53 protein-coding genes and 2 pseudogenes are annotated in these 54,467 nt (G+C 49.6%); 38 read left to right on the forward strand and 17 right to left on the reverse strand.

Annotated elements, in window-relative coordinates:
- Positions 1-79 precede the first annotated feature (79 nt).
- Together glsA and HC965_RS25885 are read right to left on the reverse strand one after the other, a co-directional pair.
- Complete coding sequence (gene glsA / locus HC965_RS25880) at positions 80-1,045, reverse strand: glutaminase A (protein WP_191034160.1); 966 nt, start codon at positions 1,043-1,045, stop codon at positions 80-82.
- 8 nt (positions 1,046-1,053) lie between these two features.
- Entirely contained in the window at positions 1,054-2,499 is a 1,446-nt protein-coding gene (locus tag HC965_RS25885) for a glutamate decarboxylase (protein WP_191034161.1), read from the reverse strand.
- Between the two features lie 239 nt (positions 2,500-2,738).
- Between HC965_RS25885 and HC965_RS25890 the strand changes: the two genes are divergently transcribed.
- From HC965_RS25890 to HC965_RS25905, 4 genes are all read left to right on the forward strand, one after another.
- The gene (locus HC965_RS25890) at positions 2,739-3,968 is read left to right on the forward strand and encodes an MFS transporter (RefSeq protein ID WP_191034162.1); all 1,230 of its coding nucleotides are present in this window, start codon (positions 2,739-2,741) and stop codon (positions 3,966-3,968) included.
- Between the two features lie 3 nt (positions 3,969-3,971).
- Positions 3,972-4,871 carry a DMT family transporter gene (locus HC965_RS25895; RefSeq protein ID WP_191034163.1) on the forward strand — a complete coding sequence of 300 codons (900 nt, stop codon included), beginning with the start codon at positions 3,972-3,974 and terminating at the stop codon, positions 4,869-4,871.
- 535 nt (positions 4,872-5,406) lie between these two features.
- Entirely contained in the window at positions 5,407-6,642 is a 1,236-nt protein-coding gene (locus HC965_RS25900) for a site-specific integrase (protein ID WP_004291422.1), read from the forward strand.
- An 11-nt stretch (positions 6,643-6,653) separates the two neighbouring features.
- Positions 6,654-7,016: a hypothetical protein gene (locus tag HC965_RS25905; RefSeq protein WP_004291423.1), complete on the forward strand. Its 363-nt coding sequence runs from the start codon at positions 6,654-6,656 to the stop codon at positions 7,014-7,016.
- Between the two features lie 77 nt (positions 7,017-7,093).
- On the opposite strand, the gene HC965_RS25910 is transcribed toward HC965_RS25905, so the two are convergent.
- Together HC965_RS25910 and HC965_RS25915 are read right to left on the reverse strand one after the other, a co-directional pair.
- The gene (locus HC965_RS25910) at positions 7,094-7,399 is read right to left on the reverse strand and encodes a helix-turn-helix domain-containing protein (protein ID WP_004291424.1); all 306 of its coding nucleotides are present in this window, start codon (positions 7,397-7,399) and stop codon (positions 7,094-7,096) included.
- Positions 7,400-7,430: 31 nt separating this feature from the next.
- Positions 7,431-7,730: a helix-turn-helix domain-containing protein gene (locus HC965_RS25915; protein WP_004291426.1), complete on the reverse strand. Its 300-nt coding sequence runs from the start codon at positions 7,728-7,730 to the stop codon at positions 7,431-7,433.
- Between the two features lie 201 nt (positions 7,731-7,931).
- Here HC965_RS25915 and HC965_RS25920 point away from each other — a divergent pair, with 201 nt between their 5' ends.
- The 13 genes and pseudogenes from HC965_RS25920 to HC965_RS25980 all read left to right on the forward strand — a co-directional run bounded on the left by HC965_RS25920 (position 7,932) and on the right by HC965_RS25980 (position 31,284).
- Positions 7,932-8,294, forward strand: coding sequence for a helix-turn-helix domain-containing protein (locus HC965_RS25920; protein ID WP_004304264.1), 363 nt, complete (start codon positions 7,932-7,934; stop codon positions 8,292-8,294).
- Between the two features lie 3 nt (positions 8,295-8,297).
- Positions 8,298-8,648: a helix-turn-helix domain-containing protein gene (locus tag HC965_RS25925; RefSeq protein WP_004291454.1), complete on the forward strand. Its 351-nt coding sequence runs from the start codon at positions 8,298-8,300 to the stop codon at positions 8,646-8,648.
- Between the two features lie 20 nt (positions 8,649-8,668).
- Positions 8,669-10,240 (forward strand): DUF3945 domain-containing protein, encoded by a 1,572-nt coding sequence (locus HC965_RS25930; protein ID WP_004291455.1) that lies wholly within the window; start codon positions 8,669-8,671, stop codon positions 10,238-10,240.
- A gap of 60 nt (positions 10,241-10,300) precedes the next feature.
- Positions 10,301-12,388 (forward strand): type IA DNA topoisomerase, encoded by a 2,088-nt coding sequence (gene topB, locus HC965_RS25935; RefSeq protein WP_004291456.1) that lies wholly within the window; start codon positions 10,301-10,303, stop codon positions 12,386-12,388.
- A gap of 162 nt (positions 12,389-12,550) precedes the next feature.
- Complete coding sequence (locus HC965_RS25940; protein WP_004304266.1) at positions 12,551-13,003, forward strand: DUF1896 domain-containing protein; 453 nt, start codon at positions 12,551-12,553, stop codon at positions 13,001-13,003.
- Positions 12,993-18,809, forward strand: a complete 5,817-nt coding sequence (locus tag HC965_RS25945; RefSeq protein WP_004291462.1) for an N-6 DNA methylase — start codon at positions 12,993-12,995, stop codon at positions 18,807-18,809. Before HC965_RS25940 ends, HC965_RS25945 begins: the two co-directional genes overlap by 11 nt.
- A gap of 657 nt (positions 18,810-19,466) precedes the next feature.
- Positions 19,467-21,392 carry a tetracycline resistance ribosomal protection protein Tet(Q) gene (tet(Q), locus tag HC965_RS25950; RefSeq protein ID WP_004291466.1) on the forward strand — a complete coding sequence of 642 codons (1,926 nt, stop codon included), beginning with the start codon at positions 19,467-19,469 and terminating at the stop codon, positions 21,390-21,392.
- Complete coding sequence (locus HC965_RS25955; protein ID WP_004291467.1) at positions 21,392-23,710, forward strand: ATP-binding protein; 2,319 nt, start codon at positions 21,392-21,394, stop codon at positions 23,708-23,710. The genes tet(Q) and HC965_RS25955 overlap by 1 nt, the downstream gene beginning before the upstream one ends.
- The gene (locus HC965_RS25960; RefSeq protein WP_004291471.1) at positions 23,703-25,025 is read left to right on the forward strand and encodes a sigma-54 dependent transcriptional regulator; all 1,323 of its coding nucleotides are present in this window, start codon (positions 23,703-23,705) and stop codon (positions 25,023-25,025) included. Before HC965_RS25955 ends, HC965_RS25960 begins: the two co-directional genes overlap by 8 nt.
- A 279-nt stretch (positions 25,026-25,304) precedes the next feature.
- Positions 25,305-25,727, forward strand: a complete 423-nt coding sequence (locus HC965_RS25965) for a dihydrofolate reductase family protein (RefSeq protein WP_004291474.1) — start codon at positions 25,305-25,307, stop codon at positions 25,725-25,727.
- Between the two features lie 238 nt (positions 25,728-25,965).
- Positions 25,966-26,571: an RteC domain-containing protein gene (locus HC965_RS25970; protein ID WP_004304269.1), complete on the forward strand. Its 606-nt coding sequence runs from the start codon at positions 25,966-25,968 to the stop codon at positions 26,569-26,571.
- A gap of 301 nt (positions 26,572-26,872) precedes the next feature.
- Positions 26,873-28,003 carry an ATP-binding protein gene (locus tag HC965_RS25975; RefSeq protein WP_004291480.1) on the forward strand — a complete coding sequence of 377 codons (1,131 nt, stop codon included), beginning with the start codon at positions 26,873-26,875 and terminating at the stop codon, positions 28,001-28,003.
- Between the two features lie 16 nt (positions 28,004-28,019).
- Positions 28,020-31,284, forward strand: a pseudogene (locus HC965_RS25980) (P-loop NTPase fold protein).
- 131 nt (positions 31,285-31,415) lie between these two features.
- On the opposite strand, the gene mobC reads toward HC965_RS25980, so the two are convergent.
- The 4 genes from mobC to HC965_RS26740 all read right to left on the reverse strand — a co-directional run bounded on the left by mobC (position 31,416) and on the right by HC965_RS26740 (position 35,665).
- On the reverse strand, positions 31,416-33,434 hold the full coding sequence (mobC, locus tag HC965_RS25985) for a conjugal transfer protein MobC (protein ID WP_004291482.1): 2,019 nt from the start codon (positions 33,432-33,434) through the stop codon (positions 31,416-31,418).
- Between the two features lie 30 nt (positions 33,435-33,464).
- A complete protein-coding gene (gene mobB / locus HC965_RS25990; protein ID WP_004291483.1) occupies positions 33,465-34,712 on the reverse strand; it encodes a conjugal transfer protein MobB in 1,248 nt (415 codons plus the stop codon).
- Positions 34,691-35,119, reverse strand: a complete 429-nt coding sequence (gene mobA, locus HC965_RS25995; RefSeq protein ID WP_004291488.1) for a conjugal transfer protein MobA — start codon at positions 35,117-35,119, stop codon at positions 34,691-34,693. Before mobA ends, mobB begins: the two co-directional genes overlap by 22 nt.
- A 381-nt stretch (positions 35,120-35,500) precedes the next feature.
- Positions 35,501-35,665 (reverse strand): hypothetical protein, encoded by a 165-nt coding sequence (locus HC965_RS26740; protein WP_196029218.1) that lies wholly within the window; start codon positions 35,663-35,665, stop codon positions 35,501-35,503.
- Between HC965_RS26740 and HC965_RS26000 the strand changes: the two genes are divergently transcribed.
- From HC965_RS26000 to HC965_RS26895, 19 genes are all read left to right on the forward strand, one after another.
- Positions 35,664-36,590 carry a ParA family protein gene (locus tag HC965_RS26000; protein ID WP_005783105.1) on the forward strand — a complete coding sequence of 309 codons (927 nt, stop codon included), beginning with the start codon at positions 35,664-35,666 and terminating at the stop codon, positions 36,588-36,590. The two genes, HC965_RS26740 and HC965_RS26000, sit on opposite strands and share 2 nt — an antisense overlap.
- A 2-nt stretch (positions 36,591-36,592) precedes the next feature.
- On the forward strand, positions 36,593-37,033 hold the full coding sequence (locus HC965_RS26005; protein WP_004291503.1) for a DUF3408 domain-containing protein: 441 nt from the start codon (positions 36,593-36,595) through the stop codon (positions 37,031-37,033).
- 2 nt (positions 37,034-37,035) lie between these two features.
- A complete protein-coding gene (locus HC965_RS26010; RefSeq protein WP_004291505.1) occupies positions 37,036-37,389 on the forward strand; it encodes a DUF3408 domain-containing protein in 354 nt (117 codons plus the stop codon).
- Positions 37,390-37,405: 16 nt separating this feature from the next.
- Entirely contained in the window at positions 37,406-38,134 is a 729-nt protein-coding gene (locus HC965_RS26015) for a hypothetical protein (protein ID WP_004304280.1), read from the forward strand.
- 201 nt (positions 38,135-38,335) lie between these two features.
- Positions 38,336-38,653, forward strand: a complete 318-nt coding sequence (locus HC965_RS26020) for a DUF4134 domain-containing protein (protein ID WP_002560983.1) — start codon at positions 38,336-38,338, stop codon at positions 38,651-38,653.
- A gap of 10 nt (positions 38,654-38,663) precedes the next feature.
- A complete protein-coding gene (locus HC965_RS26025; RefSeq protein WP_004291514.1) occupies positions 38,664-38,996 on the forward strand; it encodes a DUF4133 domain-containing protein in 333 nt (110 codons plus the stop codon).
- Complete coding sequence (locus HC965_RS26030) at positions 38,993-41,497, forward strand: TraG family conjugative transposon ATPase (protein ID WP_004291515.1); 2,505 nt, start codon at positions 38,993-38,995, stop codon at positions 41,495-41,497. The genes HC965_RS26025 and HC965_RS26030 overlap by 4 nt, the downstream gene beginning before the upstream one ends.
- A gap of 40 nt (positions 41,498-41,537) precedes the next feature.
- Complete coding sequence (locus HC965_RS26035) at positions 41,538-41,918, forward strand: DUF3876 domain-containing protein (protein WP_004291516.1); 381 nt, start codon at positions 41,538-41,540, stop codon at positions 41,916-41,918.
- A 23-nt stretch (positions 41,919-41,941) separates the two neighbouring features.
- A complete protein-coding gene (locus HC965_RS26040; RefSeq protein ID WP_004304283.1) occupies positions 41,942-42,571 on the forward strand; it encodes a DUF4141 domain-containing protein in 630 nt (209 codons plus the stop codon).
- Between the two features lie 3 nt (positions 42,572-42,574).
- Positions 42,575-43,579, forward strand: a complete 1,005-nt coding sequence (traJ, locus tag HC965_RS26045) for a conjugative transposon protein TraJ (protein ID WP_004291518.1) — start codon at positions 42,575-42,577, stop codon at positions 43,577-43,579.
- Between the two features lie 31 nt (positions 43,580-43,610).
- The gene (gene traK / locus HC965_RS26050; protein ID WP_004291519.1) at positions 43,611-44,234 is read left to right on the forward strand and encodes a conjugative transposon protein TraK; all 624 of its coding nucleotides are present in this window, start codon (positions 43,611-43,613) and stop codon (positions 44,232-44,234) included.
- A gap of 6 nt (positions 44,235-44,240) precedes the next feature.
- Positions 44,241-44,549, forward strand: coding sequence for a TraL conjugative transposon family protein (locus HC965_RS26055; protein ID WP_004291520.1), 309 nt, complete (start codon positions 44,241-44,243; stop codon positions 44,547-44,549).
- The gene (gene traM, locus HC965_RS26060; RefSeq protein WP_004291521.1) at positions 44,530-45,882 is read left to right on the forward strand and encodes a conjugative transposon protein TraM; all 1,353 of its coding nucleotides are present in this window, start codon (positions 44,530-44,532) and stop codon (positions 45,880-45,882) included. Before HC965_RS26055 ends, traM begins: the two co-directional genes overlap by 20 nt.
- Before the next feature lie 34 nt (positions 45,883-45,916).
- Entirely contained in the window at positions 45,917-46,903 is a 987-nt protein-coding gene (gene traN, locus HC965_RS26065; RefSeq protein ID WP_004291522.1) for a conjugative transposon protein TraN, read from the forward strand.
- Positions 46,904-46,905: 2 nt separating this feature from the next.
- A complete protein-coding gene (locus tag HC965_RS26070; RefSeq protein WP_004291523.1) occupies positions 46,906-47,481 on the forward strand; it encodes a conjugal transfer protein TraO in 576 nt (191 codons plus the stop codon).
- Positions 47,482-47,488: 7 nt separating this feature from the next.
- On the forward strand, positions 47,489-48,391 hold the full coding sequence (locus HC965_RS26075; RefSeq protein WP_004291524.1) for a toprim domain-containing protein: 903 nt from the start codon (positions 47,489-47,491) through the stop codon (positions 48,389-48,391).
- Entirely contained in the window at positions 48,388-48,891 is a 504-nt protein-coding gene (locus tag HC965_RS26080) for a DUF3872 domain-containing protein (RefSeq protein ID WP_004291525.1), read from the forward strand. The genes HC965_RS26075 and HC965_RS26080 overlap by 4 nt, the downstream gene beginning before the upstream one ends.
- Positions 48,888-49,415 carry a hypothetical protein gene (locus tag HC965_RS26085; protein ID WP_004291526.1) on the forward strand — a complete coding sequence of 176 codons (528 nt, stop codon included), beginning with the start codon at positions 48,888-48,890 and terminating at the stop codon, positions 49,413-49,415. Before HC965_RS26080 ends, HC965_RS26085 begins: the two co-directional genes overlap by 4 nt.
- 64 nt (positions 49,416-49,479) lie before the next feature.
- Positions 49,480-49,869, forward strand: coding sequence for a hypothetical protein (locus HC965_RS26895; protein ID WP_004291527.1), 390 nt, complete (start codon positions 49,480-49,482; stop codon positions 49,867-49,869).
- Between the two features lie 33 nt (positions 49,870-49,902).
- Here HC965_RS26895 and HC965_RS26100 read toward each other — a convergent pair whose 3' ends face one another.
- From HC965_RS26100 to HC965_RS26900, 9 genes are all read right to left on the reverse strand, one after another.
- Positions 49,903-50,211, reverse strand: a complete 309-nt coding sequence (locus HC965_RS26100; RefSeq protein WP_004304290.1) for a hypothetical protein — start codon at positions 50,209-50,211, stop codon at positions 49,903-49,905.
- A 53-nt stretch (positions 50,212-50,264) separates the two neighbouring features.
- Positions 50,265-50,567: a hypothetical protein gene (locus HC965_RS26105; protein WP_005783104.1), complete on the reverse strand. Its 303-nt coding sequence runs from the start codon at positions 50,565-50,567 to the stop codon at positions 50,265-50,267.
- Entirely contained in the window at positions 50,507-50,740 is a 234-nt protein-coding gene (locus HC965_RS26110; RefSeq protein WP_004304291.1) for a DUF3873 domain-containing protein, read from the reverse strand. The genes HC965_RS26105 and HC965_RS26110 overlap by 61 nt, the downstream gene beginning before the upstream one ends.
- Before the next feature lie 19 nt (positions 50,741-50,759).
- A complete protein-coding gene (locus HC965_RS26115; protein ID WP_004291531.1) occupies positions 50,760-51,017 on the reverse strand; it encodes a hypothetical protein in 258 nt (85 codons plus the stop codon).
- Positions 51,018-51,041: 24 nt separating this feature from the next.
- On the reverse strand, positions 51,042-52,373 hold the full coding sequence (locus HC965_RS26120) for a PcfJ domain-containing protein (RefSeq protein ID WP_004291532.1): 1,332 nt from the start codon (positions 52,371-52,373) through the stop codon (positions 51,042-51,044).
- Positions 52,370-52,786: a PcfK-like family protein gene (locus HC965_RS26125; protein ID WP_004291533.1), complete on the reverse strand. Its 417-nt coding sequence runs from the start codon at positions 52,784-52,786 to the stop codon at positions 52,370-52,372. Before HC965_RS26125 ends, HC965_RS26120 begins: the two co-directional genes overlap by 4 nt.
- 13 nt (positions 52,787-52,799) lie before the next feature.
- Positions 52,800-53,021, reverse strand: coding sequence for a hypothetical protein (locus tag HC965_RS26130; protein WP_004291534.1), 222 nt, complete (start codon positions 53,019-53,021; stop codon positions 52,800-52,802).
- 11 nt (positions 53,022-53,032) lie between these two features.
- Complete coding sequence (locus HC965_RS26135; RefSeq protein WP_004291535.1) at positions 53,033-53,248, reverse strand: hypothetical protein; 216 nt, start codon at positions 53,246-53,248, stop codon at positions 53,033-53,035.
- 161 nt (positions 53,249-53,409) lie between these two features.
- On the reverse strand, positions 53,410-53,820 hold the full coding sequence (locus HC965_RS26900) for a hypothetical protein (RefSeq protein WP_004291538.1): 411 nt from the start codon (positions 53,818-53,820) through the stop codon (positions 53,410-53,412).
- Positions 53,821-53,926: 106 nt separating this feature from the next.
- On the opposite strand from HC965_RS26900, the gene HC965_RS26905 reads away from it, so the two are divergent.
- Both HC965_RS26905 and HC965_RS26145 read left to right on the forward strand, forming a co-directional pair.
- Positions 53,927-54,139, forward strand: coding sequence for a hypothetical protein (locus tag HC965_RS26905; protein WP_007567577.1), 213 nt, complete (start codon positions 53,927-53,929; stop codon positions 54,137-54,139).
- Positions 54,140-54,296: 157 nt separating this feature from the next.
- Positions 54,297-54,467, forward strand: a pseudogene (locus tag HC965_RS26145) (IS5/IS1182 family transposase); the annotation flags it as partial.

Consider the following 54,467-nt stretch of genomic DNA (forward strand, 5'->3'; position numbering starts at 1 on the left):
GTGTGAGAGGTCGGAAAATGAAAGTAGGAAGAAAACTACTTTTATTTTCCTCCTACTCGATTTTTTTCAAAAGAGTCTTTTAGTCGACAATAGTGATATGATCGTGACCGAATATATTCAATCCCAACTTGTTCATGATGTACTGGATAGACAACTGTGCTTTGACAGAGTTACCCGATCCATCCAAAGGAGGAGCGAATGCAGCGATACCGAACTGTCCGGGTAATATACCCATCACGCCACCGCCTACACCTGTTTTTGCAGGGATACCGGAAGTGTACATCCAGTCGCCGGTATGTTCGTAGAAACCTACTGCGGCAATCATGGCTGTGATTTTAGGAGCCAGGCTGGCATCGAACACTTCTTTCTTGGTCACAGGGTTCACACCGCCGTTGGCGATTGTTCCGGCTGCAATGGAAAGTTGCAATGCAGTAACTCCCAGTGAGCACTGACGGGTATAAAGGTCGAGTGACATATCCGGGTCGTCATAGATACGGTTATAATTCTTCAGCAACCAGGCGATAGAACGGTTGTTGAAGTTCGTATCCGATTCGGATTTGTACAATTCGTCAATCAACTGGGGAGCGCTGCCGCACAAGTCGGTTACGTTTCCTACGATAGCGTCCCATTTCTTGGCGGAATCACCGATAGGTTTTACCATACTGCAAGCAGAGATGGCACCGGCATTTACCAGCGGAGTGGACGGATGATCGTTCTCTAAAAGGATAGCTATGATTGAGTTGAAAGGCAAACCTGTTGCGTCGGCTCCGATCTTGTCCAAGATTTCCTTGGCGCCATATTGACGCAATGCAAGAATAGCCGTATGCACTTTGGATACAGATTCTATACCGAAGCGGTAGTCAGTATCTCCCACATGGATGGTCTGCCCGTTGAGCAGGCAGACACTGATTCCAAAGAGATCTTTGTTGACATTTGCCAGGTAAGGGATATAGTCGGCATTCTTGCCTCCTGTATTGGTCTTTACCTGATCGTATGCCTCTTGTACCACTTCTTTCAATTGAGCGAGTGTTACTTTTTTATCCATAGATCATTTTATTTTTTAATTGTTTTGTGACGACGGCCACCGTGATTGAACATCTTGGCTTCTACCGGAAGGTTCTTTTCCTGTGCCATACGGGTAGGAGTAGGATATTCCAATTTTTCTAGTTCTGTAATTGCATTGTTGATGTCGCCCAGCAACATATCTGCCATATCACGGCTGAATCCCTGGCGAACAACAATACGCATTACTACATAGTCATCCAATTTTGCAGGTAATGTATAGGCAGGAACCATCCAACCGTGTTGAGACAGCTTGTCTTGCAAGTCATACAAAGTCCATTTAGCAGATTTTGCGTATTCCGGTTTCAAGTACCAGATGAACAATGGGTTCACAACATCTTCAGCGTAGTTGACGAACGGAACCATCTTGGCGATTTCATCATGGAGATACTTGGCAATCTGCAATGAGTTGTACTGCACTTCCTTGTAACCCTGGAATCCTAAACGGATGAATTGGTAATATTGTCCGAGGATTTGAGCGGCAGGACGAGAGAAGTTCAAACCTACCTGAGTAATGTTAGCACCCAGATAATTTACGCTGAACGACATTTCTTCCGGCAGATATTCTTTGCCTTTCCAACAAACCCAACCAAGTCCCGGATATACCAGACCGAACTTATGACCGGATACACTGATAGAAAGTACCCATTTCAAACGGAAGTCCCATTTCTTTTCCGGATAAAGGAAAGGAAGGATGAAACCACCACTTGCGGCATCTACGTGGATAGGAATGTCATAACCTGTCTTAGCGTTGTAAGCATCCAGTGCTTTGTCCAATGCTTCGACATCATCGTTCAGTCCTGTCCATGTAACACCCTGGATAGGTACGATACAGATTGTGTTTTCGTCACACATCTTCAAAGCTTCTTCGGGGTCGAGTGTGGTCTTGTCAAGAGTCAAAGGCACTTCACGCATTTCAATCTGCCACAACTGAGCGAACTTTTCCCAAACAACCTGGAAACCAGTAGAAATAACAAAGTTTGGTTTATCAAACGGTTTGCCTTGAGCTTTTCTTTTCTTGCGCCAGCGCAACCAAGCGGCTACACCACCCAACATACATGCTTCGGAAGAACCAATAGCCAATGCTCCGGTTTTCCAAGTATCTTTTTCTGGAGAGTTCCACAAGTTGGCAACGATGTTGATACATTTACCGTTCATCACTGCGATACGCGGATACTCTGTCTCATCAATGTAGTTGATGTTGATGGCTTCGTTCATCAGCTTGGTAGCGTAGTCATCCATGTAGGTAGTAACGAAAGTAGCCAGGTTCAAACGGGGTTGAGTCTGAGCGAATGTTTCGTCTTTTACCATTTGATAGGCAACTTCAGGAGTTGTAGGTCCATCAGGAATCTTCTCTACCGGAGAGGGTTGTAACATTCTGTCTGAACCAAATGCTTCTGTCTTAGCATCACCTTTTCTGAAATTTAAATCTTCCATACTTAATATATTTTTTAAAGGTTTAGGGCGATGGGGTGTTTCCCCGTCGAATTTCCCACAACAACAGCAGATTGTTTTGAAAGTTTTCGGGTTTTACATTATTTGGCGTTTATTAAGGGGGCGGATTATTCTCATTGCATGGGCGTGATTGAGAAAATATAAGACCGTAAATTGCACGCTTTGAACTTTATACGGAGAGTATTGTTTTCTTCAAACCTAAACTTTTAACGAATAAGCATATGAGAATACAGACTGGACGGGGGACAATTCCTCTTATAACTTTAATTGCCATCTGGTCTATTTCGGCATTGACCTCACTGCCGGGACTGGCCGTTTCACCCATATTGGGCGATCTTACCAAGATATTTCCGAAAGCGACGGATTTGGATATACAGATGTTGACTTCACTGCCATCGTTGCTTATTATTCCTTTTATATTATTAGGTGGTAAACTGACGGAGAAGGTCGATTATGTCCGTATCCTGAAAATAGGACTCTGGCTTTTTGCAGCAAGCGGCATTTTATATCTGATATCTAATAAAATGTGGCAATTAATCGTGGTAAGTGCTCTGCTCGGCATCGGTTCGGGACTTATTATCCCTTTATCTACCGGATTGGTTTCCCGTTATTTCGTGGGTACTTACCGTGTGAAACAATTCGGGTTAAGTTCCGCTATCACTAATTTCACATTGGTGATAGCCACTGCTGTGACAGGCTATCTCGCGGAAGTCAGTTGGCATCTGCCTTTCTTAGTCTATCTTCTTCCGCTGATTTCTATCCTGTTGGTCGGACATTTAAAGACAAACCAGCCGGGGACGGAACCCGCTGCAAACGATAGCGGCGATTCAACGCCGGCTCAATCTGTTATTGATACCGGCGGAAGTAAGTACGGCATCCATACCAAGCACCTGTTGCAATTAATGCTTTTTTATGGAGTGGCGACTTACATTGTATTGGCTGTCATATTCAATCTGCCTTTTTTGATGGAAAAACATCATTTTTCCAGTGGTGATTCTGGGTTGATGATTTCACTTTTCTTCCTGGCGATTATGGCCCCGGGATTTGGCCTGGATAAGATTGTGGCGGTATTGAAAGAACGGACAAAGGCATATAGCTTGCTATCCATGGCTTTAGGATTATTATTGATTTGGATAGCTCCAATCGAATGGCTTATTATTCCGGGATGTATCCTTGTCGGTTTGGGATACGGTGTCATTCAGCCTATGCTTTATGATAAGACCACTCATACCGCATTACCGGAAAAGACCACTTTGGCACTGGCGTTTGTGATGATGATGAATTACCTGGCTATTTTGCTTTATCCTTTCATTATCGACTTTTTCCAGTGGATATTCCACACCCAGTCACAGGAATTTCCTTTCATATTTAATCTGCTGATTACTATTGTAACGTTTTTCTGGGCTTACCTGCGGCGTAATACCTTTTTGTTTAATGATCAATTGAAATAAAAAATGAAGAATAAGAAACTAGAGGCCAATCTGAGCATGGCCGTCTCGAAAGTTTTTAGCGGTTTAAATATGAATGCCCTGAAGTATCTTCTGCCTTTGTGGATGAGTCCGCTGACAGGGGCGACACTCCGTTGTACATTTGCGGCGGCGGCTTTTTGGATCATCGGATGGTTCATGCCGCCGGAGAAATCATCGACTAAGGACAAATGGTTACTTTTCCTGCTAGGGGCTTTTGGGCTTTATGGCTTTATGTTTCTTTATTTGGCGGGGTTGAGTAAGACCACTCCTGTCTCCAGTTCTATCTTCACCAGCCTTCAGCCTATTTGGGTTTTCCTTATTATGATTTTCCTTCATAAGGAGAAGGCAACAGCAAAAAAGGTGATTGGTATCTCTATCGGACTGGTCGGAGCGTTGGTCTGTATTCTGACACAGCAAAGTGATGATTTGGCGTCCGATGCTTTTATGGGAAATATGCTCTGCCTGGTTAGTTCTGTCGTCTATGCTGTCTACCTGATTTTGAGTCATCGTATTCTTACTTCTATCGGGGCAATGACCATGTTGCGATATACATTTTCCGGTGCCGCCGTATCTGCTATTATAGTGACAATGATTACCGGCTTCGATGCTGCGGTATTCTCCATGCCGTTCCATTGGACGCCTTTCCTTATCCTGATGTTTGTGCTGATTTTCCCGACTACCATAAGTTATATGTTACTCCCTGTCGGATTGAAATATCTCAAGACAACGGTGGTAGCCATTTATGGTTATCTGATTCTGATTGTGGCGACTGTCGCTTCTCTTATCTTAGGGCAGGACCGTTTCAGTTGGACGCAAACGTTTGCCATCATTTTTATCTGTATCGGAGTCTATCTGGTGGAAGTTGCCGAAAGCAAGGAGGGGTAAATGTTTCCCGGTGTGGAACAAAGTGTTTCTCACCGAGGAACAACCTGTTTCACACCGGGAAACAAAGTGTTTCAAAGCATGAAACAAAAAAAGAGGGTGTCCGAAAAGGGTACCCTCCCTTTTTTATGTAAAAGTCCGAACTTTCCCAAGCTCGGACTTTTTAATTTGCTCTAAAATGTTTATCTTAGAGCATGTTAATCGATAGTGCAAAGTTACTACAAAAAAGTGAAATGCGGAAAGATATAGTGATAGAATTGAGTTACAAGGGTTTTGGTTGAAGTGGCGATAATCCGTGAAGCCATTACAATCCCTGCCGAAGCCAAATCCTGACGCCGCTACGTTACTTGTTCGTAACCATGCCCGAAAATGCGACAAACGGGTACGAATAGCGAAACAAGGCTCTAAGGAATAGTGAGTTATCCATAACTCATGCGAAAAATCAGGTTACGGAAAAAGATTGCGCCGTTCCTCCCCGTTTTGCGTACCAACACCGGACTCTTCACCAACTAATTTTGAAACCCAAAAATTAAGGACAATGAAGAGTACATTTTCAGTAATCTACTACCTCAAGCGTCAGGTAGTGAAAAAGGACGGGACAGTTCCCGTCATGGGACGCATCACGGTGGACGGCAGCCAGACACAGTTCAGCTGCAAACTGACTGTCGATCCGAAACTGTGGGACACCAAAGGTGGACGTGTCACGGGCAGAAGCACGGCGGCACTCGAAACGAACCGTATGCTTGACAAGATGCGGGTACGCATCAACAGGCATTATCAGGAAATCATGGAGCGTGACAACTTCGTCACGGCGGAGAAGGTGAAGAACGCCTTTCTCGGACTGGAACACCGCTACCACACGCTGATGCAGGTGTTCCGCCAGCACAACGAGGACTACGAGAAGCAGGTGGAGGCAGGCATGAAAGCCAAAGGCACGCTGCTGAAGTACCGCACCGTTTACAAGCACATGCAAGAGTTCCTCGACATCCGCTACCATGTGAAGGACATCGCCCTAAAAGAGCTTACCCCGGCTTTCATCTCCGACTTCGAGATGTTCCTGCGCACGGACAAGCACTGCTGCACCAATACCGTGTGGCTGTACGTCTGCCCGTTACGGACGATGGTATTCATCGCCATCAACAACGAGTGGCTGACGCGCGACCCGTTCCGCGAGTATGAAATCAAGAAGGAGGAAACAACACGCAGTTTCCTGACCAAAGATGAGATCCGCCTGCTGATGGAGGGGAAACTGAAAAACGCCAAACAGGAATTGTACCGCGACCTCTACCTGTTCTGCGCCTTCACGGGGCTGTCGTTCGCGGATATGCGCAACCTTACGGAAGAGAATATCCGCACCTACTTCGACGAACACGAGTGGATAAACATCAACCGCCAGAAAACGGGCGTGGTGTCCAACATCCGCCTGCTCGACATCGCCAACCGCATAATCGGCAAATACCGGGGACTGTGCGGGGACGGCAGGATATTTCCCGTTCCGCATTATAACACGTGCCTTGCCGGTATCCGTGCCGTCGCCAAGCGTTGCGGCATCACCAAGCATATCACGTGGCATCAGAGCCGCCACACGGCAGCCACGACGATATTCCTCTCCAACGGTGTTCCCATCGAAACGGTCAGCTCCATGCTCGGACACAAGAGCATAAAGACGACGCAGATTTACGCAAAGATAACCAAAGAGAAGCTCAATCAGGACATGGAGAACCTTGCCGCAAGATTGAACGGCGTCGAGGAATTTGCAGGTTGCACCATCTAAAAAGAAAAGCCATGAAACGTGACACAATCATCATCGAGGACAAGGCAGTCAGCGTAACCGGTAACGACGTGTGGATGACCGCCACCGAAATAGCCGGATTGTTCCATACGACCGTCCCGGCAGTGAACGCCGCCATCAGAGCCGTCCGCAAGTCGGACGTGCTGAACGACTACGAGGTGTGCCGCTACATGCAGCTTGAAAACGGGCTGCACGCGGACGTGTACGCCCTTGAAATCATCATCCCGGTCGCTTTCAGGGTGAATACCTACAACACCCACCTGTTCCGCACATGGCTGGTGGGAAAGGCACTCTCACAAGAGAAACGGCAGACATACGTGATGTTCATACAGAACGGAAAAGCCGGGTATTGCTGATTGCACATACCCCATAAGACAAGTAAACGGGTAGCACCACAAAAGGTGTCACCCGTTTACTTTTTCATGAAACCGCCTCACTCCAGCGGCTTGCGGTAGTTCGCTTCCAGTACCCCGCGCAGCCCCGTTTCCGGGTAAAGCACCTTCCCTCCCAAAAGTATGAAGGGCAACACGCGGTTGTTGCGGTATTCCTGCAAGGTGCGCCGGCTCACACGGAGCAGTTCCGACACCTCGCCGTCCGTCAGGTAACGTTCCCCGTCCAGCGGAGGACGGTAGCTTTCCAGAAATGCGGACAGCCATTTCGAGCCTTTGCGCATATCCTGCACCACAGAGGCTATCGGCTCGTCTTCCATCGTAAAAACATCGTTGTTCTCGTTCATCATAACTTCGGATTCAGTGGGTGAATAAATCAAATCATCTGCCGTGCGGATAGAGCGTGCCGACAAGCGGTATCAGCCGCTTCACCTCCTCTGGCTTGTAATAGAACCTGCGGTTTATCTGCGAGTAGCCGATAAGCCGCCTGTCACGCAGCGTCTGCAACGTGCGCGGGCTTATTCTCAACTGCCCGCAGACCTCCTCGCCCGTGAGCCATCTTTCCATGCGCCCCGTGTCGCTTTTGCGCCTCAGGGCGGCGACCTTCTCCGAGAGTGCGCCGAATGCCGCCACCATCATCTCGAAAGTCTTTTTCTCGATAGATACTATTTCCATATTCATGTCATTTAGAGTTTGCCGCAAAGGTAACGAAACGGCATACAAGACGTATCGTTTTCCGCTGAAAGGCTGCCTGTTGCGCCGTTTGACCGGGTTACGGAGCCATCTTCCGCAAAAATCTTACGTGAGTCACGTAGTGAGTTGTTAAAGCCCCTTTTGTTTATTGCCGAATTTTGTCGCAGAAACAAAAAGAAAGGACTGAACATGAAAGTGATAACAATGGAAAGTTCCGCCTACAAGGAGATGATGGCGCAGATTGCGAACATCGCAGGGTACATCCGCGAGGCAAGGGACGAGAAGAAACGGAAGCGGGAAACCGAAGACAAGCTGCTTGACACGGCACAGGCGGCGAAGATGCTCAACGTGAGCAAGCGCACCATGCAGCGTATGCGCACCGACCACCGTATCGAGTATGTGGTGGTACGCGGAAGCTGCCGCTACCGCCTTTCCGAGATACTGCGGCTATTGGAGGACAACACAGTAAGGAACGAGGAAGGGACAATAGACACCCTGTTCCACAACCACACGCTGCGCACGGGCGGCAAACCAAAAGGAAGGAGGACATAGGTCATGGAACTGCTCACACGAAACAACTTCGAGGGCTGGATGCAGAAGCTGATGGAACGGCTCGACCGTCAGGACGAACTGCTGCTGGCGATGAAGGCTGAGGGGAAACAGCCCACTATCACGGAAAGCATCCGCCTTTTCGACAATCAGGATTTGTGCATGTTGCTCCAGATAAGCAAACGCACCCTCCAACGCTACCGCAGCGTAGGCGCATTGCCCTACAAGACGCTGGGCAAGAAGACCTATTACAGCGAGGAGGACGTGCTGACATTCCTTTCCAACCATATCAAGGACTTCAAAAAGGAAGATATAGCCTTCTACAAGGCTCGTATCCATAATTTCTTTCATAAATAACCCATTAAAACATTTTTCAGATGGCAAAGAAAAAAGACGAAAAGGACGTGCTGGTAGTCCGTGACGAGAAGACAGGCGAGATCAGCGTGGTAGCCGGGCTGAACGCGGACGGCACACCCAAGCGCACCCCCGCAAAAGCGGAGAACGCGCAGAGTTTCCTGCAATTCGACCGACATGGCGACGTGCTGGACAACTTCTTCAAGAACTTCTTCCGGCAGTGCAAGGAACCCAGCCGCTTCGGTTTCTACCGCATTGCGGCAGACCAAGCTGAAAATCTCTTAGAGGTGATGAAGCAACTGCTGAAAGACCCCGAAGCGAACAAGGAGCTGCTCGCCCCTCACAAGGTGGACACCTCCGACTATGAGAAGAAGGTGCAGGAAGAGATGGCAGCACAACAGACAGAGAAACAAGAACCTCAAAAACAGGAGAACATGGAACAACGGAAAGAACAGCAACAGGACAAATCCGAACAGATGCAGGGCAAACGTGGCTACCAGCCCATCGACGAGAGTAAAATCAACTGGCAGGAGCTGGAGGACAGATGGGGCGTAAAGCGGGACAACCTTGAAAAGTCCGGCGACCTTACGAAGATGCTCAACTATGGCAAGTCCGACTTGGTAAAGGTCAAACCGACCTTCGGCGGCGAATCATTCGAGCTGGACGCCCGCCTCTCCTTCAAGAAGGACGGTGAGGGAAACATCAGCCTCGTGCCGCACTTCATCCGCAAGGAGCAGAAGCTGGATGAGTACAAGGAACACAAATTCTCCGACAATGACCGGAAGAACCTCCGCGAAACGGGCAATCTCGGTAGGGTCGTGGACATTGTGGACAGGGAAACGGGCGAGATCATCCCCTCCTACATCAGCATCGACCGCAAGACGAATGAAATCACGGACATTCCGGCAAGCAGGGTGCGCATCCCGGAGCGCATCGGCAAGACGGAAATCACCACGCAGGAGCGGGACATGCTCCGCGCCGGACTGCCCGTACGCGACAAGCTCATCGAGCGCAACGACGGCAGAAAGTTCGTCACCACCCTGCAAGTGAACGTGGAGCAGCGCGGCGTGGAGTTCGTGCCGGGAACCGGCAAGTCGCCCCGTACCGCACAGACACAGGAAACCAAAGGCGACACATCGAAAAGTCAGGCGCAGGGCGGGGAAAATGCCGCACAGACCAAGAAGGAGCAACGCCGCAACACGTGGACGAACGAGGACGGCAGCATCCGCCCCATCAGCAAATGGAGCGGCGTGAGCTTCACCGACCAGCAGAAAGCCGACTATGTGGCGGGTAAAGCCGTGAAGCTGGAGAACGTGACCGACAAGCAGGGCTTCCATGCCACGATGTATATCAAGTTCAACCCGGAGAAGGGACGCCCGTACCGCTACGACACGAACCCTGACAATGCACAGCAGGTTGCTCCGTCCAACGAGAGCCGCACGCAGGTGGCGGTGAACAACGATGGCAAGACCAACGAGGCTACAAAGAATCTGAGAGAGCCGTTGCAGAAAGGTCAGACCAACCCGAAGGACGCCCGCCAGCAACAGCAGCAGGAGAAGCCGCAGAAGAAAACGGGCAAGGGCATGAAAATGTAATCCCGTGTCCGCCACTGAATCCAAAATAAAATCCAAAGTATCAACAAAAAAGAAGAAGACATGAAGACAATCATTGCAGAAAAGCCCTCCGTGGCACGTGAAATCGCCCGCATCGTGGGCGCGACAAAGAGAGAGGAAGGATATTTCGAGGGAGGCGGTTATGCCGTGACATGGGCATTCGGACACCTCGTTCAGCTTGCCATGCCCGACGGCTACGGCGTGCGCGGATTTGTCCGTGACAACCTCCCGATTATTCCCGACACATTCACGCTCGTCCCCCGTCAGGTCAGGACGGAGAAAGGTTACAAGCCCGACAGCGGCGTGGTGTCGCAGATAAAAGTCATCAAAAGACTGTTCGACACAAGCGAACATATCATCGTGGCGACCGATGCCGGACGCGAGGGAGAGCTTATCTTCCGCTACCTCTACCACTATACGGGTTGCACCACTCCTTTCGTGCGCCTGTGGATCAGCTCTCTCACCGACAAAGCTATCCGCGAGGGACTGCGGAAACTCGAAGACGGCAGCAAATACGACAACCTCTACCTCGCCGCCAAAGCGCGGAGCGAATCCGACTGGCTCGTGGGCATCAACGGCACACAGGCGTTATCCATCGCCGCCGGACACGGCACGTATTCCGTGGGGCGGGTGCAGACACCAACGTTGGCTATGGTATGTGAACGCTACTGGGAGAACCGCCGCTTTACGTCCGAAGCATTCTGGCAGCTCCATATCGCAACGGACGGTTGCGACGGCGAAGTCGTGAAATTCTCATCCTCCGAGAAATGGAAAGAGAAAGAACCGGCGATGGAACTATATAATAAGGTAAAGGCGGCAGGTTGCGCCACTGTCACGAAAGCCGAGCGCAAGGAGAAGACGGAGGAAACTCCCTTGCTCTACGACCTGACCACGCTCCAGAAAGAAGCCAACGCCAAGCACGGCTTCACGGCGGAACAGACGCTTGAAATCGCGCAGAAACTCTACGAAAAGAAGTTGATAACCTATCCGAGAACGGGAAGCCGCTACATCCCCGAAGACGTGTTTGCCGAAATTCCCAAACTGCTCGCTTTCATCGGCACACAGCCCGAATGGAAAGACAAGGTGCGGGCAAAAGCCGCCCCGACACGCCGCAGCGTGGACGACGGCAAGGTGACAGACCACCATGCCCTGCTCGTCACGGGTGAGAAACCGCTCTTCCTCTCCAAAGAGGACAATACCATCTATCAGATGATTGCCGGGCGCATGGTCGAGGCATTCTCTGAGAAATGCGTCAAGGATGTGACCACTGTCACGGCGGAATGTGCCGGAGTGGAGTTTACCGTAAAAGGCAGCGTCGTGAAGCAAACCGGATGGCGTGCCGTCTATGGCGAGGAAAAAGAGGAAATTACCATCCCCGGCTGGCAGGAAGGCGACACGCTGACACCGAAAGGCTCGTCCATTACCGAAGGAAAGACCAAACCCAAGCCGCTGCATACCGAAGCCACCCTGCTCTCGGCAATGGAAACGGCGGGCAAGGAAATTGAGGACGACGCACTGCGGCAGGCGATGAAGGACTGTGGCATCGGTACTCCCGCCACACGCGCCTCCATCATCGAAACGCTTTTCAAGCGCGGTTACATGGAACGCTGCAAGAAGTCGCTTGTTCCCACCGAAAAAGGACTTGCCCTCAATTCCGTCGTCAAGACGATGCGCATCGCCGATGTTGCCATGACGGGCGAATGGGAAAAGGAGCTGGCGCGTATCGAGCGCGGGGAACTGTCCGACGACACCTTCCGCAAGGAGATAGAGGCGTACACACGTGAGATAACCTCCGAACTGATCTCGTGCGACAAGCTCTTCGGCAGCCGTGACTCCGGCTGCGCGTGTCCCAAGTGTGGCACGGGCAGGATGCGGTTCTACGGCAAGGTGGTACGCTGCGACAACACGGAGTGCGGACTGCCCGTGTTCCGGCTGAAAGCGGGACGCACCCTGTCCGACGATGAAATCAAAGACCTGCTCACCGAAGGGCATACCAAGCTGCTCAAAGGGTTCAAGAGCAAACAGGGCAAGAGTTTCGATGCTGTTGTCGCCTTTGACGGGGAATATAACACGACTTTTGTGTTCCCGGAGGCTAAAAAGGACAAGAAATTTTCAGGACGGAAGAAATAGTATTAACTTTGCCACTTGTTCAGAGTAATGAATTGTTCTTCGATACCGGATTACACTCATACTTTGGATTTAGTGGTGGCACTCGGAGGGATACCGAGTGCCTTTTTCTTCCTTTTTCCAACCGATTATCCCGTTAATTATCAATCCGCTAAATCCAAAGTAATGAACAACAAGAAGAAAAACGAGGGTCAGACCGACTTTTCCTATTACGGTCTGTACCTGCTGGACTATCTCCGCACGAACAAGTTTGAACAGGCTGACGACACCGCTTTCATACGGGAACGGGCCGACCGTGCCGCCGAAACGTATGAGAGGGCACGGCTTGAAGGCTATCCCGCCGATGGTGCGCAGGAACTGGCGATGGACACGCTGCTGCGCGGGCTGCATTATTCCCGTTACGCCATCCTCCGCGAAGTCGTGGAAAACGAGTTTGCCGATGAAGTGCCGGAAGAGAAGCGTGAAGCCTTTGTCCTGAAACTGCTGCCGCTTGTCGGCAACGTGTTCTCCGTCTATGACCTCTCGGATGACAATTTCGCCCTGTCTTCCGATTACGACCTGCTCTACACGGAGCTGACGGGAGCAACCGTCCTTTACTTAGACGAATATGGCGTTTAACCGCAAACAGAAACTGCGGGACAACATCGAGGCGATACGGACGGCATTCATCCTTGACAGGGAAAATAGGACAGCGACAACCGAAGAGCGTGCCATACTTCAAAGGTACTGCGGTTTCGGCGGTCTGAAATGTATCCTCAACCCTGCAAAGGAACTGACGGATGCCGTCCGGTGGGCGAAATCCGACCTCGAACTGTTCGCCCCGACGGTGGAGCTGCACAGGCTTATCCGTGAGAACAGCAAGGACGAAACAGAGTACAAGCGGTTTGTGGATTCGCTGAAAGCGTCCGTGCTGACCGCTTTCTACACCCCCAAAGAGATAACCGACACCATCGCGGACGTGCTGGCAGATTACAGCGTCCGCCCCGCCCGTATGCTCGAACCGTCGGCAGGTGTCGGCGTGTTCGTGGATTCCATGCTGCGGCACAGCCCCAATGCGGATGTGATGGCTTTCGAGAAGGATCTGCTCACGGGTACAATCTTGAGGCATCTCTATCCCGACCAGAAAATGCGCACCTGCGGTTTTGAGAAAATCGAAAGACCGTTCAACAATTATTTCGACTTGGCGGTGTCCAACATTCCGTTCGGTGACATTGCCGTGTTCGACGCGGAGTTTCAGCGGAGCGACTCTTTCGGCAGACGCTCCGCCCAGAAAACCATCCACAACTATTTCTTTCTCAAAGGACTGGATGCCGTGCGTGACGGCGGTATCGTGGCGTTCATCACCTCGCAAGGGGTATTGAATAGCACCAAGACCTCCGTGCGTAACGAGCTGTTCAGTCAGGCCAATCTGGTATCCGCGATACGCCTGCCCAACAACCTGTTCACGGACAACGCGGGCACGGAGGTGGGCAGTGACCTGATTGTCCTGCAAAAGAACCTCAGCAAGAAGGAAATGTCGCAGGACGAGCGGCTGATGACCGTGATACAGACGGACACGAAAACCGCCCTGACCGACAACGCCTATTTCATCCACCACCCGGAACGCATCGTGCATACGATGGCGAAACTTGACACAGACCCCTACGGGAAGCCCGCTATGGTTTATCTGCACGAGGGCAAGGCAGCAGGCATCGCCGGGGATTTGCGCCGTATGCTCGACGAGGATTTCCATTACAGGCTTGCCATGCGCTTGTATTCGGGTTCAATCCGGCAGGCAGGAACGGAAGAAAAAGTTGCCGTTCAAAATAAAGTAGAGCGTCCTGCCATAAAATTGGAAACAGTATCCTCGGCGCAGACGGTGGAAACTCCGACAGAAAAGCCGCAACCCGCAGATGAAAAGCCGGAGATAGAACCGCGCCCGCAATATTCCGCAGGCGTGCAGCTCACCCTGCTTGACCTCTGGGGGATGACGGAAGAGGTCAGCCAACCGAAAACCTCCAAAAAGAAAAAGACGGTGAAAAAGGCAGTTACGGCAAAGTCCACTCCGCCCAAACCGAAAGTCACGGTTACACCGACAGCTCCAACTGCAAAACCCGCAATGGAGAATAAGGAGGTGAAAGCGGAGAACACCGCCAAGCCTGCCGACCCGGACGACATCTATGCCACACTGGACTGGGATACCAATCCTCCCATCAACGGTTTCTATGAAATGATGATGGGTTTGACGCCGGAGCGTAGGAAAGAACTTCGGGAACTGGCAAGGCAGCATAACGAGAAACAAGTGGCGGAAAAGACGGAAGTGAAAGCCGTGCCGGAAACTTCCCGTGAGCAGCCACGACAGGAGGAAACACAGCCGGAGGCAGTCGCCGCACCTGCCGTTACAGATACCCCATCGGAAGCGGTGGGGACTTTCCTTTTCCCCGACATCGAAGCGGAAAAGCCGAAGGAGGAAGTCGTGGACCTTTCTCCGCGTGCCTACCACCGCACGCCGGAGATGCACCTGCGCGAAGGGTCGCTGGTGGCTGACCGGGGGCGTCATAACATCGGCTACCTGAAAGACATCACGCCATACGGGGCGACATTCCAGCCGCTCGACCTGAAAGGATACCAGAAGGAAAAGGCGTTGTTGTATGTGTCGCTGCGTGACGCCTACGAGCGTCTGTACCGTTATGAATCGCTCCGGCGCGAGGCAAATGTTCCGTGGCGAGAGCATCTGAATACCTGTTACGATGAGTTTGTCATGCGCTACGGCAACCTCAACGCCAAGCAGAACGTGAAGTTAGTGATGATGGATGCGGGCGGGCGCGACATCCTTTCGCTGGAACGGATGGAAAACGGAAAGTTCGTCAAGGCGGACATCTTCGAGCATCCTGTTTCCTTCGCGGTGGAGAGCCATGCCAACGTAGGCTCTCCCGAAGAAGCCCTGTCTGCGTCGCTCAACAAATATGGTACGGTCAATCTCGACTATATGCGGGAGATAACCGACAGCACGGCGGAGGATTTGCTCACTGCCCTGCAAGGGCGCATCTACTACAATCCGCTCGTGACCGGTTACGAAATCAAAGACCGTTTCATCGCCGGAAATGTCATAGAGAAAGCGGAACGCATAGAGGCATGGATGGGTGACAATCCCGAAAATGAGCGTATGCCGGAGGTGAAGCAGGCGTTGGAGGCTCTGAAAGATGCCGAGCCGCAGCGCATCGCCTTCGAGGATCTGGACTTCAATTTCGGGGAACGCTGGATTCCGACGGGTGTCTATGCCGCCTACATGAGCCGGCTGTTCGACACGGAGGTGAAAATCGCCTATTCCGCAAGCATGGACGAGTTTTCGGTGGTGTGCGGCTACCGCACCATGAAAATCACGGACGAGTTTCTGGTGAAGGGGTATTACCGGAACTATGACGGTATGCACCTCCTAAAACACGCCCTGCACAACACCTGCCCTGACATGATGAAGTCCATCGGCAAGGACGAGCATGGCAACGACATCAAGATGCGCGACAGCGAGGGAATACAACTCGCCAACGCCAAGATTGACGAGATACGAAACGGCTTCTCCGAATGGCTCGAAGAGCAGTCGCCGCAGTTCAAGGAGCGGCTTGTGACGATGTATAACCGCAAGTTCAACTGTTTCGTGCGCCCGCGCTACGACGGCTCCCATCAGACCTTTCCCGACCTCAACCTGAAAGGGCTGGCAAGCCGGGGTATCAAGAGCGTCTATCCCTCACAGATGGATTGCGTCTGGATGTTGAAACAGAACGGCGGCGGAATTTGCGACCACGAGGTGGGAACCGGTAAGACGCTGATAATGTGCATCGCCGCGCATGAGATGAAGCGTCTGAATTTGGCACACAAGCCGATGATTATCGGGCTGAAAGCCAACGTTGCGGAGATTGCAGCCACCTATCAGGCGGCATATCCCAACGCACGTATTCTGTACGCTTCGGAGAAGGACTTTTCGACCGCCAACCGTGTGCGCTTCTTCAATAATATAAAGAACAACGACTACGATTGCGTCATCATGTCGCACGACCAGTTCGGCAAGATACCGCAGTCGCCGGAATTGCAGCAGCGCATCCTGCAAGCAGAGCTTGACACGGTGGAGGAAAACCTCGAAGTGCTACGGCAGCAGGGAAAGAACGTGTCGCGGGCGATGCTGAAAGGATTGGAGAAGCGCAAGCACAACCTTGAAGCGAAGCTGGAGAAGGTGGAACACGCCATAAAGTCACGCACGGACGACGTGGTGGATTTCAAGCAGATGGGCATCGACCACATCTTCATAGATGAGAGCCACCAGTTCAAGAATCTGACTTTCAACACGCGCCACGACCGTGTGGCGGGATTGGGAAACAGCGAGGGAAGCCAGAAGGCACTTAACATGCTCTTTGCCATACGCACCATACAGGAGCGCACAGGAAAAGACTTGGGTGCGACCTTCCTCTCCGGCACGACTATCAGCAACTCACTGACTGAATTGTACCTGCTGTTCAAGTACCTGCGCCCGAAGGAGCTGGAACGGCAGGACATAAGGTGTTTCGACGCTTGGGCGGCGATATTTGCCAAGAAGACGACGGATTTTGAATTTAACGTGACGAACAATGTGGTCCAGAAGGAGCGTTTCCGCTACTTCATCAAAGTGCCGGAGCTTGCCGCCTTCTATAATGAAATCACGGACTACCGCACGGCGGAGGATGTGGGCGTTGACCGTCCTGCCAAGAACGAGATACTGCACCATATACCGCCCACGCCGGAACAGGAGGACTTCATACAGAAACTGATGCAGTTCGCCAAGACGGGCGATGCCACCTTGTTGGGCAGGCTGCCGCTTTCGGAAACGGAAGAAAAGGCGAAGATGCTCATCGCCACGGACTATGCCCGGAAAATGGCACTCGACATGCGCATGATAGACCCGAATTACGAAGATCATCCCGACAACAAAGCGAGTCACTGTGCCAAGATGATCGCGGAGTATTATCAAAAATACGACGCCCAGAAAGGCACGCAGTTCGTTTTCTCTGATTTGGGGACATACCAGCCGGGCGACGGGTGGAACGTCTATTCGGAAATCAAGCGCAAACTGACGGAGGACTACGGTATACCGCCAAGCGAGGTGCGCTTCATTCAGGAGTGCAAGACCGACAAGGCGCGGAAGGCGGTGATAGACGCCATGAACGCCGGGACGGTGCGTGTGCTGTTCGGCTCTACCTCTATGCTCGGAACGGGTGTGAACGCCCAGAAACGGTGTGTGGCTATCCATCATCTCGATACGCCGTGGCGACCGTCCGACTTGCAACAGCGTGACGGACGCGGAGTTAGGGCAGGTAATGAGATTGCCAAACATTTCGCCGGGAACAACGTGGATGTAATCATCTACGCGGTGGAGAAGTCACTGGACAGCTACAAGTTCAACCTCCTGCACTGCAAGCAGACTTTCATAAGCCAGCTCAAAAGCGGTGCGATGGGTGCGCGTACCATCGACGAGGGGGCAATGGACGAAAAATCGGGCATGAATTTCTCGGAATACATGGCGTTGCTCTCCGGCAATACCGACCTGTTGGACAAGGCGAAACTGGAAAAGCGGATCGCATCGCTCGAAGGGGAACGCAAGTCGTTCAACAAGGGCAAGCGTGATTCGGAGTTCAAGCTGGAGTCAAAGACCGGCGAGTTGCGCAACAACACGGCTTTCATAGATGCCATGACGGAGGACTGGAACCGCTTCCTGTCGGTGGTGCAGACCGACAAGGAGGGCAACCGCCTTAATATAATAAAGGTGGACGGAGTGGATTCCGCCGATGAGAAGGTCATCGGAAAGCGTTTGCAGGAGATAGCCAAGAATGCCACGACCGGAGGGTTGTACACGCAGGTCGGTGAACTTTACGGTTTTCCGATAAAGGTGGTGAGCGAAAGGATACTCAAAGAGGGATTGGAGTTCACCGACAACCGCTTCGTGGTCGAGGGGAACTACAAGTACACCTACAACAACGGGCATCTGGCGATGGCTGACCCGTTGGCCGCCGCCCGCAACTTCCTCAACGCGATGGAGAGGATACCCTCCATCATCGACCAGTACAAGGCGAAGAACGAGGTGCTGGAGATGGAGATACCGCAGTTACAGGAGATAGCGGGTAAGGTGTGGAAGAAGGAGGACGAGCTGAAGCAGTTGAAGTCCGAACTTGCCGCCCTTGACCGAAAAATTCAGCTGGAGCTTGCGCCACCCACGCCCGAAGTCGCAGAAAAGGAGAATGAAGGGCAACAGCTCAAGCCGGAAGCGGAAGATGTGAGGAACAGGCAGGCGCAATATCCCGAAAATGCACCGCCGCAGATACGCAGTCCGGCGGATAGTATCGTTGCCAACCATGTCATAATCGGGCGTCCGGGACTGTATGCCAAGGAGGAAACCCGGTCCAAAGGATTGAAAATATAACCTAAGGAATTTTATCTGAAGTATTAATAAGGGCTATCCCAAAAGGTCTAAAAGTAAATTTTATCCTTTCTGCAAGTATCTATAGGATGGCAACTGCATTTTTTTCTTTTTGGGCAGCCCTTATTAAAATTTATTCTTATTTTAGGTTATATACATTCATGTCCATTTATGTAAAAAATTCCTGCTGACCTTGTTTATGTCTTGTCAGTCACCATTTGCAAAACCATATTTGACCCTCAAAGAGGCTGAATTTGATAAGTAACTTGCTACATACTCATAATAAGGAGCTAAATAGAACACGAATGGGAAATACACAAATGCTAAACTAAAGAAGATATTGGCCAAAATAAACGCTATACCGAGAGAGAAACTTGATTTTTCAACTTCCTAAAACGGTGTTGTTCAAACATTTCTACTTATTTGTACTTGCCAGTTGAACCTACGCTTCCCTAATAAAATGTCTATGGTAAAAAGTTAAAAAATCCTCCCACTTTTGTTAGATATATTTTTTTGTGTAATTTTGTAATCGTTATGCGGCAGTAATAATATACATATTAATACGAGTTAGTAATCCTGTAGTTCTCATATGCTACGAGGAGGTATTAAAAGGTGCGTTTCGACAATGCATCTACTGTAGTATATTATTGCTTAATCCAAATGAATATTATAAATTTAGGAATTCTTGCTCACATTGATGCAGGAAAAACTTCCGTAACCGAGAATCTGCTGTTTGCCAGTGGAGCAACGGAAAAGTGCGGCCGTGTGGATAATGGTGACACCATAACGGACTCTATGGATATAGAGAAACGTAGAGGAATTACTGTCCGGGCTTCTACGACATCTATTATCTGGAATGGAGTGAAATGCAATATCATTGACACTCCGGGACACATGGATTTTATTGCGGAAGTGGAGCGGACATTCAAAATGCTTGATGGAGCAGTCCTCATCTTATCCGCAAAGGAAGGCATACAAGCGCAGACAAAGTTGCTGTTCAGTACTTTACAAAAGCTGCAAATCCCGACAATTATATTTATCAATAAGATTGACCGTGCCGGTGTGAATTTGGAGCGTTTGTATATGGATATAAAAACAAATCTGTCGCAAGATGTCCTGTTTATGCAAACTGTTGTCGATGGATCGGTTTATCCGGTTTGCTCCCAAACATATATAAAGGAAGAATACAAAGAATTTGTATGCAACCATGACGACGATATATTAGAACGATATTTGGCGGATAGCGAAATTTCACCGGCTGATTATTGGAATACGATAATCGCTCTTGTGGCAAAAGCCAAAGTCTATCCGGTGCTACATGGATCAGCAATGTTCAATATCGGTATCAATGAGTTGTTGGACGCCATTTCTTCTTTTATACTTCCTCCGGCATCAGTCTCAAACAGACTTTCAGCTTATCTCTATAAGATAGAGCATGACCCCAAAGGGCATAAAAGAAGTTTTCTTAAAATAATTGACGGAAGTCTGAGACTTCGAGACGTTGTAAGAATCAACGATTCGGAAAAATTCATCAAGATTAAAAATCTAAAGACTATTTATCAGGGCAGAGAGATAAATGTTGATGAAGTGGGTGCCAATGATATCGCGATTGTAGAAGATATAGAAGATTTTCGAATCGGAGATTATTTAGGTGCTAAACCTTGTTTGATTCAAGGATTATCTCATCAGCATCCCGCTCTCAAATCCTCCGTCCGGCCAAATAAGCCCGAAGAGAGAAGCAAGGTGATATCCGCTCTGAATACATTGTGGATTGAAGACCCGTCTTTGTCCTTTTCCATAAACTCATATAGTGATGAATTGGAAATCTCGTTATATGGTTTGACCCAAAAGGAAATCATACAGACATTGCTGGAAGAACGATTTTCCGTAAAGGTCCATTTTGATGAGATCAAGACTATCTACAAAGAACGACCTATAAAAAAGGTCAATAAGATTATTCAGATCGAAGTACCACCCAACCCTTACTGGGCCACAATAGGGCTGACTCTTGAACCCTTACCGTTAGGGGCAGGGTTGCAAATCGAAAGTGACATCTCCTATGGTTATCTGAACCATTCTTTTCAAAATGCCGTTTTTGAAGGGATTCGTATGTCTTGCCAATCTGGTTTACATGGATGGGAAGTGACAGATCTGAAAGTAACTTTTACTCAAGCCGAGTATTATAGCCCGGTAAGTACACCTGCTGATTTCAGACAGCTGACCCCTTATGTCTTCAGGCTGGCTTTGCAACAGTCAGGTGTGGACATTCTCGAACCGATGCTCTGTTTTGAGTTGCAGATACCCCAAGTAGCGAGTTCCAAAGCTATTACAGATTTGCAAAAACTGATGTCTGAGATTGAAGACATCAGTTGTAATAATGAGTGGTGTCATATTAAAGGGAAAGTTCCATTAAATACAAGTAAAGACTATGCCTCAGAAGTAAGTTCGTACACTAAGGGCTTAGGCATTTTTATGGTTAAGCCATGTGGGTATCAAATAACAAAAGACGGTTATTCTGATAATATCCGCATGAACGAAAAAGATAAACTTTTATTCATGTTCCAAAAATCAATGTCATTAAAATAATGGAGCGGTCAGGAAATTTCTATAAGGCAATACGGTTGGGATATATACTTATCTCCATTCTTATCGGATGTATGGCATATAATAGCCTCTATGAATGGCAGGAGATAGAAGCATTAGAACTTGGCAATAAAAAAATAGACGAGCTCCGAAAAGAAATAAACAATATCAATATTCAAATGATAAAATTTTCTCTATTGGGTGAAACAATACTGGAATGGAACGATAAAGATATCGAGCATTACCATGCACGGCGTATGGCAATGGACAGTATGCTCTGCCGTTTCAAGGCCACCTATCCAGCAGAGCGCATCGATAGTGTGCGCAGTCTTTTAGAGGATAAGGAACGACAGATGTTCCAGATAGTCCGGTTAATGGATGAACAACAATCTATTAACAAGAAGATAGCCAATCAAATTCCGGTTATTGTACAGAAAAGTGTGCAGGAACAGTCCAAAAAGCCAAAACGAAAAGGTTTCTTAGGCATATTCGGCAAAAAAAAGGAAGTAACTCCAGCAGTATCAACCACTATCCTTCATTCGGTCAATAGAAACGTAATCAGCGAACAGAAAGTGCAGGATCGCCAATTGTCGGAACAAGCCGACAGCCTTGCAGCTCGTAATGCAGAACTTAACAGACAACTGCAAGAATTGATTTGCCAAATAGAAGAAAAGGTACAAACCGAACTGCAAAGCCGGGAAAACGAAATAGTTGCCATGCGTGAAAAGTCATTTATGCAAGTAGGCGGTTTAATGGGATTCGTTCTTCTATTGTTGTTAATTTCCTACATCATCATACATCGTGATGCAAAAAGCATTAAACAATACAAGCACAAGACAACTGATTTGATAAGGCAACTGGAACAATCCGTACAACGGAACGAGGCACTGATAACGTCAAGGAAGAAGGCGGTACATACTATCACCCATGAACTGCGCACACCGCTGACAGCAATAACAGGCTATGCCGGACTGATACGGAAAGAACAGTGTGAGGATAAGTCCGGGCAGTATATCCAAAACATACTGCAATCCTCCGACCGTATGCGGGATATGCTTAACACTTTGCTTGACTTCTTCCGCCTGGACAACGGCAAGGAACAGCCCCGTCTGTCACCCTGCCGGATTTCAGCAATCACGCACACACTTGAAACGGAGTTCATGCCTGTTGCCGTGAACAAAGGGCTGTCCTTGTCCGTGAAGACTGGACACGATGCCATTGTATTGACCGACAAAGAGCGAATAATACAAATCGGGAATAACCTGCTGTCAAACGCTGTCAAGTTCACAGAAGAAGGCGGTGTTTCTTTGATTACTGAATATGATAATGGAGTTCTGACACTGGTCGTTGAAGATACAGGTACAGGCATGACAGAAGAGGAACAGAAACAAGCGTTCGGTGCGTTTGAACGTCTATCAAATGCCGCCGCAAAGGAGGGTTTCGGGCTTGGGCTTGCCATAATGCGTAATATTGTGTCGATGCTTGGCGGAACAATCCGTTTAGACAGCAAGAAAGGGAAAGGCAGTCGTTTCACAGTTGAAATTTCTATGCAGGAAGCTGAAGAACAGCTTGGATATACAAGCAATACACCTGTTTATCATAACAATAAATTCCATGATGTTGTCGCCATTGACAATGATGAGGTATTACTTCTGATGCTGAAAGAGATGTATTCCCAAGAAGGAATACACTGCGACACTTGCACCGATGCTGCGGCACTGATGGAAATGATACGCCAGAAAGAATACAGCCTGTTGCTGACAGACTTGAATATGCCCGATATAAACGGTTTCGAATTGCTGGAACTGTTGCGTTCGTCCAACGTGGGCAATTCACCAACAATCCCGGTGGTTGTGGCAACCGCTTCGGGCAGTTGTAACAAAGGGGAACTATTGGCAAAAGGCTTTGCCGGATGCCTGTTCAAACCGTTCTCCATATCGGAACTGATGGAGGTTTCCGACAGGTGTGCCATAAAAGCGACACCGGACGGGAAACCGGACTTTTCCGCCTTATTGTCCTATGGCAATGAAGCCGTCATGCTGGAAAAGTTGATAACTGAAACAGAAAAGGAAATGCAGGCGGTACGGGATGCAGCAAAAGAAAAAGACCTGCAAAAGCTGGATTCCCTGATCCACCACCTGCGCAGTTCGTGGGAGGTGCTCCGTGCCGACCAACCGCTGAATGTACTTTACGGATTGCTTCGTGGCGATGCTCTCCCGGATGGTGAAGCGTTAAGCCATGCCGTGACTGCCGTGCTGGATAAGGGAGTGGAAATAATACGGTTGGCAGAAGAGGAAAGGAGAAAATACGAAGATGAATAAGACAAAAATAATTGTGGTGGAAGACAACATCGTGTATTGCGAATATGTCTGCAATATGCTGTCACGGGAGGGCTACCGCAATATGAAGGCTTACCACCTCTCAACCGCGAAGAAACATCTGCAACAGGCAACAGATAATGATATCGTGGTTGCCGACCTGCGTCTGCCTGACGGCAGTGGCATAGACCTTTTGTGCTGGATGCGAAAGGAGGGAAAGATGCAGCCCTTCATCATTATGACCGACTACGCCGAAGTTAATACCGCCGTGGAAAGCATGAAACTCGGCTCGATAGACTATATTCCCAAACAGCTTGTGGAGGATAAACTTGTCCCCCTGATCCGTTCCATACTGAAAGAACGTCAGGCAGGACAACGCCGTATGCCTATATTCGCCCGTGAAGGTTCCGCCTTTCAGAAAATCATGCACCGCATAAGGCTGGTAGCCGCCACCGATATGAGCGTGATGATATTTGGTGAGAACGGCACGGGCAAGGAGCATATTGCCCACCTGTTGCATGACAAGAGCAAACGTGCAGGCAAGCCATTTGTGGCGGTGGACTGCGGTTCACTCTCCAAAGAGCTTGCACCGTCGGCTTTCTTCGGACACGTCAAAGGTGCATTTACAGGTGCGGACAATGCCAAGAAAGGATATTTCCATGAGGCGGAAGGCGGCACGTTGTTTCTGGACGAGGTAGGAAACCTCGCGTTGGAAACCCAACAGATGTTGCTCCGTGCCATACAGGAGAGGCGGTATCGCCCGGTCGGAGACAAGGCAGACCGGAATTTCAATGTCCGCATCATCGCTGCTACCAATGAAGATTTGGAGGTATCGGTGAATGAAAAGCGTTTTCGGCAGGATCTTCTGTACCGCCTGCACGACTTCGGGATAACCGTTCCTCCGTTGCGTGACTGTCAAGAAGACATTATGCCGCTGGCAGAGTTCTTCCGTGATATGGCAAACAGAGAGCTGGAGTGTAGCGTGAGCGGGTTCAGTTCCGAAGCACGTAAAGCGTTGCTGACACACGCATGGCCGGGCAACGTGCGGGAACTTCGGCAGAAAGTTATGGGTGCTGTATTGCAGGCGCAGGAAGGTGTTGTCATGAAAGAGCATCTGGAACTTGCCGTGACGAAACCGACCTCTACTGTCAGCTTCGCCTTGCGCAATGACGCGGAGGATAAGGAGCGGATATTGCGTGCGTTGAAACAGGCAAACGGCAACCGGAGTGTCGCCGCAGAACTGCTCGGCATAGGCAGGACAACACTATACAGCAAACTTGAAGAGTATGGACTTAAATATAAATTCAAGCAATCATAGCCCGTAATTCACTGAATTTGGCTATCTTTGCATAACATTTGAGAAAAACGGCGATTGGCAGGAGCTTTTCGCCGCCAACATATAGGATAAGACCGCAAGGCGTTTCAAGCGAAAATCTGGTAAATTGGAACTACGGAGACGATTGCGTGATGCTTATGCTATGCTTACGCATAGCGTGCATTCACGTACTCTCCGTAAAGGCTTTACCAGAGCCATCGCTTGAAGGTAGTGTGAATTGCACGCTACTTTTTTACCCTTGCCTAACGAAAGGAAACGATTATGGGTAAAGTTCAGATTCTCGCCGTACTGACGATGGACGGATGTCTTTCTTCAGAGTTATATGATAAAGCACATCAGGATTTGTGCCTTGACCGTTGCGGTCTTGATGAAATCAGGAAGAAAGCCTTTTACCGTGTGACACCGGACTATTCCATTTCAATGCTGCACGAATGGAGAAAAGACTGCACAAACATCCGTTACCTCGCGGAAGCCACACCGGACACGGCAGACTATATAAACGGACTGCTGCGGATGCACGCTGTGGATGAAATCATACTATACACCGTTCCTTTCATATCCGGAAGCGGACGACATTTTTTTAAGTCGGCTCTGCCAGAGCAACACTGGACGCTTTCCTCTTTGAAAAGCTATCCCAACGGTGTATGTCGCATTATCTATATCCTTGATAAAAAAGCAAGATAGCCAAAATGTGCGGCAAGCATACATTTCTATTTTCAGGAATAGAATAAATGTTCCGATTACAAACAATTTAAGTCGGAGATAATTTGTCCTTGTGAAAAAATACTGAATTTTATACCTCTGAAATCCAGCACTTTGTAAAATTGAGTGTTGGATTTTTTATTTTCTGCCGCGTTTTTTGCCAATTATATTCATGTGCGCACGCAGAAAACAAAGTGTAATTTTCAAAATTGACAGAACCATGAATTATTTCTTGCTGGCGGAAACCGACTTTTTCCGCCTGATAAACGAAGCCGGCGACTGCAATATGGAAACGGCATACACGGCTTTCGCCACCCAAGTGATCGAACTGTGCAACGGCGGCATGGACATGAACCTTACCGTCATCGCGCTTGCCTACATCGAAATCGAGTTGCAGCACCATCCCGTACGTAATCTGTCAGAAGAAAAAAGAGAGATTGCCGCCTACGTCAGCAAGGCTCTGTCTTTCGTAAGAAAGATGCAGAAATTCCTTGCCACGCCCCAAGTGCCACCACTAATATCCGCCAACAACGCAACAGAAACCACCGCCAGCCTTCTTCAATGGACGGGCAATGCCATCGACCTCGTGGAACTTATCTACGGCATAGACGTGATGGGCTGCATCAACAACGGCAATATGCCGCTCAAACAGCTCGCCCCACTTCTCTATAAGATATTCGGGGTTGATTCTAAAGACTGCTACCGCTTCTACACTGATATCAAACGCCGGAAGAACGAAAGCCGCACCTATTTCATTGACAGGATGCAGGAAAAACTGAACGAGAGAATGTTGCGTGATGAGGAGTTGGAGCGGATGAGAAAATAAAAAAATATCCATTACATATGAGAAGACAGGAATACTCGTATCCTGTCTTTTTATTTTCATTTAATTATATATTAATTAGCACAATATATGTGAGTTTTTCATTCCTATAAGGACAAATTTCAGAAACGTATGTCTGGTAAATTATTGAGTCATCATAGTATGAACATATATCATTACTAAAAACAATGAAACAACTTCCATAAGATTGTGGTTGTAAAAATCGCCATTTAATAGCCCGTTTTTTTTGTAAAATTCGCCAATTAAAAAAATATGATTATCTTTGCATTATATTTTATAAGGTATGGAAACAGTAAATAGAATACTTCAAGAGAAGATTACAGCACGAATCGCGCCCAATAAAGCAGTACTGATTTTTGGTGCTCGCCGTGTTGGTAAAACGGTAATGATGCGTAAAATTGTGGACAACTATTCAGGTAGGACGATGATGCTCAACGGCGAAGACTACGACACATTAGCACTATTGGAGAATCGCTCAATAGCCAATTATCGGCATTTATTGGATGGTATTGATTTGCTGGCTATTGATGAGGCACAGAACATACCACAAATCGGTAGTATTCTGAAGTTGATAGTTGATGAAATACCGGGAATAAGTGTCTTGGCAAGTGGTTCTTCGTCATTCGATTTGCTGAATAAGACTGGTGAACCGTTGGTCGGCCGCAGTACGCAATTTCTCCTTACACCATTCTCGCAACGGGAAATCGCACAGACGGAAACGGCACTTGAAACCCGCCAGAACCTCGAAGCGCGCTTGATTTACGGTTCCTATCCCGAAGTAGTAATGATGGAGAACTATGAACGTAAAACAGACTACCTACGTGATATTGTCGGTGCATACCTGCTTAAAGATATCTTAGCAATTGACGGCTTAAAAAATTCGAGCAAGATGCGCGATCTACTGCGATTGATAGCTTTTCAGTTGGGCAGCGAAGTTTCTTACGAAGAGTTAGGTAAACAACTCGGCATGAGCAAGACGACCGTTGAAAAATACCTCGACCTATTGGAAAAGGTCTTCGTTATCTATCGTCTGGGGGCTTATTCGCGTAACCTACGCAAGGAGGTTACAAAAGCTGGCAAGTGGTACTTCTACGACAACGGCATTCGCAATGCCATTATCGGGGCTTTCTCACCGCTGGCCATTCGGCAGGATGTCGGTGCGCTGTGGGAGAACTACATCATCGGAGAGCGGCGCAAAGCGAACTTCAATGAGGGACTGCACAGGGAGTTCTATTTCTGGCGCACCTACGACAAACAGGAAATCGACCTGATTGAGGAGAGTGCCGACAGTCTTACCGCCTTGGAGTTCAAGTGGGGAAATAAAATGCCGGCCGCACCGAAAGCCTTCCAAGAAGCCTATCCCTATGCCGAGTTTCATGTGGTAAATCGGGAGAATTATTTGGAGTTCGTATAATCAATAAATTACGTATATGGAAACAAAACTACAATCCAAACAGCAATATCCGCGGTTTATCCAAAATAAACCGTGTGGTATTGACAAATTCGATGGAGGTTCGCAAGAAAGGTTGGCAAAAACTATTGCTCGCCATTTTTGTCAGAATGATTCATTGGATGAGGAATGTACTTTACCTCGAATTATCGGCATCGAAGGTATTTGGGGATCTGGAAAATCCAACGTGGTTAAAATGTTGGAACGTGAATTATCAGACGACTATTACTTTTTTGAGTATGACGCATGGGGACATCAAGAGGACTTGCAACGCCGCTCTATATTGGAATTGCTTACAAGCAAACTTATTGATGATGGTATCCTATCTGGAAATGCAACAATAAAAGTCAAAGGTGGAGGTACGAAAACCGTATCATGGTCTGAAAAGCTGAAATATTTATTAGCCCGTAAAACGGAGACCGTAACCGAAAAATATCCCCTTATCAGTAATGGTATGGTTGCGGCATTTTTGGTTGCAGTTTTAACTCCGATATTTACATTTATTGCGTATGCAGTAAAACCTACACCCACAACATGGTGGTTTTCTTTATTGTCTATTATCATAGCTGCACTGCCAGTTCTTATTGCATTGTGCGTTTGGAAATGGGCATATAGCAAAGATCATAAATATGGATGGAGTTATATGTTAGCTATTTATCAAGATAAAGTCGAAAAGGACGTTTGCTATGAGACTTTGAGCGAAGACGAACCAACGGTTTACGAGTTCAAAACATGGATGCAAGACATTTCTGATTTTATCAAGGAAAAAGGACAACGTAAATTAGTCCTTGTTTTTGACAACATGGATCGTCTCCCCGCTGAAAAAGTAAAAGAATTATGGTCTTCTATCCATACGTTCTTCGCCGATAGCGGTTTTGAAAATGTTTGGGCTGTTATTCCTTTCGATGAAACACATTTAGCTTGTGCATTCGGAGATGAGACCGACGAACAAACGAAACAACTGACCAAGTATTTTATCAATAAAACTTTCCCTATTGTTTATCGTGTTGCTCCTCCTGTTATTACCGACTATCGAAGTATATTCAACAAACTGTTTGTTGAAGCATTTGGAGAAACAGAAAATGAAGCGAAAGAAACTATAAATCGGATATTCAGATTGGTAAATCCTAATGCCAATGTTAGGGAAATTATATCATATATCAATGAGATGGTCGCTCTTAAACAAGAGTGGTGTAACGAAATTTTGATGATAAACATAGCATTGTTCTGTTTGAAGAAGACGGATATTCTGGCAAATCCAGTAGAACAAATATTGTCCGGCGACTATCTGAATGGCATTCAAACAATAATTAACAATAATTAACAATGATCTGCAAACACAACGCGAAATTGCAGCTTTGGTATATGGTGTCGATGTTGAAGATGCTCGACAAATTCCATTGAAAAAATATATTGAAGGCTGCATCAACGGAGAAGAAGACCACGACATAAATCAATATGCAGAGACTAATAAACAATTTGACACTGTATTAGAAGAAGTTATACAATGTATGGACAATGCGCTTATCGATAAGATTATACATTGTTTGCATAAATTAACTCGAAAGAGCGATGTTATTCTGCGTGTATGGCAAAGAATAGCACAATTGAAATTAAAAGAATCCATAGAGAAGCAGGTGTTCCCTGTCGAATACCAAGAACTGCTGTTGCATTTAGACACGGAAAGCCAAAACCATGTGATTGCTCAATTATATAAGAAGATAGTTCGGTTCAATGACTTCAATGGCGGCGACTATTTCAAAACGTTAGATGCAATAGACAGGTTTATTGCGCAAAATAAGTTGGCGTGCGATTTTACGTCATTGATTGAAGCAAAAACAGTCAAGCCAAATACATTTATCGATTATATTCAAGCTGCAAATGCAACAGATGCTGCCTATCGGGATAACGCGACAACTAAAGCATATAAATATTATCAAGTAGCAACAAATTCGGAGGCGCTCGATAATTATTTGGCAAACTTACTACCCGATAATTTCGACCATGCAGATATTGTAAAAACGTTAAAAGATAATTCTACCTATACGTTTCCAACGCTTTTGCAAGCGATCACGAATTGCATTGATGAACAGAATGTAAATAAAGATAATATAGGGGCTATATTTACAACCTATCGTTTATTGGCATCTGACGAAGAAAGACCTTTACCTGTAACGTTAGATTCAACCTACATAAATCAGTTGCATTCTGAATTAGAAACTGATGGCCGAAACATTAAAGAGTCTGGATATTACGATTTAGTCGCCATGCAATTGGCACATGGTCATTCCGTTTCCTTAATAGAGGGTGGAGATATAAAATATGTTGCAGAACTCATGGACTATTATGTGGATCATGGAGACTTATTAGTAAATAGTGTGGGATGGAATATACCGCTATTAAATGAAACACTACAATACATGGTAAATCATAAACTTGGCTATAAATTATTGCTCTCAGACATATTGCCCCAATTTGAAGATATTAAGAACAGAATAGGTGTAACGGATGAGGTATTTATCGAGCATTTAGCAGAGTGGAATACCGATTTGGATAAGTATATCACTAAGAACAATATTAAAGATGTAATTCCTGACGCATCTTTTTACGATTTGACCACTAAAATAAGCAATGTCCTGACCGATCATATCAATAAAATAGCGTTCGAAGCGTTGTCTGAAATAAGTGTTGATACATTATACGCCCAAAGAACAGCACATACATCATATTATTGGTTTGTCGCAATAAAACATTTACTGGCTAAAATCAAATCCTTGCCAGATAACTTGACTGAATTTGGCAAAAAGATTCTGATGGATATTGCTTCTGGAACTCAAAGTTTGAATCCTTTCCCTAATTGTTTCAAGAATATAGTTGAAAGATTGGATAAACGAAAAATTAAATCGACAGTTACCGATATAAGAAATGATTTCTGCATCGGTAAAAAGACTATCAATGCAATAAAGTTTCAATTTTTCGAAACATGGCTTAGATCGCATGGTAATTTGAAAAGTCAAGCTGGAGACGTTATTGATAAAATAGTGAAACCTGTAATTTCCGATGGGGCATGCCGTTCATTGATTCTGCAAAACAAAGATTTTTATATGGATTTAATAAATACAGCAGGGGATGATGCTTATGAATTGAAAAAGAGTCTCCGAAACCTCATACAAAAAGATTCAGATCCGCAATTGGTTAAATTTGTCAATTCGATAGATTCAGTACCTGAGGTTGAAACCGCGTAAGTATTTGTCTAACAAGTCCGAATTTTACGATTTTACCCGTCAGAACTGAAGTGCCCCCCAAAAAAATTGTATCCAACTTTTGGGGGTCACTTCAAACTTCGATAGGGATAATTTTCAATTTTGGGGACTTGTTAGACAGTCTCATTATCTGGTAGCAGTTTACACAGCACCGGATCGTTTTTGATACGCTCCAGTTCCTCCTGCACAATCTGCTTCACCTCTTCCTTGATGCGCCGGTAGTTCGCCTGCACCGTTTCCTTCATGCGGTCGTTGCCGTCCTCGTCCGTGAAGTTTGTAATGACGGGAATTTTCTTGTAGGCACTTTCTTCCCGTTTCACCTTTTCGGCATCCACCACAATCTCGCAATGAAAAATCTTCTGCTCGATACGCTCGTTGAAGTTGTCGGATACAGAACCGACAAACATTCCCTGCGTAAGCCCGGAAATCTTACTCGGTGGAATGAGCGCGTCCATCTGCGTGTTGATGGAGGTGGAAACATCCTGCCGGTTGATGGAGATGGACTGCCGTTTCTGCAACACCTTACCGAACCGCTCGGAGAGCGTCTTGGCTGTTTCCCCCACCACCTGACCGGAGAAAATATTGCCGACAGTGTTCATCACCACTTTCGCCTCTTTGTCCCCGTAGTCACGCACTAACTGGCTGAAATCCTGAAAGCCCAGACACACGGCAACCTTGTTGCTTCGGGCGGTAGCTATAAGATTGTCCAACCCTTTGAAGTATATTGTGGGCAACTCGTCGATGATGACCGATGACTTCAGCATCCCCTTCTTGTTGATGAGCTTCACGATACGGGAATTATACAGACCGAGTGCCGCACCGTAGATATTCTGACGGTCGGGATTGTTACCCACGCAGAGGATTTTCGGCTCTTCGGGATTGTTGATGTCCAGCGTAAACTCGCTGTCTGACATCACCCAGTAGAGCTGCGGTGAAATCATCCTCGAAAGCGGGATTTTTGCCGACGCTATCTGACCCATGAGCTGCTCCGCAGCCCCTCCAAGCCACGCATCCATGAACGGCGAAAGGTAGTTCTCCAGCTCCGGATAAGAGGTCAGTATCGGAAATATATCCTCGTAACGGCGGTTCAGAAACTCGATAGCATGGGGAAACGTGCAAAACTTCCCGTTCTGATAGATTTTGAGATACCAGATAATACTGGCAAACAGAATGATAGGTGACTCCACGAAGAAGTCGCCCTGCTTTTGCACCCACGTTTTATTGAGGTTGAGCATTATTGTGTAGGCACTCTCATAGGCATCCGTAATATCTTCCATAAAATCCGGGTGAATGGGATTGCACCGATGAGAGCGTCGCGGGTCGTCGAAGTTGATCACATAGAACTTCGGCTTTACCTTGTAGCCGTCCGGGTGGTTCAGCAAATGGTTGTAGGCAATAGTAGATAGGTCGGGATACTTGAAATCGTAGATGTATTGACTAAAGCCCTTTTCAATCTGTTGCTTGATAAAATTGTTTACCACGGCATAGGACTTGCCGCTGCCCGGCGTACCCAACACGATGGACGCACGGAAGGGATTAACTACATTGATCCAACCGTTGTTCCAGCGTTTCCTGTAATAGAAACGTGTCGGCAGATTGACCGAATACTCGCTTTCGATAAGCCTCGTTTCCTGCATGAAACTCTCGTTCTCGTTGTTGAAAACATCCTCCATCAAATTGTGTTTCAACAGGCGGCTCATCCACAGACCACCCATCAACAGGCAGACATAGCCCGTTCCAATGGTAAGGACATACAGTCCCGTCACCGCTTCAAGCGGCAGCGGCAGGGGCAGCAACCACCAGTTCAGGAAAAACAGCACGAACCCGACGGCAAATGCTGTCCAGATTCTCCCCCAAGTGATTTTCTCACCCTTGACACCCTTCGTACCCAGACAGGACAAGGCAAGCAAAAGGACGGAAAACAGCTTCGTGTAGAGAATGGAATGGAACAGCCCCGCCGTGCGGTCGAAGTTCAGAAGGATTTTGTCCACCACGCCGATGTTCACGCCCCACAGCCGGATGGCTTCGTAGCAGAACCAGTACACGTTCATGACCACTAAAATGATACTCACGGCACGCAGAAAATCCATGATTTTCGCCAATGCCCTCAAATCGTCTTCTTGTTGTGACATACATTGATTTTTTAATTGTTGATACTCTGATTACATACCCAAGCCCTTGCGTTTTTTCTTCTTTTTGCGCTTCATCGCCCGGATGAAAGCCTCTTCCTCGGCATCTACCGCCGGACCTTCGGGAGTGAGCAAGCCCATACCGCCCGATATATCTTCACTGTCGTAGGCGGTCTGCCCGTGTGCCTTGTCCGCAGCATCCACAGGGATGGATAGCGGTATCGGCGGTTGTCCGGCGTATGGCAGGGTGAAGTGTTCCTGCAAGGCATTCGCCGAAAGCTCCTTACCCATGCGCGAACCGTTCAGCACGCATCCCGTGCGGTGGTCGATGAAGGTAGCCCCATAGATGCGCCCTTCCTCTGTGTAGCGCAGTACGGTGTCGATGCCCTTCTCTTTGAGTTGGGATACAAATTTGTCCTTGTCATAAGTGCCTTGCAGCACGGAAAGGACGGTGCGTTTCGTCATGTCTGCCAGTTTCCTATCCTTGATTTCCGATTTGGAACGGACAAACTTCTTCTGTACGGCTTCATAGCCTGCGGACTTCCCGAAAAGCGAGGATTTGAACGGGTTGCCCACCTTGTTACCCTTGTCGTCCGTGACGGAATAGACCAGCCCGTGATACTCCCGTCCGCGCACGTTGCCCCTCGCTTCCTCCACCGTCATATTATATAAGGAAAGGAGCGCACGGTATTCGCCCATCGTCTGGAAACGGTACTGCCCATTCAGAGCCTTCACGGTGTTGCCTACCTGCTTCTTCACATCACCTGCCGATGCGGCCACCTTGCGCAACGGATTATCCAATCTCTGATTTTTACGTTCTGCCGGATGCAATCCGTACTTCTGTTCCAGTTCCCTGCGGATACGGTCGCTGCGGCGGTAGAGAAAATCCCGGTTGAGCCTTTTCCCGTTCTCGTCCACGTTGACCGTCACGATGTGCAGGTGGTGGCGGTCGATGTCCTCGTGCTTGAATACAAGATAAGGCTGGTTTCCGAAACCGAGTTTTTCCAGATACTCGCGGGCGATATTCTGCAACTCAATATCGGTCAGCACATCCTCCGGGTGCGGGTTGAGAGAGATATGCACCACCGGCTTCTCGATCTTCATCTGCGGTGGCAGGAAGGTGAGAAAACCCTCCATCGCCTTGCCTATGTCCACCGTTCCCGAACCGTCATTGTAGATGCGGTTGGTGGTGAGAAGCCGCCCCTGCGCCTCGTTAATCTTCTCCCCGTTGTAGGCAATCGCGCCGTACAACGAACTTCCTACACTGATTTTTGCGACCATTTTGCCTCCATTTCCCTTGAAAGTTCCACAATCCGGCGGCTCAGTTTCACGAGTTCGACGGTGTGTTGCTCTAATTTGTAGAGCAACGCCATCGCCTTTTTCTCTGAAAAATGCAGCCTCAGTTCCTTCACGACTTGGTTGTAATTCGTACCCACGGCACGGAATTGTGCATGAAAATCCGACAGTTTGGTGTAATAGTCCACCAACGTCTTGTCCACCTTCAGCACCTTGAACGGTTGCCCGAAGAAGTGCGCTTTGAGGAAAACAGACCGTGCATAGACACCCGATTTTCCGAACATGGCGAGGAAACGGTTGTGTTCCTCCTCGTTGAAACGGACGGTGTACCGGTACACCGCCGGATCAAGTTTGGGATTTCTCCCTGATTTGCTTTTCCTTTTCTCTTTCATATTACTTTGGATTTAGCGGATTGACGGCATAAGCCGCCGCTTCGGATTACAGCACCGCAGTTCTGAAAGGCTTCCCGACTTCGGAGGGAAAGCCCGCCCCCTGCAAGGGCAAGTGCTTTTCGTGGCTGCTCAAAATATTTTGAGCGGCTGAAAAGACATCTTGCTATGTTCAGGTGAACATAAAAATCCGTCAGGGGACGGATTGGGAAAATACCTTTCAGGACTCCGGGCCGCGCGTCATCGGCGAACCCTGCTGTCCGGGTGCAAAGTTACGCCCTTAAAGCGGTATCGGACAGATGCTTGACCCGGTCAATGACTGCCAACCGGCGCAACGTGCCGCCACTTGCCGGAGAAGTGATACAGGTTCCAAAATATACTTGTTTATTTGCAGCATGATTCAAGAAACGAACGATTTGAAGATATGATAAACGGAACATTCAAATACCCGGAAATCCGCTTCTTCGGATACTTGCCGAAACGGATACCCGAACCGTCGGAAACCCGGTTCTCCGACAATTCGGTGACGTATGGATTCAATGACTTCATGACGCAATGTCGTCAATCACCATTTGTCCGACGCACCGCTTCACCACAGAACCGGATACGCGACGACCCGCCTGCGTGTGTAGTCACGGAAGCGGATGGTGCGACAGCCAAATCCGTATGGAAACAGAAAAACAAATCATCAACAATTAAAATAAATGGAACTATGAGTAAGGAAATCTTCGTTGCATTCGCAACACAGAAAGGTGGCATCGGCAAATCCACTGTCACGGCACTTGCCGCCAGCTACCTGCACAACGTGAAAGGCTACAATGTCGCCGTCGTGGACTGCGACGACCCGCAGCACAGCATCCACGGGCTGCGCGAACACGAAATGGGGCTTATCGACAGCAGCACCTACTTCAAGGCTCTCGCTTGCGACCATTTCCGCCGGATCAAAAAGAACGCCTACACCATCGTCAAAAGCAATGCGGTGAACGCCCTCGACGATGCCGAGAGGATGATTGCCACTGAGGACGTGAAACCCGACGTGGTGTTCTTCGACATGCCCGGCACACTCCGAAGCAACGGCGTGATAAAGACGCTCTCGCAGATGGACTACATTTTCACTCCGCTGAGTGCCGACCGCTTTGTCGTGGAGAGTACCCTGAAATTCGTCACGATGTTCCGCGACAGGCTGATGACTACCGGACAGGCGAAAACAAAGGGGCTGCATCTGTTCTGGACGATGGTGGACGGCAGGGAGAGGAACGACTTGTACGGCATCTACGAGGAAGTGATAGCCGAAATGGGCTTTCCGGTACTTTCCACCCGCTTGCCCGACAGCAAGAAGTTCCGCCGTGACCTTTCGGAAGAGCGCAAGAGCGTTTTCCGCTCCACCATCTTCCCGATGGACACGGCACTGCTGAAAGGGAGTGGCATCCGGGAGTTTTCCGAAGAGATAAGCGACATCATCAGACCGCAGTGAGCATGGGCAGCAGGAAAGTGAACACGGAAGGCATCGACGAGGAACTGCTGTTAGCCTCCATCGGGCGGCGCACACAGGACGGGACACTGCGCCCCGCACAGGAAGTACCCGCAGCTGCACCGACCGAAGAGGACACCGCCGCACCGGAACCATCTCCTGTGCAACCCGTAACACGGGAAAAAGCGCAGAGGGAAAGTGGACGCCGGAAAAGGCAGGACGAGGACTACAACGAGCTATTCCTGCGCCGCAACGAGATAAAGACCCGCCAATGTGTCTATATCAGCCGTGACGTCCACGGCAAGATCCTCAGAATCGTGAACGACATCGCCGGAGGGGAAATCTCAGTAGGCGGATATGTGGATACCGTGCTGCGCCAGCATCTGGAACAGCACAAGGAGAGAATCAACGAACTGTACAAGAAACAACGTGAAGATCTGATTTGAAAATGGAAAAAGAAATGACACCGAATGAAAAAAGACCACAGCAAGACTGCGGAGGTATGTTTACCCAAGTGCAGGCGAGTGTGGAAATACTGTCGCCTGTCCCGGTAAGCGGCAAATGCAGTGAGAAGGACTATGAACGCCTGTTCATCCGCGACCCGGAAGTAAAGGCACGTGAGGGGAAGATGGCGTATGTGCGCCCGGAGTACCACGAGCGTATCATGCGTATCACCCGTGTAATCGGGCATGACCGGCTTACGCTGTCCGCTTACATCGACCATGTGCTGACGCACCACTTCAACCAGTGCGAAGATGCGATAAAGAGCCTTTATGCCCGAAATTACAATTCAGTATTCTAACCAAAAACGGAAGGATATGAATTACACAATCAGCATGACAGACATTCTGCTGGCGGTATCGGTCGGCTGCAACCTCTGGTTCCTGTTCCTGCTCCTTTACGAGCGCATCATGGACACGCGGATTGTCCGCTTCTTCAAGGGCATTGTCGGATTATGGCGGTCACTGGACGGGAATGAGGCTAAACGCATAGCGGCACACGAGGAAGTCCCTGCGGAAAAGGCGGACATCATCGGCAAGAGCCGTTTCAGGATGGCATCCACCCGGACAACCGCTGCCATACCGACGCAAGAAGCCGCCACTATTGAAAAAGGCATTGAGCTGTCGGAGGAAGAGGCTACTTTTGACGACGGAAAAACGGGAAACGCATCCCGCCCGGCACAAGTCCCGGAGGAAAAACTCGATGAGACCTTCACGAGCATACCGCCGGAGGAACTGGGATACGGGGACGACGAACCGGAAGAGGACGCCTCGGACACGCCACGGGCTTCGGGCAGCAGCTTTGACGAGATTGACGACGCCTGCAAGACCGCCAAAAACCCGGACGCGACACAGGCGGAACGTGAAAAGGCGGCTAAGGTGTTCACCGACATGGAGGGCACGGAGTTGTACGAGAAAATGATGGAAGGCTCTTCGGAGATAGGCATCCGCATCAAGGGGCTTATCGAGATTCGGCTGAAGAAATCTGAAAAGGAGTTCGTCGTGCCGGACAACATCGAGGAGTTCGACATTCGCAACTATGTATGACAACAATAAAAGAAATGAACATGAAAGAATGACATCAACCCACGCGGCGAGGAAACGCAAGGCGCATCCCCATCCGCAACGGACACGCCCACGTCCGTGGAAACAAACGGGCATCCACTAAAACCAAAGTAAAGAAACAAAGTATCAACCGCCCGACAAAGGACCATCCACCCTTTTGACGGCAAAAAACAAGAACAGTTTATGAACAAGAACATCTTGAAAAACAGAAAAGCAATCCTCTCCGCGGCACTTGTCATCGCCGCAACCGCCTCCGCTTTCGCGCAGGGAAACGGCATCGCGGGCATCAACGAAGCCACCTCTATGGTGAGTTCTTATTTCGACCCCGGAACTAAACTGATATACGCCATCGGTGCAGTCGTCGGGCTTATCGGGGGCGTAAAAGTGTACGGCAAGTTTTCATCGGGCGACCCCGACACCAGCAAGACAGCCGCCTCGTGGTTCGGCGCGTGCATCTTCCTGATTGTTGCCGCCACCATCCTGCGCTCATTCTTCCTTTAATAAATAATGTATGGCTGAATACCCAATCAACAAGGGTATCGGCCGTCCGGTAGAGTTCAAGGGCTTGAAGGCACAGTACCTCTTCATCTTCTGCGGAGGTCTGCTGGCTCTCTTCGTCCTGTTCGTCATCCTCTACATGGTCGGTATCGACCAGTGGATATGTATCGGCTTCGGCGCGGCATCGTCCTCCCTCCTTGTATGGCAGACCTTCGCGCTGAACGCCCGGTACGGTGAACACGGGCTGATGAAATTAGGAGCGGCACGGAGCCATCCCCGATACCTTATCAACCGGCGGCGGATAACCCGTCTGTTCAAACGACAACGAAAGGAAGAAAGACAATGAGGAATACATCGAAAATGACAACACTGGAAAACAGGTTCCCACTTTTAGCGGTGGAGCATGGCTGCATCATCTCAAAGGACGCCGACATCACGGTGGCTTTCGAGGTGGAACTACCGGAACTTTACACCGTGACGGGTGCGGAGTACGAGGCGATACACAGTTGCTGGTGCAAGGCTATCAAGGTGCTGCCGGACTACTCCGTCGTCCACAAACAGGACTGGTTCATCAAGGAACGCTACAAACCGGAGCTTCAGAAGGACGACATGAGCTTTTTAAGCCGCTCTTTCGAGCGTCACTTCAACGAGCGTCCGTACCTGAAACACACCTGCTACCTCTACCTGACCAAGACAACAAAGGAGCGTAACCGGATGCAGAGCAATTTCAGCACGCTGTGCCGGGGACATATCATCCCGAAGGAGCTGGACAGGGAAACCACGACCAAGTTCTTGGAAGCCTGCGAACAGTTCGAGCGCATCATGAACGACAGCGGGCTTGTCAGGCTGCGCCGCCTCTCCACCGATGAGATTGTGGGTACTGAGGGAAAGACGGGACTTATTGAACGCTACTTCTCGCTCATGCCGGAAGGTGACACCACCTTGCAGGACATCGAGCTTTCGGCAAGGGAGATGCGCATCGGCGACAACCGCCTGTGTCTGCACACCCTCTCCGACGCGGAAGACCTGCCGGGCAAGGTGGCTACCGACACCCGTTACGAGAAGCTCTCCACCGACCGGAGTGACTGCCGACTGTCATTCGCCTCCCCGGTGGGGCTTCTGCTCTCCTGCAACCATATCTACAACCAGTATGTGCTGATAGACAACAGTGAGGAAACCTTGCAGAAGTTCGAGAAGTCCGCCCGTAACATGCAGTCGCTATCTCGCTATTCAAGGAGCAACAGCATCAACCGCGAGTGGATAGACCAATACCTGAACGAAGCCCATTCCTACGGACTGACCTCGGTACGGGCACACTTCAACGTCATGGCGTGGAGCGACGATGCGGAGGAACTGAAGCATATCAAGAACGACGTGGGCAGCCAGTTGGCAAGCATGGAATGCGTGCCGCGCCACAACACCATCGACTGCCCGACACTCTACTGGGCGGCGATACCCGGCAATGCGGCGGACTTCCCGGCGGAAGAGAGTTTCCACACCTTCATCGAACAGGCGGTGTGCCTGTTCACAGAGGAAACCAACTACCGCAGCTCGCTCTCGCCCTTCGGCATCAAGATGGTGGACAGGCTCACGGGAAAACCGCTGCACCTTGACATCTCCGACCTGCCCATGAAGCGAGGTATCACGACCAACCGCAACAAGTTCGTGCTGGGTCCTTCGGGCAGCGGCAAGTCTTTCTTCATGAACCACCTCGTGCGCCAATATTATGAGCAAGGCGCACATGTGGTATTGGTGGACACGGGAAACTCCTATCAGGGCTTGTGCGGCATGATCCGACGCAAGACAGGCGGAGCGGACGGTGTGTATTTCACCTACACGGAAGATAAGCCCATCAGCTTCAACCCGTTCTACACCGACGATTACATCTTCGACGTGGAGAAGAAGGACAGCATCAAGACCCTGTTGCTGACGCTCTGGAAGTCGGAGGACGACAAGGTGACAAAGACGGAGAGCGGCGAGCTGGGCAGTGCCGTGAGTGCCTATATTGAGCGCATCCAATCCGACCGTAGCATCGTGCCGTCGTTCAACACCTTCTACGAGTATATGCGTGACGACTACCGCAAGGAACTGGCACAGCGTGACATCAAGGTGGAGAAGTCCGACTTCAACATCGACAACATGCTCACCACCATGCGGCAGTATTACCGGGGCGGGCGTTACGATTTCCTGCTCAACTCCACGGAGAACATCGACCTGCTCGGCAAGCGGTTCATCGTCTTCGAGATAGATTCGATTAAAGAAAACCGCGAACTGTTCCCCGTCGTGACCATCATCATCATGGAAGCCTTCATCAACAAGATGCGGCGGCTGAAAGGCGTGCGGAAACAGCTTATCGTGGAAGAGGCTTGGAAGGCCCTCTCATCGGCGAACATGGCTGAATATCTGCGCTATATGTATAAGACGGTCAGAAAATATTACGGCGAGGCAATCGTGGTGACGCAGGAGGTGGACGACATTATCAGTTCTCCGGTGGTCAAAGAGAGCATTATCAACAACTCGGATTGTAAAATCCTGCTTGACCAAAGGAAATATATGAACAAGTTCGACCAGATACAGGCGTTGCTCGGACTGACGGAAAAGGAGAAGTCGCAGATACTCTCCATCAACATGGCGAACAACCCTTCACGGCTCTACAAGGAGGTGTGGATAGGCTTGGGCGGCACGCAGTCGGCGGTCTATGCCACGGAGGTCAGCGCGGAAGAGTATCTGGCGTACACCACCGAGGAAACGGAAAAAGTGGAGGTTTACCGTCTGGCGGAGAAGCTGGGCGACGACATCGAAGCCGCCATCCGGCAGCTTGCCGAAAGGCGGAGAAACAAGGAATAACTAAAAAACAGAATGTATCAACCAAAAAAGAAAAACGCGTATGAATTTACCAAAAGTGAAAATGCTGCAAGTCAGCAAGTGCCTTATCGGATTGGCGGTCATGATGCTGCAATCCTGCGACGTGGCCGACAACCGCCGCGACATGCTGTGCGGGAACTGGGAGAGCGTGGAGGGAAAACCTGACGTGCTTATCTACAAGGAGGGCGAAGCCTACAAAGTGACGGTGTTCCGTCGTAGCGGTCTGCGCCGCAAGCTCAAGCCGGAAACCTATCTCTTGCAGGAGGAGAACGGCAACCTGTTCATGAACACCGGCTTCCGCATCGACGTGTCCTACAACGAGGCCACGGATGTGCTGACTTTCTCGCCAAACGGGGACTATGTGCGGGTGAAGCCGCAGCCGGGACATCCGACCGAAGAATAACAACCACTAAAATCCAAAGTAACATGAGAACAAGAATAACAATGATTATCTGCCTGTGCCTGCTTTTCGCGGGCAGGGCAAGCGCACAGTGGGTCGTAAGCGATCCGGGCAATCTAGCGCAGGGCATCATCAATGCCTCCAAAAACATCATCCATACCTCCAAGACCGCCACGAACATGGTGAGCAACTTTCAGGAGACGGTGAAAATCTATCAGCAGGGCAAGAAGTATTACGATGCCCTCAAATCGGTGAACAATCTGGTCAAGGACGCCCGCAAGGTGCAGCAGACCATCCTGATGGTGGGCGACATCACAGACATCTATGTGAACAGTTTCCAACGGATGCTCCGTGACGGGAATTTCAGACCCGAAGAGCTTTCCGCAATCGCTTTCGGCTACACGAAACTGCTGGAGGAAAGCAACGAAGTGTTGACGGAACTCAGGAACGTGGTGAACATCACCACGCTCTCCATGACCGACAAGGAGCGCATGGACGTGGTGGAACGCTGCCACTCGAAGATGAAGCGTTACCGCAACCTCGTGAGCTACTACACGAACAAGAACATCTCCGTGAGTTACCTGCGTGCGAAAAAGAAGAACGACCTCGACCGCATCATGGGGCTGTACGGGAACATGAACGAAAGATACTGGTAGCCTATGAAGTTCGACAACCTTCATCAGATTTTACGTTCACTTTATGAGCAGATGATGCCGCTGTGTGGGGACATGGCTGGTGTGGCGAAAGGCATCGCCGGGCTGGGTGCGCTGTTCTACGTCGCCTACCGGGTATGGCAGTCGCTGGCGAGAGCTGAACCGATAGACGTATTCCCGATGCTCCGTCCTTTTGCCATCGGTCTGTGCATCATGTTCTTCCCGACTGTGGTGCTGGGCACGATAAACAGCATCCTCTCACCCGTCGTACAGGGCACGGCAAAGATGCTGGAGGCGGAAACGCTGGACATGAACCGATACCGGGAGCAGAAGGACAAACTGGAATACGAGGCGATGGTACGCAACCCCGAAACCGCCTACCTCGTGTCCAACGAGGAATTTGACAAGCAACTGGAGGAACTCGGCTGGTCGCCCTCCGACATGGTGACGATGGCGGGAATGTATATCGACCGGGGAATGTACAACATGAAGAAGAGCATCCGCGACTTCTTCCGCGAGATACTCGAACTGCTGTTCCAAGCCGCCGCCCTCGTGATAGACACCGTCCGCACCTTCTTTCTCGTGGTGCTGGCGATTCTCGGTCCGATAGCCTTCGCCCTGTCGGTATGGGACGGTTTCCAAAACACGCTCACGCAGTGGATATGCCGCTATATACAGGTCTATCTGTGGCTACCGGTATCGGACATGTTCAGCACCATACTGGCGAAGATACAGGTTCTGATGCTGCAAAACGACATCGAGCGGATGCAGGCAGACCCGAACTTCTCGCTGGATTCGAGCGACGGGGTGTATATCGTATTCCTCTGCATCGGCATCATCGGCTACTTTACCATTCCCACCGTTGCGGGCTGGATTATCCAAGCCGGAGGCATGGGCGGTTACGGTCGCAACGTGAACCAGATGGCGGGACGAGCCGGAAGCATGGCGGGCAGCGTGGCGGGTGCAGCCGCAGGAAACGCAGTCGGACGTGTCGGCAAATTGCTGAAATAATCAATGTGCAATCATAAATTGGAAAATATAAATGGAATTCAAATCACTTAGAAACATCGAATCGTCGTTCAGGCAGATACGCCTGTTCGGTATCGTCTTCCTCTCGCTGTGCGCCGTGGTGACGGTGTGGAGCGTGTGGAACTCCTACCGTTTCGCAGAGAAGCAACGGGAGAAAATCTATGTGCTGGACAACGGCAAGAGCCTGATGCTCGCCTTGTCTCAGGATTTGTCGCAGAACCGCCCGGCGGAGGCACGGGAACATGTGCGCCGTTTCCACGAGATGTTCTTCACGCTATCACCTGAAAAAAGCGCGATTGAACACAACGTGAAACGTGCCTTGCTGCTGGCGGACAAGAGCGTGTACCACTATTATTCGGACTTCGCGGAGAAGGGGTACTACAACCGCATCATCGCCGGGAACATCAACCAAGTGCTGAAGGTGGACAGCGTGGTGTGCGACTTCAACGCCTATCCCTACCGTGCCGTGACCTACGCCACACAGAAAATCATCCGGCAGAGCAACGTCACCGAGCGCAGCCTCGTGACCACCTGCCGCCTGCTGAACGCATCGCGGTCGGATGACAACCCGAACGGTTTTACCATCGAGGGTTTCACCATCATTGAGAACAAGGATTTACAGACTATCAAACGGTAACAGGACATGAAAAGTATCAGAAAATCAATGTGGGGCATGTATTGGAAACTCCACGACAAACGGAAACGCTTGGCGGCAAGTCTCAAAGGGTATCTGGACGGCTTGCCGCCGGAAACACGCCGCCGCATCGTGCTGGGGATGTTCGCCGCCTTCGCGGTGCTTGCCCTTTACACCTTCGGCAGAGCCGTCTATGACATCGGCAGGAACGACGGCTCACATATGGAAACGGGACACGCCGGACGGGTGGAACTGCCGACCCCGGCGGAAACAGGCAATCACTTAACACCTTATTTATATGGAACAGACAAAGAATGAACCGACGAAAGAGAACAAAGCTGCTCCCGAAACGGGGAAACCGAAAAAGGAGCGCGAACCGCTGACAGAGGCGCAACGGCTGAAACGGCAGAAGATGATCGTGCTGCCCGCTATGGTGTTGGTGTTCATCGGGGCGATGTGGCTGATATTCGCCCCGTCCTCCGGCAAGGAGCAACCGCCGGGAACGGACGGATACAACACCGAGATGCCCGACGCTGACAAGGCGAACCGGCAGATTATCGGCGACAAGCTGAAAGCCTACGAGCATGGGGAGATGGAAGAGCGTCAGGAGAGCCGCAACCGTGCCATCGGGCAGCTGGGCGACATGTTCGACCGCGAGATAGCGGGAACGGAGAACGGAGTGGACTTCGACCTCGCCAATCCGGGCGGCAAGGAAGAAAGGGCAAAGCCAGCCACGCCGCAGACCATCCAGTCCTCCGCAGCCGCCTACCGTGACCTGAACGCCACGCTCGGAAACTTCTACGACCAGCCGAAAAACGACAATGCGGAGATGGACGAATTGTTGGAGCGCATCGCATCGCTGGAGTCGGAACTGGAAAGCGAGAGGGGCAAGGCTTCCTCTATGGACGAGCAGGTGGCTCTTATGGAGAAGTCCTACGAGCTGGCGGCAAAGTACATGGGCGGTCAGAACGGAGGACAGCCATCGGCGGAACAGAGGGCAGAGCCAACTACCGTGCAGAAAGGGAAGAAGAACAAGGCAATGCCTATCAGACAGGTGGAGCATCAAGTAGTTTCTTCACTCTCACAGCCTATGAGTAACGCGGAGTTTGTCGCCGCCTTATCGCAGGAACGCAACCGGGGTTTCAACACGGCTGTCGGCACGGCGGAGGTATTGGACAGGAACACCATACCGGCGTGCGTGCATGGGGCGCAGAGCGTGACGGACGGGCAGACGGTAAGGCTGCGCCTGCTGGAGCCTATGGCGGTGGCAGGCAGGACAATACCCCGGGGTGCGGTGGTGGTCGGCACGGGCAAGATACAGGGTGAGCGGCTCGACATCGAGATTACCTCGCTGGAATACGACGGCACGATTATCCCCGTGGAGCTTGCGGTCTATGACACGGACGGACAGCCCGGCATCTTCATCCCGAACTCGATGGAGATGAACGCCGTCCGGGAGGTCGCCGCCAACATGGGCGGCTCGCTGGGAAGCAGCATCAACATCTCCACCAATGCCGGGGCGCAGCTCGCCTCCGACTTGGGCAAGGGGCTGATACAAGGCACGAGCCAGTACATCGCCAAAAAGATGCGAACCGTCAAGGTGCATCTGAAAGCCGGGTACAGGGTCATGCTTTACCAAGAAAAATATTGAAAACAATAAAAATTACCACTAAAATCCAAAAGTAATGAGAAAAGTAATCATCATGTTTGCCCTCGCTATGGGCATCATAACTGCCAACGCGCAGGAGAATGTAACCGTTGAAACGACCAACGGAAGTGAACAACCGACCTTGACGAAGGAGGTCTATCCGCAGAAGGAGGCGGACGGCGACCTATATCACGGGCTGTCACGCAAGCTGACCTTCGACCGCATGATACCGCCGCACGGTCTGGAAGTGACCTACGACAAGACCGTCCACGTCATTTTTCCGGCGGAGGTGCGCTATGTCGATTTAGGCTCGCCCGACCTGATTGCCGGGAAAGCCGACGGAGCGGAGAACATCATCCGTGTGAAGGCTACCGTAAGGAATTTTCCCAACGAAACGAATATGTCCGTCATCACGGAGGACGGCAGTTTCTACACCTTCAACGTGAAGTACGCCGCCGAACCGCTGTTGCTCAACGTGGAGATGTGCGACTTCATCCATGACGGCAGCACGGTGAACCGCCCGAACAACGCGCAGGAAATCTATCTGAAAGAGCTGGGCAGCGAAAGCCCGATGCTGGTGCGCCTTATCATGAAGTCCATCCACAAACAGAACAAGCGCGAGGTGAAGCATATCGGCTGCAAGCGTTTCGGCATCCAATACCTGTTGAAAGGCATCTACACGCACAACGGCTTGCTTTATTTCCACACGGAGATAAAGAACCAGAGCAACGTGCCTTTCGATGTGGACTACATCACTTGGAAAATCGTGGACAAGAAGGTTGCGAAGCGTACTGCCGTGCAGGAGCAGATTATTCTGCCGCTCCGCGCGCAGAACTACGCCACCCTCGTGCCGGGCAAAAAGAGCGAGCGCACGGTCTTCACGATGGCGAAGTTCACCATCCCCGATGACAAGTGCCTCGTGGTGGAATTGAACGAGAAGAACGGCGGCCGTCACCAGTCCTTCGTGATTGAGAACGAGGATTTGGTACGCGCGGGTACCATCAACGAACTTCAAGTACGCTGACCATGAGAAAGTACATCGCAATAATCATCGCGTCGCTTGCCCTTTTTACAGGGCAGGCGCACGCCCAGCGGTGTCTGCCGAAGATGCAGGGCATCGAGGTGAGGGCGGACATGGCGGACGGCTTCAATCTCGGCGGCAAGGACGGCGGGTACAGCTTCGGGGCGGCTCTCTCCACCTACACGAAGAAGGGGAACAAGTGGGTGTTCGGTGGCGAATACCTGTTGAAGAACAATCCCTACAAGGACACCAAGATACCCGTGGCGCAGTTCACGGCGGAGGGCGGCTATTACTTCAAGATACTGTCGGACGCCCGAAAGATTGTTTTCGTCTATGCCGGGGCTTCGGCTCTCGCCGGATATGAGGCGGTAAATTGGGGGAAGAAGGTGCTGCATGACGGCTCCACGCTGCACGACCGGGACGCCTTCATCTACGGCGGTGCGCTGACGCTCGATGTGGAGTGTTACGTGGCAGACCGTATCGCCCTGCTTGCCAACCTGCGGGAGCGTTGCCTTTGGGGTGGCGACACACGGAAGTTCCACACGCAGTTCGGGGTCGGTATCAAGTTCATCATCAACTGACACGGGCATGGAAAGGACGGAAATAGATGCTGTCAGAAGGATGCCGCTTGCGGATTTTCTCGCACGGCTGGGGCATGAGCCTGTCAGAAGGAGCGGTAACGAGCTGTGGTATCTTGCCCCGTACAGGGGCGAGCGCACATCCTCTTTCCGTGTGAACGTGGCGAAACAGCTCTGGTACGACTTCGGTTTGGGCAAGGGCGGCGACATCTTCACGCTTGCCGGGGAGTTTCTGCAAAGCGATGACTTCATGAAGCAAGCGAAGTTCATAGCGGAAGCCGCCAATATGACGGTTGCCGGATGGGAAAAGCCCGTCTATCTCTCGAAGCCGACCGAATCCGTTTTTGAGGATGTGGAGGTCGCTCCGCTGCTCCGCTCACTGCTGACGGAGTATTTAGAGGAACGGGGCATCCCTTACGCCATCGCATCCCGTCACTGCTGCCGCTTGAACTACGGTGTGCGTGGGAAACGGTATTTTGCCGTTGGCTTTCCGAACATGGCAGGTGGCTATGAAGTCAGAAGCCGATATTTCAAGGGTTGCATACCTCCGAAGTCTGTATCACTGGTAAAGGCGAATGACATCCCGGCTGACGAGTGCCTCGTGTTCGAGGGCTTCATGGACTTTCTCTCTGCCGTGACGCTTGGTGTAACCGGTAACGCTGACTGTCTTGTGCTGAACTCAGTCGCCAACGTGGAGAAGGCGGCGGGATTGCTGGACGGATACGGGCGCATCGGCTGCTTCCTCGACCGTGACGAAGCCGGACGGCGGACGCTTGCCGCACTTACCATGCGATACGGGGAACGTGTCACCGACCGTTCCTCCCTCTATGACGGTTGCAAGGACTTGAACGAGTACCTGCAACTGACAACGAAAAAACAGAAAAACAACCATCTAAAAATCGAAGAACAATGAACATACTGAACAACAGAAACAAGAGAACATCAATATTCAAGGCAGTGGCGTTATGCCTGATAGCCGCCATGTCATTCACCCTCGTGTCATGTGACGATGACATGGACATCCAGCAGTCCTATCCCTTCACGGTGGAGGTCATGCCCGTGCCGAACAAGGTAGTAAAGGGGCAGACAGTGGAAATCCGCTGTGAACTGAAAAAGGAGGGCGACTTTTCGGGTACGCTCTATACCATCCGCTATTTCCAGTTCGAGGGGGAAGGCTCGCTCAAAATGGATAACGGCATCACCTTCCTGCCTAACGACCGCTACCTGCTGGAGAACGAAAAATTCCGCCTGTACTACACGGCGGCGGGTGATGAGGCGCATAATTTCATCGTGGTGGTGGAGGATAACTTTAGCAACTCCTACGAACTGGAATTTGACTTCAACAACAGGAATGTAAAGGACGACGATCTTACCATCGTTCCCATCGGCAACTTCAGCCCCTTGTTGAAATGATGCGTGTATTCATGACAATGCTCTGTTCACTTCTGACGGTCTGTTCTGTGTCCGCGCAGATCAGCCGCCAAGAGGGAACGGACGGGCAGGCGGCAATCTACCGACTGCCGCTTATGGAACGTGCTTTTTTATGCTGCCGCTACTTTGAAGGCTGGCACTCAGAAAAACACTACCCATACGTCGGTTGGGGTCACAAACTTTTGCCAAACGAGAAGTATTCGGCACGAACCATGACAAAACGGGATGCGGATGAACTTTTGCGGAAAGACCTGCGCAAATTTGTCGCCATGTTCCGTAAATTCGGGGTTGATTCGATTTTGCTTGGCACGTTAGCTTACAATGTGGGACCGGCGAAGCTGTTAGGCAGCAAAACAATCCCCAAAAGCACCTTAATCAAGAAGCTGGAAGCTGGTGACAGGAACATCTACCGTGAGTATATAGCCTTCTGCAACTACAAAGGAAAACGCCACGCCATGCTGCTCAAACGGAGAAAGGCGGAGTTTGCGCTGTTGTATATCCCATAAAAGGACTGACAAAACTGGCAAAAGACGTGCCATATTTAACTTGGCACGTCTTTTGCTCTATCACTTGATAGATTATCGTAGGATTTTCTCGTTAATTGACATCGTTGAGCCATTTTTGCCTATCGGTTTCCAAATAACACTTCAAGTTGTAAGTGTTGTGAGAGCAATACAAAACATAGTTATTAACCATAAAAAGTATAGCGAAATTATGAAGAAAGTATTTAGGAAAATTCAGAAAGGAACAACAAAAATGATTGAACGTATCAAATCGTTGGGGGAAATGGAGACGAAGCAGAAATGTGTAGTTCAACGGTTCGAGATTATCATTCCCCTCCACCAAAAAATAACGACCCAATATATAGCCTCCGCAAGTTTTACTTGCGGATTTTTTAGTTATCGCAGATTGGACAAAGGTTTCTTTGCTACTTTCTTTGTCCGCCATCATGCTCACTGAAAGAAAGTAGGGCGGCTCTCGCCGCCCCGCCACTCAAAAGCGTGTGTAAAGTCCCGTCACCATCGTGAACATTTCCTCCAGCATATCAAAATAGATACCCTCGTGTACGGCAATGTCCTTTGTCTTGCACTCAAAGGTCTTTTTGCTGAACGTCCTGCGGTAGAAGCGCATATTGTAGAGGTCTGCCCCTTCGTCATAGATGATGTCAAGGCGGTTGGCACTTGTTTTGTTCCTTGCAAGGCTCATCCGTAAGCCGTTGCCCATATCTATGAAATCACGGCTACCTGTCATGGCGGTGAAGCGTTTTCCGCCTATCTGCTGTAATATCGTCTTGGCTATCATATCTTTTGTTTTTAGGGTTTTAAGTATTGGCGGTGCGGACACCGCCATCCCGTTCAAAATTCTCGCATTTCGGAAATGGGGGTCTGCCGTTGTAGCCACTCTTTCACACATTCCATATTGTACTCGCTCGTGATGACTGCCGTATGGCTGTCGGTGGCGGTGAAACGTGTGCTTTCGTAATCATCTATCCACCCCTTGAGGGTGTCCGTTCCCCACGCTCCGGTATCGTCAAAGATACCGTCCAATGCCGTGATAGGTTCGCTGAACTTGACTATCAGCGTTTGATAGGTCGTGTTCATAGTCTGTCCTCCTTTCCCTTCTTTGCGTTCAGCCACTTGTCCCGTGCGGCTCGGCACTCGTCCAACGTGGGTTTGACACAAGAGAACAATTCTCTGTCTATGGGGTGGCGGTAGTCGTACTGCACAAGTGTCCGCCTGCGTCTTCCGATACCCGATTGGAAACGCTCGTATTTCTCCGTACCTGCTTCCGCGCAGGTGCTTACTCCGTTGATGGTCATTCGTGTTGTCATAATGTTGCTTTTTAGATGGTTAAAAATGTACTGACAGAACTCTGTTCTTCATCACCATTTCGGGGTTGCTTGTGTAGCGTTGGTGCAGGTAGAAATGGTGTGAGCCGAAGCCGTAAAGGAAAAACTTGTCAAGTTCGTGCTTCTCGGCAAACTCCTTTACGCTCTTTCTCAATTCCCCCTCACTCGTTGTGAGAGTGAGGAGGTTCACAAATTCAAGGAACATCGTGGGGATTGCATCATCCCACACACAAATCATACTTTCAATTCTTACTTCCATATCAATGTTGTTTTAGGGGTTATGCTATGCCGCTTTCATCCGCTCACGGATAAGGTTGGCGTTCTTGTTCACAAGGTCTATGATGCGCTCGTGATATTCGGTGTCCTGGTTGTGCTTGCCGTGGCACTGCACCACTTCGAGGGTTCGCAAGTCCACCTCTACGGTTTCAATAATCTCATCGCCAATCCTTGCCGATAGTATGAGGGTGTCGGCTTTCTTGTAGTATCCACTGCCAAACACGCAGATGCCCTGCGTCTTGCCCTCGTTGTAATACTCGTCTATGCTTTCAAGCACCTTGACGATTATTTCCTCGTCCGTGATTACCAAGCCGAAGAATTTGGATTTGTTGGCGATGAAATCCTCCGCATCTTTCTTTCGTTGGAGTTGTCGCTGTTGCTCACGCTCACGCCTTTCAATCTCCCAACGGCGTTGCTCTGCGGCTCTTTCCTTCTCGTGTATGGCTTCAATTTTTCGGGTTGCGTTGTCGTGTGCCGCCATGAAATCTTCGGGACAGATGTTCTTCGGGTTACGGAGGTCTTGACCGAGTTTTTTGAGCATACGCAGATAGTCGCACCACATTGAGAGGTTGTCTATCTGATACTTGTGACGCTTGGCAATCAGATATGATGCCCAACATTCATCGGCAGTACGGGTATTGAAAAGAAAGTGTTTCATGACCTCAATCTCACCGCCTTTCATAAGGGTTTCAATTCTTGGGTCTGAAAGCAAGGCTTTGAAAAGACGCACGGGGGAGATGCCGTGGAAATCGCCCTTGAAGCCGTTACGTCTGAGTTGGGGCAATATCCTCATCTTTGGATATGCACAGCTTCTTGCCACCACATCATCGTATAGGCTGTTGTGCGGTCTTACCTCCATATCGCTGCCTAATGCCCACACATCGCAATAGCAGAAAAGGAAGCCACGGAGCAACGCCATGTCCGTAACCTTGCCGTCGGGTGAAATCCAACGCTGCACGACCTCGTGGCAGTAGAAACGCATCGGTTCGCCTTTCCTGCTCTCGCATCTGACCTGCGCCACGCGGATTACCTGATACCCTTTGCAGGTGGTTATCACGCTGAAATTCTGCGTTTCCTTGTAGATGCGTCTGCGTGTGTCCTGCACTTTGAGTTCGGCATGGCATTTGGGGCAGGTGCAGCCTTCAAGGGTGTCGCATAGTCCGCTGTCGCTGTGCCACTCGTGACCGCAGTCGGAACAGGTGATGTTCCCTTTCTTGGTGCGGTAGCCGATATGCTCAACGCAGTGGCGGTATGCCCAATCTATTTGTGTCGCTGATATGGGGCGAAGGTTGGCGGAAAGTCTTGCCACCTCTTTCTGTATCTTGGTCTTCGGTTTCATAAGCCTAAATCAAATAATGAGGGTTGGGGTTGGTTTTCTTTTCTCGCTGACGGTCTGTGGCGGTTCTGCAACTTGCGGAGTTCCTCCTCTTGGTATTTGCGGACAGCGTTCTGACGTGCCTCCGCCTTTTCCTCTGCCGTGAGTTTCACAACGTGGTTCACAACCACTTGGCAGTCCATCGGTTTGCCCACCTCTATCTCGTTTTCCTCATAGTAGTGGATGGCTTGCCCGAATATCTCTCCGTCCGTGAAACCGTTGCAACCGCTTTTCTGCACATAGTTCAGAATGTGGGTCACGCACTCGTCCATGTTCTTGGCAGGGTTGCGGTACTTCTTTGCAAATAGCGCATCTTCCTCCGCACGCTGTTCCAAGTACATATATATCGTTCTCTTGAAATGGTCTGTTCCTTTCATATCGCTGTCATTTTTAGATTATCTGTTTCAGTATCTCTCTCCAATAGGTCGGCTCTACCTCGCTGAGAAGGAAGTCCATGAAATCCCTCCGTGCGTCCTTGTTCAGTTCGTGGTACAATCTTCGGAAAGTTTCAAAATTGCCGTTGATGTACGTTTCCACCATATACACGAAGATGTTGTCCACCTCGTAATATCTGCACTGCTGCGCTGCCGTCTTGCTGTTTCTTTTTGCCATGTCGGTAAGGGTTAAAGGGTGAATAACCAAAGGATGAAGCCAAAGAAGGCAATGGTGGAAAGGATAGCCACGATTACACCTATCGCCACTCGGAACACTCCGTTTACAATCTCTCTGATGATGCCCCAAAGGATGCCGAACACCCCGAAGGCGGTGCGCATCATCAAGCCGCATATCGCCAACCCGATGTGTTGCGCCATTTGTCTGAAATTTGCCGTTGCCGTCATATCTTCGCTGTTTTTGATTTTTTTGTTTTTAATGCGGATTCAAGAGCTGAGGGAGTTGAGTTTCAAACTATCTTATCTGCCTCTCGTTTATCCGACATTTTTTTTATGCGTCTTTCTGTCGCATCGGTCGTTTTCGTTTCGGGTGCTTGAAAAGGTAGGGATTAGGGAATGCAAGGTTTTTCGGTCAAAATACTACCCGCAGGGCTGGAGATTTTTACCGAAAACAGGAGGCTTGACCTTGCTTTCCCGTCCAATCCCGGAATTACCTTTGCGCCCAGAACGAAAATGACTGACTGATGCGGCTTACTGAAAGGCGCAAAATGGAGGTAAACGAAAACAGAGGCAGATTGTGTAGAAAAAAACTTCAGGGGAAAATCCGTAAAAAAAAGAATCACCAAAAGGAAAAAGACATCACCGGAAGCGTGAAAAGGGCAAACCACAACAAAGGAAGTATGATTGTTTCCGATCCGACGGAACTTGTTCAGCCGGGTGGCAACAATCATTCTTCCCGGTTTGTCCGGCTGTGTGTGGGCGCCTGTTTCATTCATGGGGCAGGCTGACACACTCTGCATTCACTTTCCGCTTCCGGCAAAAGAGACAGCGAAAAAAGAAAAATCATTTGAAAACCCGTAAAAGCACCTCTTGGCATAGGCGCAAAAGAAAGGGGCATTGCTTCATCTGTCTAAACATCGTTTAGGCGTGAGGCAATGCCCTTTTCTCCAGCTATGCGGTAGTCGGCACACGTTTGTTCCAAACTCGTTTTGGGCAATGGTGTGCCGACGGACAATACCGCTTTTACGGAAAATTCTTATGAATGAGGGGATAAAAAACGGGAGTTTATATCAAAATCTCGAATTAAATAGCTACTTTTGCATACGAAGAGTTCTTTGAAGGTTACGCAACGCGCAGAAGGATAATGCAGTAGATAACTAACTAAATCGTAACCTATTACTATCAAGAGCAATTAACCTACGCTCATTTCCAATAAATTACACTCTTTTCGTAACTTCGTTTTGCAAATATACAATTTAAGGAGTATTCTCAAGGCATGGATTCTTTATTTCCTTCCCGTCTTGATGAAAACATTTCTTCGGATGCTCCGGTCCGGCTTGTCAACCAGATTGTTGATGAGCTTGACATCAGTCCGTTGTTATCCACTTATAAGGGTGGTGGTTGTCCTGCTTATTATCCCCGCATGCTTTTGAAAGTGTTGTTTTTC

The organism is Bacteroides sp. GM023, from assembly GCF_014750685.1.
Taxonomy (GTDB): Bacteria; Bacteroidota; Bacteroidia; order Bacteroidales; family Bacteroidaceae; genus Bacteroides.

Coding starts and splice junctions, on each gene's coding strand:
- HC965_RS26120 (WP_004291532.1), bottom strand. CDS start 52,373: ATGAAACCGAAGACCAAGATACAGAAAGAGGTGGCAAGACTTTCCGCC.
- HC965_RS25960 (WP_004291471.1), top strand. CDS start 23,703: ATGAATAAGACAAAAATAATTGTGGTGGAAGACAACATCGTGTATTGC.
- HC965_RS25915 (WP_004291426.1), bottom strand. CDS start 7,730: ATGAATATGGAAATAGTATCTATCGAGAAAAAGACTTTCGAGATGATG.
- HC965_RS25925 (WP_004291454.1), top strand. CDS start 8,298: ATGGAACTGCTCACACGAAACAACTTCGAGGGCTGGATGCAGAAGCTG.
- HC965_RS26055 (WP_004291520.1), top strand. CDS start 44,241: ATGAAAAGTATCAGAAAATCAATGTGGGGCATGTATTGGAAACTCCAC.
- HC965_RS25890 (WP_191034162.1), top strand. CDS start 2,739: ATGAGAATACAGACTGGACGGGGGACAATTCCTCTTATAACTTTAATT.
- traN (WP_004291522.1), top strand. CDS start 45,917: ATGAGAAAAGTAATCATCATGTTTGCCCTCGCTATGGGCATCATAACT.
- HC965_RS26010 (WP_004291505.1), top strand. CDS start 37,036: ATGGAAAAAGAAATGACACCGAATGAAAAAAGACCACAGCAAGACTGC.
- HC965_RS26100 (WP_004304290.1), bottom strand. CDS start 50,211: ATGATAGCCAAGACGATATTACAGCAGATAGGCGGAAAACGCTTCACC.
- HC965_RS26110 (WP_004304291.1), bottom strand. CDS start 50,740: ATGACAACACGAATGACCATCAACGGAGTAAGCACCTGCGCGGAAGCA.
- HC965_RS26080 (WP_004291525.1), top strand. CDS start 48,388: ATGAACATACTGAACAACAGAAACAAGAGAACATCAATATTCAAGGCA.
- HC965_RS26005 (WP_004291503.1), top strand. CDS start 36,593: ATGGGCAGCAGGAAAGTGAACACGGAAGGCATCGACGAGGAACTGCTG.
- HC965_RS26115 (WP_004291531.1), bottom strand. CDS start 51,017: ATGGAAGTAAGAATTGAAAGTATGATTTGTGTGTGGGATGATGCAATC.
- HC965_RS25940 (WP_004304266.1), top strand. CDS start 12,551: ATGAACAACAAGAAGAAAAACGAGGGTCAGACCGACTTTTCCTATTAC.
- traK (WP_004291519.1), top strand. CDS start 43,611: ATGGAATTCAAATCACTTAGAAACATCGAATCGTCGTTCAGGCAGATA.
- HC965_RS26070 (WP_004291523.1), top strand. CDS start 46,906: ATGAGAAAGTACATCGCAATAATCATCGCGTCGCTTGCCCTTTTTACA.
- topB (WP_004291456.1), top strand. CDS start 10,301: ATGAAGACAATCATTGCAGAAAAGCCCTCCGTGGCACGTGAAATCGCC.
- HC965_RS25905 (WP_004291423.1), top strand. CDS start 6,654: ATGAAACGTGACACAATCATCATCGAGGACAAGGCAGTCAGCGTAACC.
- HC965_RS25930 (WP_004291455.1), top strand. CDS start 8,669: ATGGCAAAGAAAAAAGACGAAAAGGACGTGCTGGTAGTCCGTGACGAG.
- HC965_RS26085 (WP_004291526.1), top strand. CDS start 48,888: ATGATGCGTGTATTCATGACAATGCTCTGTTCACTTCTGACGGTCTGT.
- HC965_RS25970 (WP_004304269.1), top strand. CDS start 25,966: ATGAATTATTTCTTGCTGGCGGAAACCGACTTTTTCCGCCTGATAAAC.
- HC965_RS26015 (WP_004304280.1), top strand. CDS start 37,406: ATGAATTACACAATCAGCATGACAGACATTCTGCTGGCGGTATCGGTC.
- HC965_RS26025 (WP_004291514.1), top strand. CDS start 38,664: ATGGCTGAATACCCAATCAACAAGGGTATCGGCCGTCCGGTAGAGTTC.
- HC965_RS26030 (WP_004291515.1), top strand. CDS start 38,993: ATGAGGAATACATCGAAAATGACAACACTGGAAAACAGGTTCCCACTT.
- HC965_RS25900 (WP_004291422.1), top strand. CDS start 5,407: ATGAAGAGTACATTTTCAGTAATCTACTACCTCAAGCGTCAGGTAGTG.
- HC965_RS25910 (WP_004291424.1), bottom strand. CDS start 7,399: ATGATGAACGAGAACAACGATGTTTTTACGATGGAAGACGAGCCGATA.
- mobB (WP_004291483.1), bottom strand. CDS start 34,712: ATGGTCGCAAAAATCAGTGTAGGAAGTTCGTTGTACGGCGCGATTGCC.
- glsA (WP_191034160.1), bottom strand. CDS start 1,045: ATGGATAAAAAAGTAACACTCGCTCAATTGAAAGAAGTGGTACAAGAG.
- HC965_RS26135 (WP_004291535.1), bottom strand. CDS start 53,248: ATGACGGCAACGGCAAATTTCAGACAAATGGCGCAACACATCGGGTTG.
- HC965_RS25945 (WP_004291462.1), top strand. CDS start 12,993: ATGGCGTTTAACCGCAAACAGAAACTGCGGGACAACATCGAGGCGATA.
- HC965_RS25920 (WP_004304264.1), top strand. CDS start 7,932: ATGAAAGTGATAACAATGGAAAGTTCCGCCTACAAGGAGATGATGGCG.
- HC965_RS26900 (WP_004291538.1), bottom strand. CDS start 53,820: ATGCAGAGTGTGTCAGCCTGCCCCATGAATGAAACAGGCGCCCACACA.
- HC965_RS26000 (WP_005783105.1), top strand. CDS start 35,664: ATGACGCAATGTCGTCAATCACCATTTGTCCGACGCACCGCTTCACCA.
- mobA (WP_004291488.1), bottom strand. CDS start 35,119: ATGAAAGAGAAAAGGAAAAGCAAATCAGGGAGAAATCCCAAACTTGAT.
- HC965_RS25885 (WP_191034161.1), bottom strand. CDS start 2,499: ATGGAAGATTTAAATTTCAGAAAAGGTGATGCTAAGACAGAAGCATTT.
- traJ (WP_004291518.1), top strand. CDS start 42,575: ATGAAGTTCGACAACCTTCATCAGATTTTACGTTCACTTTATGAGCAG.
- mobC (WP_004291482.1), bottom strand. CDS start 33,434: ATGTCACAACAAGAAGACGATTTGAGGGCATTGGCGAAAATCATGGAT.
- HC965_RS26130 (WP_004291534.1), bottom strand. CDS start 53,021: ATGGCAAAAAGAAACAGCAAGACGGCAGCGCAGCAGTGCAGATATTAC.
- HC965_RS26075 (WP_004291524.1), top strand. CDS start 47,489: ATGGAAAGGACGGAAATAGATGCTGTCAGAAGGATGCCGCTTGCGGAT.
- HC965_RS26040 (WP_004304283.1), top strand. CDS start 41,942: ATGAGAACAAGAATAACAATGATTATCTGCCTGTGCCTGCTTTTCGCG.
- traM (WP_004291521.1), top strand. CDS start 44,530: ATGGAACAGACAAAGAATGAACCGACGAAAGAGAACAAAGCTGCTCCC.
- HC965_RS25895 (WP_191034163.1), top strand. CDS start 3,972: ATGAAGAATAAGAAACTAGAGGCCAATCTGAGCATGGCCGTCTCGAAA.
- HC965_RS26740 (WP_196029218.1), bottom strand. CDS start 35,665: ATGAAGTCATTGAATCCATACGTCACCGAATTGTCGGAGAACCGGGTT.
- HC965_RS26020 (WP_002560983.1), top strand. CDS start 38,336: ATGAACAAGAACATCTTGAAAAACAGAAAAGCAATCCTCTCCGCGGCA.
- HC965_RS26035 (WP_004291516.1), top strand. CDS start 41,538: ATGAATTTACCAAAAGTGAAAATGCTGCAAGTCAGCAAGTGCCTTATC.
- HC965_RS26125 (WP_004291533.1), bottom strand. CDS start 52,786: ATGAAAGGAACAGACCATTTCAAGAGAACGATATATATGTACTTGGAA.
- HC965_RS25965 (WP_004291474.1), top strand. CDS start 25,305: ATGGGTAAAGTTCAGATTCTCGCCGTACTGACGATGGACGGATGTCTT.
- HC965_RS25955 (WP_004291467.1), top strand. CDS start 21,392: ATGGAGCGGTCAGGAAATTTCTATAAGGCAATACGGTTGGGATATATA.
- HC965_RS25975 (WP_004291480.1), top strand. CDS start 26,873: ATGGAAACAGTAAATAGAATACTTCAAGAGAAGATTACAGCACGAATC.